Origin of the sequence: Paenibacillus arenosi (genome assembly GCF_014841135.1) — a bacterium.
Lineage (GTDB): Bacteria > Bacillota > Bacilli > Paenibacillales > Paenibacillaceae > Paenibacillus_B > Paenibacillus_B arenosi.
In genome coordinates, this window is the sequence record NZ_JACYTN010000009.1 from 57,672 (window position 1) to 115,342 (window position 57,671).

30 protein-coding genes and 1 pseudogene (2 of these 31 cut by a window edge) are annotated in these 57,671 nt (G+C 48.0%); 4 read left to right on the top strand and 27 right to left on the bottom strand.

Annotated features, from left to right (window positions below; genetic code table 11):
* The 14 genes from glpK to IFO66_RS13255 form a co-directional block, all read right to left on the bottom strand.
* Positions 1 to 1,079, bottom strand: partial view of a glycerol kinase GlpK gene (gene glpK, locus IFO66_RS13190; protein ID WP_192025584.1) — the 5' portion only. Its footprint begins 412 nt before the window's first position; 1,079 of the gene's 1,491 nt are visible here — the first part of the coding sequence; the start codon lies at positions 1,077 to 1,079; its stop codon lies off the left edge, out of view.
* Positions 1,080 to 1,130: 51 nt separating this feature from the next.
* Complete coding sequence (locus tag IFO66_RS13195) at positions 1,131 to 1,928, bottom strand: MIP/aquaporin family protein (protein WP_192025585.1); 798 nt, start codon at positions 1,926 to 1,928, stop codon at positions 1,131 to 1,133.
* Positions 1,929 to 2,122: 194 nt separating this feature from the next.
* Positions 2,123 to 2,680, bottom strand: a complete 558-nt coding sequence (locus tag IFO66_RS13200; protein WP_192025586.1) for a glycerol-3-phosphate responsive antiterminator — start codon at positions 2,678 to 2,680, stop codon at positions 2,123 to 2,125.
* A 971-nt stretch (positions 2,681 to 3,651) separates the two neighbouring features.
* Positions 3,652 to 4,362 (bottom strand): alpha/beta fold hydrolase, encoded by a 711-nt coding sequence (locus IFO66_RS13205; RefSeq protein WP_192025587.1) that lies wholly within the window; start codon positions 4,360 to 4,362, stop codon positions 3,652 to 3,654.
* Positions 4,363 to 4,381: 19 nt separating this feature from the next.
* Positions 4,382 to 4,846: a GNAT family N-acetyltransferase gene (locus IFO66_RS13210; protein WP_192025588.1), complete on the bottom strand. Its 465-nt coding sequence runs from the start codon at positions 4,844 to 4,846 to the stop codon at positions 4,382 to 4,384.
* Between the two features lie 93 nt (positions 4,847 to 4,939).
* Complete coding sequence (locus tag IFO66_RS13215; RefSeq protein WP_192025589.1) at positions 4,940 to 5,539, bottom strand: HD domain-containing protein; 600 nt, start codon at positions 5,537 to 5,539, stop codon at positions 4,940 to 4,942.
* Positions 5,540 to 5,635: 96 nt separating this feature from the next.
* Positions 5,636 to 6,016, bottom strand: a complete 381-nt coding sequence (locus tag IFO66_RS13220; RefSeq protein ID WP_192025590.1) for a hypothetical protein — start codon at positions 6,014 to 6,016, stop codon at positions 5,636 to 5,638.
* Positions 5,968 to 6,276 (bottom strand): hypothetical protein, encoded by a 309-nt coding sequence (locus IFO66_RS13225; protein WP_225445746.1) that lies wholly within the window; start codon positions 6,274 to 6,276, stop codon positions 5,968 to 5,970. Before IFO66_RS13225 ends, IFO66_RS13220 begins: the two co-directional genes overlap by 49 nt.
* 84 nt (positions 6,277 to 6,360) lie before the next feature.
* The gene (locus IFO66_RS13230; RefSeq protein WP_192025592.1) at positions 6,361 to 6,852 is read right to left on the bottom strand and encodes a GNAT family N-acetyltransferase; all 492 of its coding nucleotides are present in this window, start codon (positions 6,850 to 6,852) and stop codon (positions 6,361 to 6,363) included.
* 42 nt (positions 6,853 to 6,894) lie between these two features.
* Entirely contained in the window at positions 6,895 to 7,659 is a 765-nt protein-coding gene (locus tag IFO66_RS13235; protein WP_192025593.1) for a GNAT family N-acetyltransferase, read from the bottom strand.
* 210 nt (positions 7,660 to 7,869) lie between these two features.
* Complete coding sequence (locus IFO66_RS13240) at positions 7,870 to 8,802, bottom strand: NAD(P)-dependent alcohol dehydrogenase (protein WP_192025594.1); 933 nt, start codon at positions 8,800 to 8,802, stop codon at positions 7,870 to 7,872.
* Between the two features lie 129 nt (positions 8,803 to 8,931).
* The gene (locus IFO66_RS13245; RefSeq protein ID WP_337913029.1) at positions 8,932 to 11,559 is read right to left on the bottom strand and encodes a winged helix-turn-helix domain-containing protein; all 2,628 of its coding nucleotides are present in this window, start codon (positions 11,557 to 11,559) and stop codon (positions 8,932 to 8,934) included.
* 220 nt (positions 11,560 to 11,779) lie between these two features.
* A complete protein-coding gene (cysI, locus tag IFO66_RS13250) occupies positions 11,780 to 13,513 on the bottom strand; it encodes an assimilatory sulfite reductase (NADPH) hemoprotein subunit (protein ID WP_192025596.1) in 1,734 nt (577 codons plus the stop codon).
* Between the two features lie 76 nt (positions 13,514 to 13,589).
* Positions 13,590 to 15,446 carry an assimilatory sulfite reductase (NADPH) flavoprotein subunit gene (locus tag IFO66_RS13255; protein WP_192025631.1) on the bottom strand — a complete coding sequence of 619 codons (1,857 nt, stop codon included), beginning with the start codon at positions 15,444 to 15,446 and terminating at the stop codon, positions 13,590 to 13,592.
* Positions 15,447 to 15,821: 375 nt separating this feature from the next.
* Between IFO66_RS13255 and IFO66_RS13260 the strand changes: the two genes are divergently transcribed.
* Positions 15,822 to 16,385: a GNAT family N-acetyltransferase gene (locus tag IFO66_RS13260; protein WP_192025597.1), complete on the top strand. Its 564-nt coding sequence runs from the start codon at positions 15,822 to 15,824 to the stop codon at positions 16,383 to 16,385.
* 73 nt (positions 16,386 to 16,458) lie between these two features.
* On the opposite strand, the gene IFO66_RS13265 is transcribed toward IFO66_RS13260, so the two are convergent.
* The 4 genes from IFO66_RS13265 to IFO66_RS13280 all read right to left on the bottom strand — a co-directional run bounded on the left by IFO66_RS13265 (position 16,459) and on the right by IFO66_RS13280 (position 19,568).
* Complete coding sequence (locus tag IFO66_RS13265; protein ID WP_192025598.1) at positions 16,459 to 16,818, bottom strand: glyoxalase superfamily protein; 360 nt, start codon at positions 16,816 to 16,818, stop codon at positions 16,459 to 16,461.
* Between the two features lie 219 nt (positions 16,819 to 17,037).
* Positions 17,038 to 18,312, bottom strand: a complete 1,275-nt coding sequence (gene gltP / locus IFO66_RS13270) for a glutamate/aspartate:proton symporter GltP (protein ID WP_192025599.1) — start codon at positions 18,310 to 18,312, stop codon at positions 17,038 to 17,040.
* 294 nt (positions 18,313 to 18,606) lie between these two features.
* On the bottom strand, positions 18,607 to 19,194 hold the full coding sequence (locus IFO66_RS13275; protein WP_192025600.1) for a GNAT family N-acetyltransferase: 588 nt from the start codon (positions 19,192 to 19,194) through the stop codon (positions 18,607 to 18,609).
* 26 nt (positions 19,195 to 19,220) lie between these two features.
* Positions 19,221 to 19,568, bottom strand: a complete 348-nt coding sequence (locus IFO66_RS13280) for a hotdog family protein (protein WP_192025601.1) — start codon at positions 19,566 to 19,568, stop codon at positions 19,221 to 19,223.
* A gap of 4 nt (positions 19,569 to 19,572) precedes the next feature.
* Between IFO66_RS13280 and IFO66_RS13285 the strand changes: the two are divergent.
* Both IFO66_RS13285 and IFO66_RS13290 read left to right on the top strand, forming a co-directional pair.
* Positions 19,573 to 19,971 (top strand): annotated as a pseudogene (locus IFO66_RS13285) (hypothetical protein); the annotation flags it as partial.
* 56 nt (positions 19,972 to 20,027) lie between these two features.
* Positions 20,028 to 20,171 carry a hypothetical protein gene (locus tag IFO66_RS13290; protein WP_192025602.1) on the top strand — a complete coding sequence of 48 codons (144 nt, stop codon included), beginning with the start codon at positions 20,028 to 20,030 and terminating at the stop codon, positions 20,169 to 20,171.
* 281 nt (positions 20,172 to 20,452) lie between these two features.
* Here the strand turns inward: IFO66_RS13290 and IFO66_RS13295 are convergent, their stop codons facing one another.
* From IFO66_RS13295 to IFO66_RS13305, 3 genes are all read right to left on the bottom strand, one after another.
* Positions 20,453 to 21,787, bottom strand: a complete 1,335-nt coding sequence (locus IFO66_RS13295) for a S1 family peptidase (RefSeq protein WP_192025603.1) — start codon at positions 21,785 to 21,787, stop codon at positions 20,453 to 20,455.
* A gap of 179 nt (positions 21,788 to 21,966) precedes the next feature.
* Complete coding sequence (locus IFO66_RS13300) at positions 21,967 to 22,470, bottom strand: transposase (RefSeq protein ID WP_192025604.1); 504 nt, start codon at positions 22,468 to 22,470, stop codon at positions 21,967 to 21,969.
* Between the two features lie 853 nt (positions 22,471 to 23,323).
* On the bottom strand, positions 23,324 to 23,602 hold the full coding sequence (locus tag IFO66_RS13305; RefSeq protein ID WP_192025605.1) for a hypothetical protein: 279 nt from the start codon (positions 23,600 to 23,602) through the stop codon (positions 23,324 to 23,326).
* A gap of 698 nt (positions 23,603 to 24,300) precedes the next feature.
* Between IFO66_RS13305 and IFO66_RS13310 the strand changes: the two genes are divergently transcribed.
* Entirely contained in the window at positions 24,301 to 24,660 is a 360-nt protein-coding gene (locus IFO66_RS13310; protein WP_192025606.1) for a transposase, read from the top strand.
* A 701-nt stretch (positions 24,661 to 25,361) separates the two neighbouring features.
* Here the strand turns inward: IFO66_RS13310 and IFO66_RS13320 are convergent.
* The 6 genes from IFO66_RS13320 to IFO66_RS24465 form a co-directional block, all read right to left on the bottom strand.
* Positions 25,362 to 25,805 (bottom strand): hypothetical protein, encoded by a 444-nt coding sequence (locus tag IFO66_RS13320; RefSeq protein WP_192025608.1) that lies wholly within the window; start codon positions 25,803 to 25,805, stop codon positions 25,362 to 25,364.
* 899 nt (positions 25,806 to 26,704) lie between these two features.
* A complete protein-coding gene (locus IFO66_RS13325; RefSeq protein ID WP_192025609.1) occupies positions 26,705 to 45,649 on the bottom strand; it encodes a non-ribosomal peptide synthase/polyketide synthase in 18,945 nt (6,314 codons plus the stop codon).
* Positions 45,650 to 45,879: 230 nt separating this feature from the next.
* Positions 45,880 to 47,613, bottom strand: a complete 1,734-nt coding sequence (locus IFO66_RS13330) for an ABC transporter ATP-binding protein (RefSeq protein WP_192025610.1) — start codon at positions 47,611 to 47,613, stop codon at positions 45,880 to 45,882.
* Entirely contained in the window at positions 47,610 to 49,436 is a 1,827-nt protein-coding gene (locus IFO66_RS13335; RefSeq protein ID WP_192025611.1) for an ABC transporter ATP-binding protein, read from the bottom strand. Before IFO66_RS13335 ends, IFO66_RS13330 begins: the two co-directional genes overlap by 4 nt.
* Positions 49,426 to 52,680, bottom strand: a complete 3,255-nt coding sequence (locus IFO66_RS13340) for a non-ribosomal peptide synthetase (RefSeq protein WP_192025612.1) — start codon at positions 52,678 to 52,680, stop codon at positions 49,426 to 49,428. The genes IFO66_RS13335 and IFO66_RS13340 overlap by 11 nt, the downstream gene beginning before the upstream one ends.
* Before the next feature lie 154 nt (positions 52,681 to 52,834).
* Positions 52,835 to 57,671 carry the final stretch of a non-ribosomal peptide synthetase gene (locus tag IFO66_RS24465; RefSeq protein ID WP_192025613.1) on the bottom strand. Its footprint extends 10,178 nt past the window's final position, so only the last 4,837 of its 15,015 coding nucleotides appear in the window; its start codon lies off the right edge, out of view — the gene reads right to left on this strand; the stop codon is at positions 52,835 to 52,837.

Here is a 57,671-nt window from a genome sequence, read left to right on the forward strand (position 1 = left end):
TTCACTTCACTATCCCAGTAAGGTGTACCTAGTCCTACAAAGGCAGGAACGACATATACACCATCTGTCGTATCGACTTTACTTGCATACAATTCGCTGTCTTTCGATTCTTTAATCATACGCAAACCGTCGCGCAGCCACTGCACAGCTGAACCGGCAACGAATACACTGCCCTCTAACGCATATTCGACTTTACCGTCAATGCCCCAAGCAATCGTCGTCAATAGTCCATGCGAAGATTGAACAGCTTGCTCACCTGTATTCATTAGCATGAAACAACCTGTGCCGTACGTATTTTTAGCCATACCTTTGTTAAAGCATGCTTGACCGAACAACGCAGCTTGTTGGTCCCCGGCTGCACCAGCAATCGGAATACTTTCACCAAAGAAGTGGAAGTCAACCGTTTCACCATACACTTCTGAAGAAGAGCGAACTTCTGGTAGCATTTGTTTTGGAATCGTGAGCAATTCAAGCAATTCATCATCCCAGCGCAGCTCATGAATATTGTACATCAATGTACGCGATGCGTTACTATAATCGGTCACATGAACGTTGCCGTCGGTCAGCTTCCATATTAACCATGTGTCAATTGTTCCGAACAACAATTCGCCGCGCTCCGCTTTTTCACGTGCACCTTCTACATTGTCAAGAATCCATTTTACTTTCGTACCTGAGAAATAAGAATCTATTAATAATCCTGTTTTCGAACGGAACAACTCACTATGACCTGCTTCTTTTAGCTCATCACAAATCGATTTCGTTTGGCGCGATTGCCATACAATCGCATTATATACAGGACGACCCGATTGTTTATCCCATACCACCGTCGTCTCACGTTGATTCGTAATTCCGATCCCTGCGATCTGGCTCGGCTTCACACCTGACTCGATCAGACAAGTGGCAATGACAGAAAGGATTGTCCCCCAAATTTCTTGTGCATTATGCTCAACCCAGCCTGGTTCAGGAAATATTTGTGTAAATTCCTTTTGCGCCGTGTGTACAATATGTCCTTCTTTATTAAATAAAATAGCACGAGAGCTCGTTGTTCCTTGATCTAGAGACAAAATATATTTTTCCATACAAGATTCCCCCCTGTATTGTTTGAACACTCAATGAATTTGATATGCACTTTAGTTTGCTGTTCGCTTCGAAAGGAGCTGTGCTCCAATTAGAACAACCATCGCTATACCTAACACTAACCACAACATCGAATCCGATTCACCTAAAAATACATTTTTATAAAACAACCCACCTAGTGAACCGCCTAGCAACGGTCCTACTACTGGAACCCATGCATATTTCCAGTTCGAGCCCCCTTTACCTGGGATCGGAAGCAAAAAATGAGCAATCCTTGGACCCAAGTCACGTGCCGGGTTGATAGCATAACCTGTTGTACCACCTAGCGATAAACCTATACTAACAATTAAAAATCCGACGATAAATGGATTCAACCCATCTGCAAATTTATTTGCACCGATTGCCAAAATACCGAGAACGAGAATAAAAGTACCGATCATTTCACTAATTACGTTTGAAAATGGATGATTGATAGCAGGACCTGTTGCGAATATACCTAATTTTGTAGCTGGATCCTCAGTTACTTTCCAATGCGGCAAGTAATGTAAGTATACAATTACTGCTCCCAATATAGCACCTATCATCTGCGCGACAATGTAAGATGGTACATCCGCCCACGGGAAGCTCCCCGTGAAAGCTAGTCCAACGGTAAGAGCTGGATTCAAGTGCGCTCCACTAAACGAACCAACGGAATAGGCTGCTACTGCAACGGCTAAACCCCAACCTAACGTAATAACGATCCAACCTGAATTTGCAGCAAAAGACTTTTTAAGTGATACACCTGCACAGACGCCGCCGCCGAGCGCGATTAAAATCATCGTTCCAATTACTTCGGCCCAAAATGCTGACATAATTAGCCCTCCTGTAAAATCCTCACTGTTGTTACATTTTATTCTGCTAAGGAGAACGCAAAAAGAGACCCACGATCGAGTACACATCTTATCCCTTGAGAGGATAAATGTGTTCTGAAAGTAGATCTCCAAGTCTCCGTAACAAGTATTAACTTAATTCATAGTTTATTCATATTTGTAAGCGTTGTCAATCACTATTTTTCATATTTTGTCCACAACTGCTTATTCGATGTGGTTACCGCTTCTGCTCCAGCACCCAATGCACGCTCCACATCTTCTCGTGTGGATATGAATCCGCCCGCTACGATCGGTAATTGTGTATTTTCTTTGACTTTGCGAATGACATCGGGCATTCCTCCTGGCAGTACTTCAATGACATCCGGCTGTGTTTTTTCAAGCAGCTTATAACTTTTCTCCAACGCACTATTATCAATGAGAAACATCCGCTGAACAGCGACAACCCCTTTTTGCTTCGCACGCTGAATGACATTTCCTTTCGTCGACAATATGCCGTACGGACGGTACTCTTGACATAAATATTCTGTAGCATACGCATCACTTTGTAAGCCTTGGATTAGATCCAAGTGGAGCAGCAGTTTTTTATCTGCTTTGCGCACCATATCAACGGCATATTTTAATTGTGCCACATGGATATCCAACAGGATAAGATACTCATATGGAGAGGCAATCGCTTTTTCTAAGTCTTTCATTTGTCTAGAAGCTGGCAATATTCGTTGTTTATAAAACTCCATCTGTCGTTATTCCCCTTTAATCGACCAGTGCTAAAATTACGTTGTATCATTATACATGGAGCAATACTTTCCGTATACACTAAGAAATGGGAATGAAGTGTGATTGCTTAATCCATATAGGCCAATCATTTAAAAGGACAAGTACAAGTTGAACGGAATAATATTAACCACTATTTCTAAATCCGTTTCGTTTTATTCGTAATCGTCCATCAAAGCTACTAAATCCCCATATACCCACCCGTAATCATCTCGTGCCAATTAATTACTTTCTTGTCCTTAAAAAACCGAGCTGGACAATTAAATTATTCAGCAAATATGCTGGCAGCAGAAGGCTAGGATTAGAGCTAGAGCTGGAACTAGTACAACTGTTTCATATAGACATTGCACAGATTTAGAGTTGCCCGTTACCCATACCCTACCATTAACTTTCATAATTCTATTATTCTTATTCTCTCCAGCGAGAACGTTTGCTACAGCAAAATTGCACTAACGGTTGCCACAGAGCCTATTAAGCTTATATTTGCTTATTTTGAGGTTTAAAGGTTGTCAGAGAGCTTATTTGCCAGAAAAAGCGGCGACACATGCCAAAATTGCTAAAATAAGCGCACTGACGCCCGTTAAAATTCATTGATGCGCAATTTCGTAAAAATAGCGTCAATAGCAACCGTTAGAGGAAGTACCAGAGTGCATTGAAGATATTTCGTAGATTAGCGACATTTAGTACATTAGCTGCATTCCCTACAACGAGTACATTGAGTATATTGCTTACATTAGGTACATCAGATACATTTGGGGCATTGAGTATAACAAGTAACGCTTTATTTGTCACACATTTGTGCATTTCCAGTACTCAGCGTATAGTGAATATGGAAGTGGAGAAGGAAGGAAGTAACGAAGTATGTCATGACCTCCCACGATCTCCGCATAGGGGATAATAAAATGGTACGCATGGACTGTCCCACGGTCTCTATCTAACTTAAAAAATCATTTATCGCGCTATAAAGTGCCGCTTTCTCTGTTCTTCGGATGTCATGCCCACTTTTCGTGAACTCATGGAGATGTAGATGGGGAAATTGTTTCTTATATCGCTCAAGATCATTATCCGTCAACAATGAACCTTTCAGTAAGCCTTTAGCGACAAGAACCGGACGATCAAAATTCACAGAGATCGATTTTTGAGTCGATTCACGTTGAATACCACGAACCGTTTCCTGACGAATATTCATTTCTCTACCGACTGGGATTAAGTAGTTATTAATATAATCATCTGCCCATTCCGTCGACATCGCTTTATGTTCAGGTGGATAATCCTGCATGATCATTGAGGCAATAAGAGGAGTATGTTGATTCGCGTATTCTAGCGCATAAGGTACGCCCCGAGAGTATGCAAAAAGATGAAAATACTCAACGCCTGCTTCTTTAACAATGGCTTCAATATCAGATACATGATGTTCCAAATCATACCCTTCTTGCGGCGTATCACTTTTCCCTCTGCCTCTAAACGAGAGCACGACCCCTCTTCGCGGTAATAGAAACTGTAGCAAATCGACGTATTCTCCGGCTGTTTCCGACAAGCCAGGGCATATAACAATAGGAGTCAGAGAAGGATCAGCATCATTAAAAGAATCTAGAAAATGAATATTCAAGCCATTATGTTGTGCCATTTTGGACAACAGATTCAAATAAATACCCCCTTTGAATTTAATCTAACATCAATTCCATTGGTTCCTTACATCGTTTGTAACCATTACGTTCATAAAACTCTACACTCCATTCGCTTGGCCACACGATAATAAATTCATAATGATTCGTTCGCGACCACTCTTCAATCTTTTTCAGTAATTGAGCTCCGATTCTATTTCCCCTATGTTCAGGCAACGTGTAGACATTGGTCATATAGAGAAAAGGATTCGTTTTTCTTCCCGGCCTAGGTACCTTATCAATTCGTTCCATATAAATATGAGAAAGAATCAGACCCTCTTGCTCCGCAACCCAAATAAACCATTTATCAGAAACGATGGCATCCTTCATAAAGGATCTGCACTCTACAGCAAACTCCTCATATGCATCCTCATCAAACTTATTCAGACTGTATTCGTTTGAAAAGTCCCATCTCATTCTTACAAGTTGTTCAATATCATCAGCATTGGTTAAGCGCAGATTCATGGTTATTGCCACTCCTGTAATCTAGATTATATGTAAAAATAATAAGCAGAAGAAATCCCCTACTACGCATAGGTATGATCAATCTCCAATGCATTACTTACTTAAAAATCCTTGTTCTACTGATTTCTCAATCATTTCTTGCGCATACTCCCATAATCTTTCAGAGCCCTTCGCAATTTTACAATTTCGGTCTAATACTGTATCGCTTGTGATATCATTTTTCTTCCACGTTTCACCTTGATTCAAATGATTATGTATGAGCGGTTGCAAACTATCCAAAGATGCCGCAAACTTCGCCTCATTTGTTTCCTTACGATCATATTCTAGCCATAAATCTATAAGCTCTGCCCCTTGATGCTCCGGGAGTAATCCAAATATTCGAGTCGCCGCTCGCTGCTCCCGATCAAACTTATCGAGATGCCCAGTACTATCGTAAGCAAAAGTATCTCCGGCATCAATTTCTACAATATCGTGAATGAGCAGCATCTTTATAACTTTAAACAAATCAACTTCTTGATTGGAATACTGATGTAAAATAAGTCCCATCACAGCAAGGTGCCACGAATGTTCCGCATCATTCTCTTGGCGGGAACCATTAATAAGCTTAGTCCTTCTTTCAATGCTTTTGAGCTTATCTATTTCAATTAGAAAAAGCATTTGCTTATTAAAATCGAGGTCATCATTCACCACCATCACTCCTTGCTATAAATTAGTGTCTCTCTTTTCGTCCAATCTAATTTGTGAGCATCGAGTGTCCGTTTGTCAGAACAGAATGTGAGAGCGCTGTACCTAAAAACTGCACAACCGCCCCGTAATCGTGTAGATTTTTTTCGTTATTAATTCGTGTCTTCTTGATCTTTTTTTATTACGCCATAAATTATTATCGGAACGACTAGAATGAGAATAATAGTAAGTACTTTGTTTATTTGGTTTGTGATTTGTGATATTTGGCATATGACTATCATGACTCACTGTAGGCGTGCTACTTGGTGTGTTGTTTAAATATTGTTGAAACACTTGTTGCTCACTTTCATTATAGTGCTGTACTTTATTGTCTTGAATACGAATCATCCCGTTTGGCCCACCTACTTTAGTCAAAAGAATATCCTCTTCTTTATCTTCTAAAAATAAAACGAATCTCCCGTTATTTTCTGATGCTTTTCTATCCATTCCTTATCATTTTCATCGGCAGCAACCATTATCAAATCAAACTCATGACCTTTATAGAGTTTATCTGCTTTAAAAGCAAATCCAATGGTTAAGCTGCTAGTTCCATCTGTATAATAGGTATAAAAATCAAATTTCCCTTCGACGACGATTGTTGCTCTTTTTACTACTTCTTCTGGCTTTAAATCTTCCCAAGTCGTTCCATACACGGTACTGGCAAGGAAAATTGACAGTAATATCGTAACGAATACGCAGCTTTTCAATTTTTTCAGGATGTCTTAATTTCCCTTCTCATCTTGTCTATATTTGAGTGCACACGTTGCTCGCCAGTCAATGCTAAATATCCTCTACAAAGCCAATGTCATAGACAAAAACTCTACCTGCTTATTACCTATCCTGCTCATAAAGCTCATTCCACGCACGAAACCAGCACGCTCATATACTGTAATCGCTCTTTCATTAAATGCTGCCACTACCAGCTGAAGGTTCTGCGCATAGTGATGCTGCTTCAAATAGTCTATACCTTGCAGCAAGAACTGCTGACCTTTTCCTTCTCCTGTAAAATCAGGTCTAAGCCCTAATCCAATATCAAGCCGATCATCATGTTCATAAATACCCGTTGGATAACCACCTGGTACACGAGCCGAATTCCCCATACAAATAAAACCTACTAATTGGTTATCGCTATCCAAAGCGTAAAAATACTCGTCATTCATAAGCTCGCAAATACATTCGTTGCTATCATCCATGTTGTACATGGAGTATGGAGCTGAGTACTTCCAAGTGCAGATAATAGAAGCATACTCTTTGGTCATGGGGTAAAAGTGATATATCGTCATATCGTTCAACCTTTCCTGTGTAAAATAGACTCTCTCTGTGCCTCAATAGGACATTAGTTCTTTAAGCCTTTTCATAGCCGAGTGTATGGTAAGCCTATGATAAGTAACTAGATTTGAGTTATAGATAACACCATAAATACCATAAGGAGTAGGGGAAATCCTCAACAGCTCTTCTCTATTTTGAATGTCAATGATATGTATAGGAATTCCTAGTTTATTAGCCGCTTCCATCATATTCGTAGTTGCCACATCAACAAATGGACACTGCTGTGTTCGCATAACTGTTAATTGTTTAAAACTTACAAGTCGATCATCCCAGTCATTTGGAAAATAAGGATCTGGTGATGCTCCAAACTTATGAACGAGCAGCTCGAAACCGTGAGGTGCTTGAGCCACTTCAACAAAATTATTTTTAATAAAAATATCCTTGCTTGGCGTCCAAGACGTGTTAGAATTGGTAACTACGATAACGCCTGCTTTATTTTGTTCTCTAGCCTCTTGAATGCATTGATGTATCAGCTTTGAAGCATAGCCTTTACCCGTAATTTGAACCCATAAACAATGAATCACGATATAATTTTCACCATAGACAACTCGCGAAGAATATTCAATCGGCGTATATTCAATAAATCCCGCTGGCTTTTTGTTATCCATAATCTTGATATACTTCAATCCTTCTTGGAACCTACTCATTAACCACTCATTCTTATTCATGTAACCTGTAGAATTAGGCTTGCTGCGAAGGCAATAACAACCTCCATTGTGTACATTAGCATCGTCTACCTCAATTAGCTCAACTTGTTGCATGATACGTTTCCCCCATCATTTTTATATTTTATCTAGTTGGTCGATCGCTATGGGAAATAAATACATTAACAAATTCTAGCATCAAAATGTTATCCTAGCTAGCTTCTATTTTATATTAGCTTTACATTCTTACTATCTTTCGATATAACAAAAAAAGTCCGAATCTCTACATTACGATCAGTAATGCAAAATTCGAACATCGCAATCTCTTTAATGCCTCTCTTTATGCTTAGGATGCACATGAACCACTACATTTCCACGCTTGCGGCCTGTTTCTACATACCTATGAGCCTCAGGAACTTGTTCCAGTGAATAGCGCCTATCGATGACAGCTTTCATATCGCCTTTCTCCATCAGCTCTTTAAGGAAAACCAAGTCATCCGCACTCACTTTAGCAACTCCTTGCCCATCTACAGTCAGAAATCTTCCTTTTGGAGCTAGTGCTTTTGTGCAATCAGACTTCGAACTTTTCCCGATCGCATCGAAGATAATATCGAATTTCTCTGCTCTTTCCGTAAAATCCTCTTTGGTGTAGTCAATGACATGCTCCGCTCCGAGTGACTTCACTAAGTCTGTATTTCTGCCGCTGCACACTCCCGTAACTTCTGCTCCCAAATAGTTAGCAAGCTGTACAGCAGCTGTTCCGACGGAACCTGACGCTCCATAAATCAGCACTTTCATCCCTGCTCGGATATTTCCTTTTCTAAAAAAATGCAATGCCGTTGTTCCACCGAATGGCAGCGCTGCAGCTTCCTCATACGTTGCATTGGTTGGTTTTAACGCAACTACTGCATGCTCTGACATGCAAATATATTCAGCATGTGCGCCACAGCGCATCCCGCTTAATGCATACACCTGATCACCAACTTGGAATCGCTTCACCTTTTTCCCTATTGCTTCAACTTCCCCTGCCAGCTCTACGCCTAGAATTGGATTTCTTGGTTTCGTAAAACCCAACACAATTCGCATCGGTAACCAGAGTAAAATCGGACTTGTAAAGCTTCGAATTCTACAATCCCCTGTCGTTACCGTTGTGGCATAGACTTTAATTCGTATTTCATGTTCCTTCGGGACTGGCTTCATGACGTCTTTAAGCTCTAACACTTCTGGCGTTCCATACTTTGTGCATACGATGGCTCTCATTGTCTTCCTCCTGAACTTTATTTTCAATGAGTATACCGTCAATAAAGGAACCATGTGCAGATACTAAAGTATGGTTTTGAATCTTGCATAATGGCTAGGATGAAAATAGTCGATTTGCGGATCTTCTTTTTATAACAAACCTAACTGACGAGCACGTGCAACGGCTTCTGTACGACGTTTGACTTGCAATTTCTCAAAAATGACACGATTATGCCCTTTCACTGTAGGTAGAGCTATATATAATTGATTGCTAATTTCATCATTCGATAGTCCTTGTGCGATTAAGTACAGAACTTCCAACTCTCGTGCAGTCAACGGCTCGATAAGTACCCGTTCTGGATCGAGTTGCCGTTCATTCCATATAGATGGATGAATTTGATCCTCACCAACAAATTGTGCAAGCAATTTAGCCGTATAATGTGGCATAATTCTATGAGCTGACGCTTCACCTAGCAGCTTTTTCATCCGCATACCTTCATCTATAAAACTACGAATAAATCCATGAGGCTCCCCCATCGTTAAAGCTTCTCTTATAGCTCCCAAAGCCTTTGTTTGTTCACCATGAGCATACAACACAATTGCAAGCAAGATGATAATTTTGAGTCGTTCATCCTTTGATTCGCTTCCCTCGACTTTCTGAATAGCCGCTTCTACTATCGCAAGTGCAGTAGCCGTATCACCTTGAGCCAAGTGTACTCGTGCCTGACTTAGGGGGAGGTTATATTTCTTAGACCAAGTATGCGCTGCTGTCACATGTTCTTGCTGAATCCACATATGAACTTGCACCTCTGCAATATTCGGAAGCTGATGCTTAAAATGGTATTGGTTAGCCACATACTCAGCTCTCGAAATAGTCGCGGCTGCTCCGCCTACATCCCCTTGTACAAGCTTCAACTTTGCCAATAACACTTCACCCGCAACCGCTCTATCCGTATGTTCGAGCTGCTTTGCCAGCTGAACGCTTACTTGACCATGCTGCAAAGCAGTTTGCAGGTCATTCCATTCATAGCAAATACGCGCTAGACCCAAATGTGCTTCACAAGCAGCAGGGAGCGGTGTATCCCCTGCCAACTTCAGAACGTATTGGTACGTTTCAGCCGCCATGTTTAGTTGATTTTCCCATTCCCGCAACATACCAAGACCAAGTGAAGACATTATTGTGATGATAACATGTCCAATCTTCTGGCTACTTGATAGAGCATCCATATAACACTTGCTCGCCGAATCTCGATCTCCTTGGAGTTGATAGGCATATCCCAATGACCATGTGGCTGCAGTGCGAACGGGAATGTTATTGAGGGATGCAAGTTCTAGAGCACGGCGAGACTCGATGAGAATTGTTTCTGCCTCATGCTTGCTCACTGCAATTGTAGCTCGAATAGATGCAATATGACCTAAGAGATCTCGATTCGCCTCATTTTTCCCTGCAAGCTGTATCACATGTTCTGCGGCTTTCAGCTTCGATTCAACTTCTGATACGCGACCGCTAATTAACAATCCCGAAGCGTATAGTACCCACAGTACAGGTTGCTCATTGAGCTGCGTATGGGAAAGTGAGTCCAACCATGTTAACGCAGGTGCCACGGCTCCGCGAAACAATAATGGCATTCCGTTCCCTACTAATAAACGAACGGCGCGTTCAATATCATGAGCTGCTACAGCATGGTGAAAAGCCTCTATCTCAATACTATGATTTTCATACCATTCACTAGCTCGCAGATGTAATTCCGCTACAGACTGGTTCTTATTTTGTGTAGTAGCAATCAAATGCCGACAGAAGCGCTGACGCAGGAAATCAGCAAAAAGATGGTGATAACGATACCAACGCCGCTCATTGTCCAATGGTATGATAAATAAATTTGACTGTTCAAGATATTCCAACATGTATTGACCAGAATCATCTTGACCATTCGGCTCCCCATCTCCCGAGTGTATAACTGCCTCACACAACGATCCACATAATCGATCGAGAATGGAAGTACGCATCAAAAAAAGTTGAACATTTGCTGATTGCCGTTGCAATACTTCCTCTACTAGATAATCGATTACAAACCTTTGACTTCCGGTAAAAGACAAGATTAAACCCGCGGCTTCGTCTTTATTTTTAATAGAAAGAGCCGCTAATTGCAGACCTACAATCCAGCCTTCTGTGCGAGTTTCTAGCAGAGCAGTTTCCTCTGGGGAAAGATGCAACTCCATTGTATGCTCTAAAAACTCTGCCGCTTCAGAATACGTAAACCGCAAATCGGATACTCGTATCTCCGTTACTTGCCCTCTAGCTCGTAATTTCGACAAGGGCAGAAGTGGCTCCTCACGTGAAATAATAATCAGATGCACATGATCCGGCATGCGCTCTAGCAGTGTCGCAACTGCACGATGAATCGTTTCGGATTGAATAACGTGATAATCATCCAGTACAACGAGACAATTCTCAGTCGTAGCTGTCATTTTATGAATCAACATAGGTAGCAGCAGATCTATTGAAGGCAACGGTGGAGAGTGAACGATATTTAACGGCCCCGCTGTTTCTTCGTCATTAATCACCATCCTCTGCCACGCAGCAAATAAATATTGAAAAAATCGAGTTGGATCATTATCCCCTTCATCCAACGATAGCCAAGCAGTAGCCCATTTACAACATGCAAGCCAGTCGCTGACCAATGTCGTTTTTCCATATCCGGCAGAGGCAGAAATTAGTGTTAGCTTGTTATGTTTCGCACTTTTATCCAGCTTATCGATCAGTCGTGAGCGCTTCACAACATGCGACCTAGTTTGAGGTATATATAGTTTCGTGGATATCATTGAAGTGTCCATATTAACCACCATTCTACGCTGCAGATTACAGCCCTTGGATACGTGATACGTAATAGTATGTTCGCTGAATCCAATGTATTTCCTTTTCGCTATTCGTCTGTATGCATGCAAATGAAAAAGGCGGTGCAGTATGATCACTGCATCGCCTTCGTTATAAGCTCCATTAATCGTGGAAGTTCGTTCCGTCCGTTACCGCCTTCACATAGCCAGCACGAATGACGAAATCACCGAAATGCTCGCCACTAACACGCTCAGCCGCATAGCGGTTAATAATTGGTGTAAGTGTACCGATTATTTCCTCTTCGCCAATGTTCTCGAGATACAGCTTGCTCAATCGATCACCAGAGAAACCAGCGCCCATGTACATATTGTATTTGCCCGGCGACTTACCAATAAACGCAATCTCGCCCAACGCAGGACGTGCGCAGCCATTCGGGCAGCCTGTCATACGGATAGTAATCTCTTCATCGCGCAGTCCCGCTTGCTCCATTACCGGCTCAAGCTTGTCGATTAGCGACGGCAAATAACGTTCAGCCTCTGCCATAGCAAGACCGCATGTCGGCAAAGCCACACAGGACAACGCGCTGCGGCGAAGAGCTGAATACTGCGTACCCTCTTCAATGCCGTATTCCTTGAGCAGCGCAACGATTTTCGTCTTCTTCTGACTGCTCACATTAGCAATGATCAAATTCTGATTCGCAGTCAGACGGAAATCTCCTGTATGAATCTTGGCGATCTCACGCAAAGCCGTCTTTAGCTTGTAGCCTTCAATATCCACAATGCGTCCGCTTTGTACATACAGCGTCAAATTCCATTTGCCGTCTTTGCCTTTAATCCAGCCATAGCGGTCGCCCGTATTTTCAAAATGGAATTCACGTGCAGGCTGAAGCTCCCAGCCTAAGCGATCATGAAGCTCTTCTACAAACCATTCCAAACCATGGCGGTCGACCGTATATTTGAAACGTGCATTTTTACGCACAGAACGGTTGCCATAGTCGCGCTGAATCGTGACCGTTTTCTCCGCTACATCAAGTACTTGATCAGGTGTAATGAAGCCGATAACGCGAGCCAACTGCGGATACGTTGCTGTATCTCCATGTGTCATACCCATACCACCGCCGACGCAGACGTTAAAGCCAACAAGCTTGCCATTTTCCACAATTGCAATATAGCCAAGATCCTGCGAATACACATCCACATCATTCGATGGTGGTACTGCAATACCAATCTTGAACTTACGCGGCAAGTATACATGGCCGTAAATCGGTTCTACTTCAACAGCTGCACCATTTTGCTCCGAGCTGTCTACAACCTTCTCCCCATCGAGCCAAATCTCATGGTACGCAGGCGTTTTAGGCGCTAAATGTGTCGTCAGCTGCTGCGACCAATAAAAAACCTCGTTGTGGATGTCCGATTGGTACGGGTTCGGATTACACATAACGTTACGGCTAACGTCACCGCAAGCAGCCAAAGTAGTAAGCAAAGCTTCATTGATTTCTTGAATCGTTTTTTTCAAATTCCACTTCAATACGCCATGCAGCTGGAAAGCTTGACGTGTCGTGACACGAAGGCTTCCTGTTCCATATTTCTCAGCCAGCTCATCCATAACAAGCCATTGCTCCGGTGTCGATACACCGCCAGGCGTAACGATACGAAGCATAAATTGAAAGTATGGCTCCAACTTTTGCTTTTCACGCTCGTTGCGGTAGTCACGGTCATCCTGCATATAGCTGCCGTGGAATTTGAGAAGACGATTGTCCAATTCAGGCAATCCGCCTGTAATACGGTTGGACAGCGATTCAACTAATGAACCGCGCAAATAATTACTTTCGTCTTTTAGCTGTTCGACGTCACTCGGCGGCCCACCAATTGGCTGTACTTTTAGTTTTTTTGCCATTGCTGTTAGCTCCTTTATCCCCATGATCGGATCGTTCCCGTTTATATCTATAAATGCATGTAAATTCGATTCGCGCTTAATATACGTCTCTTTGATATCTGCCTTGTTCTTGCAGCTCTGTTAGATATGCGGCTGCTCCTTCGGGAGACTTCCCTCCGTAGTTCGAAATAATCGAAAGCAGTGCAGATTGAACATCATGCGCCATATATTTTTCATCTCCGCAGACGTATACATGAGCGCCATTTTGCAGCCACTTATAGAGCTCTTCGCCATGTTCCAACATCCGATGCTGCACATATACCTTCTCATCTGAATCACGAGAGAATGCAACGTCAAGCTTCGTCAATACACCATCATTCAGCATGCGCTGCCAGTCCGTCTGATACAAGAAATCCGTTACGAAATGGCGATCACCATAGAACAACCATGTTTGACCCGCAGCCCCAGATTCCTCACGATCCTCAAGGAATGAGCGGAATGGCGCAACGCCTGTGCCGGGCCCCACCATAATAACTGGCGTATCCGGATTGACTGGCGGCTTAAAGTTCGGATTTTGCTGAATGAAAATAGGCAGCTTATCGCCGGCTTCGAGACGCTCAGATGTGTACACAGAGCACACACCTTTACGTGGACGTCCGTGCGCTTCATATTCTACTTTTCGAATTGTAAGATGTACTTCCTCCGGATGGGCGTTCTCACTGCTTGCAATGGAGTATAATCTTGGCGGTATCTTCCGCAGCAAATTCGCAACGTCCGCAGCTTTGAATGTCCATGGTCCGAAATCACCAAGCAGATCGAATAGATCGCGTCCGTTCGTATATGCTTTTAAATCTTCTTTATGTTCTGGCTTCAGCAGATCGGCCAATTTTCCGTTTCCAGAGAAGGCAGCTGCTTTTTCAAGTAAAGGCTTCGTTAGTACGGTAATTTCATAGTGGTGAAGTAGCGCTTCGCGCAGTGTAGAAGTCTCGCCTGCTTTTCCAATTACAACAGACTCTTGCGGATTCCATTGCAAGAATGAAATAATATCATCAACTAAAGCTGGATCGTTTTGTGGGTACACACCGACCGCATCGCCTGGCGCATACGTAAGACCTGAACCTTCAAGGGACAGTTCCAAATGGCGTGTTTCACGATCCGAACCTTTGCCGTTCAAATTTAAATTTTCTAATACTTCCGCCATAAACGGATTCGAGCGTGAATATTCGGATTCGACTACAGAAGCTACCGCAGTAACAGATGCCACATTAGCGATCCCTTGCGGTGATACCGATGTCGCAACCGCGCTGACCTTACCATTTACAGCTGCGATCCAGCCAGCGGCATCCTCCTCAAAGTCCACATCGCAATCTACGCGATCTACGATCCGCTCTGCTCCAAGCTCTGCAAGTTTGATGTCAAAGTCTTGACCTGTCTTACAGAAAAACTCATACGATGTATCGCCCAACGCAAGAACAGAGAATTTCAATCCATCCAGCTTTGGTGCACGTTTGCTGTTTAATAATTCATGCAGCGTCAACGCATTATCTGGTGGATCTCCCTCGCCATGCGTACTAACAACGATAAACAAATACCCAGCTTTCTTTAGGTTATTCGTCTTATACTTGTTCATTGCCGACAGTGTAACCTCAAAGCCTTCGCCTTTCAGCTTATCTGCCAACCGTCCCGCAAGTCTCTGCGAGTTCCCTGTCTGCGACCCGAATAAAATGGTCGCTTCGCGTGGTCCTTGCGCCACAACTGCTGCGGCTGGCGCTGGCGCCTCCACAACTTGGCTGACAGCCAATTCCGATACTGCGGCACTAACATTTCCTGCACGGTAAAAAGCTAAGTATCCCCCAAGCCAATTCACTTGCGTCTCCGTCAACGTCGGGAGCAGCTTGTTAAGTAGCTCTGCCTGCTCGGCTGTAAACGGACTATTCGTCACCTGTAGTTGCAACAACATCCTCCACCTCACATCAATCTCTTTAATTCCGACTACGTTACTTTGTTTTATCTTTCATTATACTAACTCAGGTTGATGCGAGGTTCAATCTATTTCTCAAAATTTGTCTATAAGAATATTTGAAATCTTCAATTACTTTTGATTATAAAGCCGTAAGTTGGAGGCAGAATGGGCAGATGTATCCCGTTAGTAAGCTATAAATTTTCAGAATATATGTGATGGATTTCATTCAAAATCGGCAGTCTTTATCTGGACAATTCCTCCAGACTATGTGACAGTATTAGGGAATACATTTTCTAGTTTTTCAGCACCATTTTTCTAGGTAAGATGAATCTACTTTAACTACAACTAACAACTAGGAGACTGTGTATGGACTTCACAACCATTTTTACATCATTTCCTGTTATAGAAGGTCAGAAATTAAGATTAAGACAGTTGCGAGCAGAAGATGCTTCAGCATTACTAGACTACTACTCAAATGAAAATGTATACCGCTATTTAGACTGGCATGGCCCTGAGACGTTAGAAGAAAGCTATAAAGTAATTGAATTTTGGAATAAGGGGTATCATGACGGTTGGCTTATTCGCTTTGCGATTGCTGACAAAGAGACCGACAAGATTATCGGAACCATCTTTTTAACCGAAATTGAAGATGTTCGAGCTGAGATTGGTTATGAATTATCCGAAAATTATTGGCGGCGTGGAATGATGTCCGAAGCATTACAAGAGGTTCTTGCATTAGGGTTTAATCAGTTGGGGTTGGTAAGAATTCAAGCATTTGTTAGTGATGAGAATACCGGTTCTAAGGAAATGCTCAAAAAATTCAACTTCAAAGAAGAAGGCTATTTGCGACAGTACGAATGCCATAGTGTTACGAATGAATGCCGAGATATGTGGGTGTATAGTTTGTTACGTTCAGAGTTTCAAAAATAATATTTTCGCAATATACTTGTTGGTAAAACAAAGGGGCAAAGGCGCCCCTTTTCGTTTTCATTCTCGTCTAATTTTACTCTTCAAAAAAAGTTAGCTTATTTCCAAAAGGGTCTATTACACAGACTTCCTTTGTATCCCACTCCGTTGTTTCGATCCCTGGTCGTGAATATTTATAATTCTTGCTTAACAAAGTTCGGTGAAAGTCCTCAAGATCTGAAATTGAGATGCGAATAGCTGAACCTGGAGAACAATCCCCATAATGCTCGGTCAAATGCAACGTTAAAAGATGACTGGAAATCTGCATATACAGAGGAAAATCATTCCCATATCTATGTTCCCAGTCGAGTGAAAAATCTAAATATTCTAGATAAAACTCTTTCGCTATATGCTCGTCGAATATTCTAAATATAGGAATAACACTGTTCGTATTCATTACCCAATCGTCACCTCTCATTACCTAATTCGGTCATACCAGATTACTTTTTCTTATCAAGCATTCGCTACTTATTAAGTCTATCCTTTATCAGAGGAGAAAACGATAGCTTATGACATTAACCCTTCCATTCCACCATATTTTCATATTCGTACCTCTTCTTATCCACATTAAAAACCTCCTGTCAGATTATCCTGACAAGAGGTCATAACATCCATATTAAGCCGCTGCTTTCGCAGAAGCAATTTCATCTAGATAGGAATCAGCCTTTTTGCGGTCGAATTGACCTTCCCATTTGGAAATAACAACTACAGCCAAAGCGTTACCAATTACGTTAACTACTGTACGTGCCATATCCAAGAAGCGGTCGATACCTGCAATAAACGCTAGACCTTCAACTGGAATACCTACTGCACCTAATGTCGCCAACAATACGACGAAGGATACACCTGGTACGCCTGCAATACCTTTAGAAGTTACCATTAGTACGAGTACCAATGTTACCTGATCAGCAATGGATAAATCGATACCGTACATTTGAGCGATAAAGATTGCAGCAATCGCTTGGTACAGCGTAGAACCGTCGAGATTAAAGGAGTACCCTGTTGGTACGACGAACGAAGCAATCGCTTTTGGACAGCCGAATCGCTCCATTTTCTCCATAATCTTAGGAAGTACAGTTTCAGAGCTCGCTGTAGAGTATGCAAGCAGCAATTCGTCTTTCAAAATCTTAATAATGTTCATGATAGAAATACCGCTGATCTTAGCAACGATACCTAGTACTACAAATACGAAGAACAACATGGCTCCGTGTACAAGTAGAACCAATTTACCAAGCGGCAGTAATGAGCTTAACCCGAATTTGGAAACTGTGACTCCGATTAATGCGAATACACCGAACGGAGCAAACTTCATAACCGTGTTTACTACCCAGAACATAGCATCGGCTACACCTTGGAAGAAATGCAGCACAGGTTTGCCTTTTTCTCCTGAGGCAGCTACACCAAGTCCGAAGAGGACGGAGAAGAAAATAATGGCCAACATGTCACCGCGTACTAATGCATCAAAAACATTTTTCGGTACGATGTTGACGAATGTTTCAATCATACCTTTTGCTTCTGTCTGTTCAGCCGTTTCAACGTAAGAACTTATGTCAGACTGCTGAATTTGGCTCATATCCACACCTACACCAGGTTGGAAAATGTTAGCTGCGAACAAACCAACAACGATGGCAATTGTGGTAATGATCTCGAAATAGAGGATCGTTTTACCACCTAATCTGCCAAGTTTTTTCGTATCACCAACCCCAGCCACGCCGACAATAATTGTCGCGACTACGATAGGTACTACGATCATTTTAATCAAACGAATGAATACATCGCCAATGGGCTGCAAGTACTTTACTACTTCAGCATTGCCGTAGAAGATGGCACCTACGATAATACCCAGAATAAGACCAATTACAATTTGAATAGCTAATCCAAATCGCTTCATTCTGACACCTCGCCGTCTAAGTTGTTATTTCTGTGCTAGTTCCGACAACGGTTTGTCGATTTTGCTAGATTTCTATACGTAATATAGCAGAGAGATATACGTTCACACAATGCAAATAATTCCCATAGAGGCAGTTATTTGGATAAACATTTTTTTTCGTACCTGAAAAAATTATCTATATCTTGACTTTTATACTAATCACTTCAGTTAGACAACCTTCTAGCAATTCGCCGTTTACCTCTAGTCTTTTATATGTAGGTCTGAACTCCATAAAATGTCCTCTATATTTCTTGTCTATGTAGAACTATTATTAAATCTAAAAATGATCTTGTTACCGTCATTTTGTGTATCAGCAGTCGCTTCTACATAAGATCCTCTCATGTATTTTTGCAATGTCTTCCTCCAAAAAGATTGTGCTCTTTGATTTCCTTCATTAGGGTTGGTTTGCACTTCCCAACAACCTGGATGATTATTAAAAACCTCTACCGCTGCAGGTTCTGCCACTTTCTTGCCACGAAAGGATCGCAAAATGAAAAACTCATTTAAATAAAAATCGCAACCAGGAGGTGTATACGGCGTTGTTGCGACTAACGCAAACCCTGCTGGAATACCATTTACTCTAATCAAATAAGGGAAAAATACAGCTGGATCCGACCACCAAATATCAAAAACTTTATTTTGCTCATACAAAGTCAATGTCTCATCTTCTTCAAAAACACCGTATTTATTGGGCTTCCAGCCCCAAATCTCAGATAAATCGTGTAAATACAAAGGATATAAATTATTAATAATAAATTTTGTATTTTGATCGGTCAGTTCTAAAGTAATAATTGTTATGTCACTCTCTCCGCTGTTAAATCCTAACCATTTGATATGCTTCATGATGGCTCTTGTATATAAATCATAATCTAATTGGCTCTAATAATTACCTGGCCATCAACAGTAGCCTCACCTTTACCCAGTACGAAACCTCTTTTATGCTTTACTACTTCGTAATATAATTCGATTCTATCTCCTGGATAGGCATTCCCCAAACATTCAATACCATTTAAAGAGGATAGGAAGCCCAAACTTTTCTCCTTACCTATCGTTGCAAATGCTCCTAGTTGTGCTAATGCCTCCACAATCATCATACTTGGCATATCGCTTCTTGATTCTGTTATAAACCATTCATTCCATGAAACATTTTTATATCCTTTAGCCCACTTCCCTTGTTCCACCTCTACTGACCTGAAATAGTGAAGTAGTAACACCACTTAGAAAAGCAATTATGAAATCATTACGAATGAAGAACTAACAAAAGAGGATATTTTACAAATTTCTGAGTTATACAATCAACTATATATCGAAAAATATTCCCGTCATAATCCAATGTTTACAACCGATTATTTATGGAATGCTTTACAGCACCATTTATTTGAGATAAAGGCCATAAAAAAGGCGATACCATAGATGGTGTCATAGCTTATATTGTTAAGGATCGGGTGATGACAACGCCTATTCTTGGCTACAATACAAGCTCTGATCAGCAACAAGGCTTATACCGTATTTTTTCCCTCCTTAATTACAATGGATTCTATTGAAAAATATCTAATTTGCCATTGTAGTGCTGGAGCCGGAGAATTCAAACGAAATCGTGGTGCAAAACAGCAGATTGAATAAAGTTATATGTATTACGCTCATTTGCCACCTAATCAGCAAAGGGTGTGGTTCTTTTGCAAAGTTCAAGCTCCCAGTCTTTAACTACTAGCTTATTGTTATTAATGATTGCTATTGGTGTCATCGTGTCTTCAGATACAGGAGTGAAGCATTCATTATTTATTGCATCAGAAAGACAAACAGGTACAGGTACAGTCTAATATGTGTATGGATTAAGCGGAACTCCGTCCCTCTTTTTTATCACTTCGCTACTCGAAGTGGTTAAGTAACTGCGACTTTACATGGAGGTTGGGCAGATATGCGCGAAACCCTTGTGGTTTCGCCCTTACGCTTGAAATCATGCCCATAGAAGCTCCATGTCAAGTCGCCTATTAACCTAGTAAATATACCTTTTACCACACGGTATAGCAAAGAGCCTTTAAACTTGCAAGCAATGTTAATCTTCTCATACAAACCAAATCATCTACACTAACAAAATTTGTTAATTTAAAATTGGAACTATGTTGAAATGTTTAAGAATATGTTCTACTTGACTATACACTTCTACAGCATTTCCACTGAGTGAGCCATTTCCTGTATGAACACCATGCAAGACAGAATTCCCGAAAATTGTACCACCACTGTCTCCTCCTATTGCCATATAACTTGCTGCTGTTAAATTAGTATTAGGACCGGCAGATAAGCTCGTTGAGAGTATAGTACCGCACGTATCATTGCTTCTAGAAGCTATACAAACGTGCTGGCCTACAAATTCGCTACTATCTTTAGCATAACTGGTTAAAGATTTCGAACCAACATATTGAAAGTAAACTTTATTAGTTACAAAGTCTTTGTGTACCCCTATTAGCATAGCATCAACATTACCAGAATTCTTCACATGTTGAATATGTCCCCCAGCAATTATTTTGTTTGAATGAGCTTTATCGGGGTGATAAAAAGTATTTAATGAACCATTACCATAACAATGTCCTGCAGTAACAAGGAAATGTTCTCCAGCGTTTGATTTCGCGGAGAATCCCACTGAACATAGTTTCTGTGCAGTATCATTTAAAATTTGAACCCCACCTTGTACTGGATTTGTTGCAGTAACCTGATCTCCTTCATTTTGAAAATCTGAAGGGTCAGCGGTGTAAAATGTGAGCTTATCCCCGTATTTTTCTATTAAATACTTTTGGTTTTCCTCGGTGTTATTAATTAATCCCACTTCTACAACATTATTTATTGTATCAAGCGCAGTATATTGGATTTCGATTCCCGCATCACTTAATAATGATTTACTATTAAACAATGCGTCAGCAGTTTGTAATAGCTCTTCTTCACTATATCTAGTGTTAATAAATTTAACATTACTAGTATCACCATAGATTTCTTTGATGAAAGATAAATTATCTTTATTACTTTTAGCCATTTCTTTTATACCAATATACACTACGCCTCCTTCTTCTTGATTTACATAGATGCCTCCAAATTGTTCTTCGGTCAAAGCTCTTATTGCGGATTGCTTAAGCTTTGGAATATATTCATTTTGATGTTTAAATCTACGATCTAAAATCTCTTTTTCCTCCACTGTTAGGTAGAAATCCTCATAAGTTACATTTTCAGTATTACTTTGTAATACTATCTTTTCTACTGTCGACTTTTCCGAATCAAGCCCTAACATTTTTCTTTTTCCAATGTTGTAATTAATATTATCATTTTTCTCTATTTTAACTTTGGCTTTATTTTCTTGAATGTTTTGTTTCTCTGGCTCTGCAAACGCTACTGAATTAACTAGAATAAGTGTGAAAATAATTACTAAACTAATTTTGGTTTTCATTTAGTTTTCTCCATTTCTTTTTTATATTGTTTAACTTCCCTGACTCTGTATCAAATTACAAACCCACTACACCCCCTAATTTCCTGTATTTATATACCTTAATATTCTAACTATGTATAATAATGAAAAACATAGTTTGTGCTATAATACATTAAAGTCTATAGCTAATCAACATTTAATTACGTTTGTTGATTAACCATATATTTGAGTTTTTTCACAGCAAGCACTCCCTTTTCTTCACTGAGAAAGGCGAATTCTCTGACAAATATTCCCGATAATCCTAGTATTAGAAGACGAGAAGCATGTACGAAGGGAAGTTCGACATGTTTCGGAATAGCCAAATTCCCATGATCATAAAGTGCATTAATCAGTACATACACCAGCAGATAAACATAATCCCCCCCATAAACTTCATTTTCAGATGTTCCATTCAATGTAGAGACATCCCAATGTTTTTGAATCCAACGGAATAACAACTCCACTTGCCAGCGAACTTTATACATCTTCGCAATATGTTCCGCACCATCGAGGAATCCATTCCACTGTGCAAAAGCAGCTTGCGCCCAGTATTGAAGTAACGTATATACGTTGAAATTACGTGCTGTGTCGTGATAAGCAATCAGACTAACAACGGATTCGACTTTTACTTTCGATAATATAGATTGAAGCATAGATAGGAACATGATAGGCTTTCTCGTGAGGTCGCCTTTTTCTGATCGTTGCAGTGGTGCTTACGATATTATAGGAAAATAGGTTTTTTTATGTATTTTTGTATATTATCGGTTAATCAACAAGAGTGGTAGAAAACGATATTTAATAAAGCGGTAGACCCCTTCGATATAAATCAGAAAAAACCTCTTCACTACTCGATGTGATTAAGTAACTGCAACTATACATGGAGTTGGACATGATAGGCTAGCCTGCCATACGAAACCCTTGTGGTTTCGCCCTTTTGCTTAAAATCATACCTATATAGACTCCATGACAAGTCCCCTATTAGCCTAGTAAACGCAGCAGTTTCGACCTAGTATAGTGTCGGCTCAAGAAGCAAAGGAACACACAGCAACCGTAGCGTAGCATGAAATACCGAGGATTATTTGATAGGATAAGATATATATACACAATCAAAAGTAGGAAAAGAATTACCGCATATTAAATAGAATTTATCAATTAAAATAAGAGTCTTTCGTGACCGTGTAGTTCGAAAAATTTTCTAATGGAATGCAACCAAATATGGTTAAAATATTAACATGTAAACCTAATTAGAAGTGGATTAGTGACATTATATATTGCAATTATTAAAGGTTGGCTCTATCTAAGTAGTATGCTGTATTTGCTTGGACAAAAACTGGGAGATGGGGCTAAAAGGACTGTATTTGAGTACAGCGGACTCTTTTACAACTGTCGGAGAACTAATTCCTATAATAGGTATGTCCCGCCATTTTTAGTCGAAAACGAGGAGCAGTATTAGATTACAAAGTGTCAATTTGACTTTCCTTCGTTTCTACTTTTTAAGCTAATGTTAGTCTGCCACAATCATTGAACTATAGAAATTTCAATAACTTCTAATAACTTAGGGTCCCAAGAATCCTTATTACCTTTCTTTTTAATTTTCGCTTTAATTTTTTGTCCAATATGATAGTCAGTAATATCACTTACATAGATTGATTCACTGTTATCGACTACGATTAATTTTTCATTTAGATCTACAGTAGTTATGTACCCTGTTAAGAAAATCGTTTCTTGATCAGTATTATTAAAACAACCAGAGATCAGCATAGTTAACACTATAAAAATAGGGAGTATTTTTTTCAAGATTGTCACCTCCTGCTTTTTATATTAATAGAACTCGCTCATAATTTTTTTGAGTTCAGTTTTTCAGTTTAATGTAGATCCAAGAGGGGGTTTTCACTCCCTTTAGGACGATGATATGTCAGTGATTGGTTGTAGGGTTGTATCAATATATTTAATATTCCATAACAAAGAATCATTCCTTTTTGTGTAAATTAACATTACCTCCCCCAAATGTCAACAAACCAATCGTTACTTTTATGAAGCATGCGGACGCTTTCTTTTCAAAGCCTATCTTCCAAGGCTCTAAAATTGTGAAGGTATCCGTGAATTGTCGAGAGAATACTGAAGGGAATATCCCAATCAGCTTTAGAACAACTCACATGATCTAAGGCGTGTCTGAAAACTCACCACTATGTTAATTTAAAAATGGTAGCTACGTGTACAAACGACAAGAATGACTTAACTAGCTTATCGTAATGAGTAGCTAGTATGTCAACTCAAATATAGTCAACTTTCTATAAGGCTATTCGTTTGTAGGTTTCGGGCTCCTATATCTCAACGTTCCATATATTGGATTATAATTACACCAATGAATCAATTTCATAAATCCAATCCCTCATAATGAAAAGGTTTTTAAGGCATAGAAAAAGGAGTACCTCCCCAAATCTCGAATAGGTTAAGCGACAAAACCAACCAAATTAGAGACGAGGTGAACTCCTATGGCCTATATTCGACACGAGAGTCTGTTTTCCCTGCAAGATTTATATAACATGCAACGCGAACAACGATTTGCAGCGATCTTTGCAGCGTTAGACATTACCCCCATGTTGTCCGTAGTCCGTAAGCAGTCGCGATTTGGAGCTCCTGTAGACGTTAATTACGCTGCCATGATCTATTCGCTTGTTGCACGAATCGTCGAACGTATTCCAACGATCAAAGATCTACTCAAAAAGCTTCGTGAAGATATTCTCTTTCGGCTGGATTGCGGATTCTCTTTGGCTGAATATATTCCTTCAGCAGCTACGTATTCCCGGCTTATTCAAAAGTTAAGTTCAAAGTCGTGCTTTAGAAGCCATTAACCAACAAGTCTTAAAACTCGCCTTTGAGGAAGGATTTATTTCGGACGATACGCTCGCCATCGATGCCACTCATATTGAGGCGCGGGATCAAGCTCCCGTGAAGCGAAGATCGGCGGTTGAACGCGTGAATGCTTATTTAAAAGAGTTCTTCCAATTAAACAATGTGAGACATCGATCTGGAACAAAAGCGAGGCTGCATTTTAACCTCGCAACTTTGGTGTACAACAGTATGAAATTAGCTACTGACCGTCTAAACAAAAAACGTAACATTCAAGCAGCCTAAGTTTAAAAGCAGTCTTTATTGAATCGGAGTAGTCTATTCTTTTTTGAACTGATGCATTATGAAATTGATTCAATACCACGAGTAAAAGGAAAAACTAGGAGACTTTATACTTCTAACAATTAGAGAGTCATATTAAATTCTCACATCTTCATCTTTGAAGCAATACGTACGTGACTAAATCTTTACTAAAGCCCCAATACATTTTCATTGGTCACTTTTCATTGCTTACTACTTTTTAGATTGCTCGAATTGACAATTAAGTTCATTGGGTTGCTTTAATTGGTTATATGCATCCTTGTGAGGTTTGTACTTGGCAACTGTGTAGGAGAATTCAAGGTCTTGAGCCTACATAATGCAAGCGATTCACGATCTGATCAATCATTAAAATGGATAACGGTGCAGTATTACACTTGAAATATCAATCATTTACATGCTCCTCTTTTAAAATTAAGATACTACTAGCCCCTTTTTCAAAGTCCCATTCCGTTCCTCCACTCAAAATGGCTCCAAATGCATGATCATCAGCATTTCTATACAACTCAACATCCCCTACGGACATATAGGCTAAAATGTCCCTACCATAGGTGTTAGCCAAACCACTAGGATAATCAGCTGTATCACTGGACATTTTGTCGGTTTTCCATTCACATGCTTTCTTGCATATTTCATCAATCGTTTCATTCGGTAAATGATTCAAAACATCTTGAATGTATTTTTCTGCTTCTTCCAAGCTCATTTCATCTGTATGGAAGTGATATTCAACCTCGCATTGGAATAAATATAGCAGCCCAAACCCCGACATTTTGGTTTCATCTAAAGGATCTTCCAATCCAACTCGTTCTAGATGAAATCTCTCAGTCATACCATTCGCCTCCTGTAACCTACAATAAAACCTTAGTAAATCCTACTCTCGCTTCCCTACATTTACGGTCTTTTTAAGCTTGGTTATCGTCATTAATATAATAGTTCGATTTCTCTTTTCCTTTATCCATGTAGGTAATCTACTAAATAACCCTTGATTGCACCAGCCTAACTTTTCATGTCTTGAACTTTCACGTAATTTCGCTTGCACGTAATTCTCTATGTATTCTAGATGTTTTACATTGTAGGCCCAAAGTATATTTCCTTTGCAATTTGCTTTTAACCACAGCTGATATTCATTCATAGCTTCATCTATCTTCCCACAATGGTTACAAAGCAAAAGTCTTCTGAGACATGAATCCGTAGCCGTCGCTTGAAATTCGGTTATGACTGTTGCACAATTATTGCAGCTAGGACACACAACCAATAAGTTATTAACAAAGTCATCAATATGCAATCTTGGATCTTTAAATCGAGACATTATAAAGTTCCCCTCTCCTTCTCTAGCTGAAGTGATGCCAGCAACAGTAGGACTCATTTCCTCATTATAAATGACTTCCTACTGTTCTTCTTCTACCCTATTACTCTTTTTATATGCTCAATTTTCTTTTTCAAAGAATTATCTCTAATAATCTCTCCATCTTTAGTAGATTGTGCATATTTTTGAACTAACCGCTCTGTACTATGTGAGAGTTCAAAAGTACTGTCTTCAAATACTCTTTTTGAACTAAAGTTAGGTTATTATTCATTTTTATTTTATTAAATTCTTCTATCAAAACACTTACTAATACTAATCTCTTAGTAATCCAATATTCACTTCTTTCAATTGAAAAAAAAAAAAAAAAACCGGCAGGATGCATACCGAGAGAAATACGGCATACACCCAAGCCAGTTAAGTGATTAGAAAATAATATCAATAGCCTCTAGCATATCTTGCTCCTGTTCGGATTGCCCGTTCAGGGAAATATCCTTCAACAGCACCGAAGGCTGTTCGCCAATTTGGGTGATGATCACGAGCAAATCCTGAGCGAAATTGTCGATCAGATTGCGCGTAAACAACTTGGTAGCATATTCAAACTGTCCGTTCATTCCCTCATCCAGCAACGAGATGACCAAGGTAAGATCAAATTGGGAAACCGTATGTGTTTCCGGATAAGATTCGATCTTGATATCCCCGAAGCTTTGAACGTTATCTTCCTTGGTTTCTAGGACAAACACGACATCGAATACAGGATTGCGGCTTTGATCTCGCGGCGCCTGTAGCTTTTTCACAAGCTCCTCAAACGGATAATCCTGATGGTCGTATGCCCCCAACATCGTTTCTTTGACTTCGTTCAAGTAAGCGAGGAACGTCTTCTCCCCGGACGGATAATGTCGAATCGCCAAAGTGTTGACAAACATTCCGATGAGCGGCTCGAGGTCGGCATGTGTGCGGCCCGAAACCGGCGTGCCTACGATGAAGTCTTCTTGTCCCGAGTACTTGCTGAGCAGGATAGAATAGGCCGTAAATAACACCATATAAAGGGTCGCACCGTTCTCATCGGCAATGCGCTGCAAGCTGTCGGTCATCTGCTTGTCGATGCTGAAAGGTAGCACATCTCCCTCAAAGCTGCGAGCGGCAGGTCTGACAAAGTCCGTAGGTAGTTCAAGCGTCGGCAGGTCACCTTCCAGCACGTCCAGCCAGTAGGCTTCCTGACGTTTCAGCCGCTCTTTTATAGGTTCGGACTGCTGCCAAGCGGCGAATTCCTTATATTGAACCCGAAGCGGTTCCAGAGTCTCGCCGTTATACAGGCGCAGCAGCTCTTCAACGAAGATGCCCATCGACATGCCATCCGTGACGATATGATGAATGTCCAGCATGAGCAGATGCCGTTCCGCCTCCCATTCGACTAAGCCCACGCGCAGCAGCGGCGGTCGCTCCAAATCAAAGACGCGCACAAAGTCGTCTACAAGGCTCTTCGTTTCACTTTCCGTCGCTTTCGTATACTCGACGGCAAACTCCAAGTCCGGATATATCCGTTGTACCGGTTCGCCGTCAACCATTTCGAAGCCGGTTCGTAAAATTTCGTGACGAGCTATCACTCCTTTGAGCGCCAACTCGAATGGTTTCCGTTCTAAGCGCCCGACGAGGACCGTCATGCCTGACATGTTGTAGCTAAGCTCGGCGCCTTCCATCTGCTGCTGGATATACAGCCGTTTTTGCACGGAGGAAAGTGGATAGTAATCCCTCTTATCCAGTACTGGAATGGAGAGGTATTCCTGTCGCTCCAATTGGCTAATCGCTTCGGCCATCGCTTCGACGGTCGAGTGCCGGAACACATCGCGCAGCGGCAGGTCCACACTCAGCTCCTTGTGCACCTTGCTGACCAGCGTCGTCGCCCGCAGGGAGTGCCCGCCGAGGTCGAAGAAGTTGTCCGTCACGCCAATCGTGACCGGTCCGAGCACGTCCTGCCAGATGGCGACCAATTTTGCCTCCAGTTTGGTGCGCGGCGCCACGTATTCGCGGCCTGCGCTTGCTTCCCCTTCTGGCGCTGGCAGCGCCTTCCGATCGATCTTTCCGTTCGGCGTCAGAGGCAGGCGCTCTAGCTCAACGAAGTACGACGGGATCATGTAACCCGGCAGTTCGCTGGAGATCGCCCGTTTCAAGTCTGTCGCCGTCAGTTCGCCATCCGTTGTGTAGTACGCGCACAGTGCTTTCTGCCCGTCCGCGTCACTTCGAACTAGCACCACCGCTTCGCGCACACCTTCCACCCATAGCAGTTGCGACTCGATCTCACCCGTCTCGATCCGGTAGCCCCGGATTTTCGCCTGGTTGTCGATTCGGCCGATGAAGTCCACGTTGCCGTCTTCCGTCCACCGTGCCAAGTCTCCCGTGCGGTACAGCCGCTCGCCCGCGGCGAACGGACTATCTACGAATTTCTCTTCTGTAAGTTCCGGACGGTTCAAATACCCACGCGCTACCCCGACTCCCCCGATAACGAGCTCTCCCAGCACCCCGACCGGCACCGGATTCAGATGCGCGTCCACGATATAGAATTTCGCATTCAGCCACGCTTTGCCAATCGGCACATTGCCTGTCTGCGGCAGCTTCATCAACGGCTCATCGTAGAAGCTTGAATCGATCGCCGCTTCCGTCACGCCGTATGCATTGATAATGCGGAACAACGAGCCAAAGCGTTCCTGCAAGGTTCGGTAATCCGCCACACTACAGCTGTCCGAGCTCGTGATCAACAGCTCCATCCCGCTCATATCCAGCCGCTGCTCGTGCACATACTCCATGAACGGCACGATCAGCGCCGGCGTTGATTCGAAGATGGTGACCCGCTCCCGCTCTATCCAGTGGTGCAGACGAGACGGATCAATCCGGTCGTCCTTCGGCACAATTACCATCGTGCCTCCGTTGTACAACGTCCGCGCGATATCTCCTACGAACACGTCGAACGAGAAGCTTGCGAGCTGCAACAGCCGCACCGGGAACTGATCCAACCGGTATTCCCGCCGGTAGCCCGCCGCCGTGTTCACCAAGCTGCGGTGCTCGATCATCACGCCCTTCGGCTTGCCTGTCGTTCCCGACGTGTAGATCACGTACGCCAGATCCTCCGGACGGGCTTCATGGAAGCTGTCGGTGCCAACATGCTGATGACCCTCATCGCCGTCGTCCACAGCATCCGTCAGCTTGCCGGAAATAATGCTGGAGACAATCGGCGCATTCGCCAGATCCTTGCTGTACGACGCTTCGTCATCCAGATACAATACCGCCTCCAGCGCCAGATCCTCTTCGTCGAGCCAGGCTTCAGCACGCTCTCGCAGCGCCGTTTGCGTCAGCAGCACCTTCGCTCCGCTGTCTTCGAGCATAAACCTCACGCGCTCTGCCGGGTAATCCGGGTCGAGAGGCACATACGCCCCGCACGCTTTCCAGACGGCCAGCACGGCTACCAGCAAGTCCACCGAACGCTCGGCAAGAATGCCGACGATCGTCTCCCGGCCAATACCGCTTGTGCGTAGCGTAGCCGCCAAGCAGTTCGCCCGCTCGTTCAGCTCCGCATACGTCAGCCGGCCGTTCTCGTACACGACGGCCTCCGCTTCCGGCGTGCGCTCCACCTGTTCCTCAAATAGCTGGTGGAACGCGCTCACAGGAGCCGCTTCCGGCTGCGTCGGGTTAAATGCGCCGAGAATTTGCTCTTTCTCCGCTGGTGTCAAAATACCCAGCTCGGCAATAGTCGCCGACGGATTGCTGAGAATGGATTCAAGCAGTTGCAAGTAGTGAGTAGCCAATTTTTCCACCGTTTCAGTTTTATAAAGAGCAGTCGCGTATTCAAACAGATATTCCAAGCCTTCCTCGATCTCGGTGACATCCAAGCTGAGATCGAATTTAGAAACAATTTCTTCGCTGGCATACGTCGACAAATGGAGTCCAGAAAGCTGGATTTCCAAATTCTCTGTATTCTGCAAAGCAAACATCGTATCGAACAGCGGATTGCGGCTTAAATCGCGAGCCACGTTTACCTTATCTACCAGTTCCTCAAACGGATAATTTTGATGTTCAAACGCGCCCAGCGTCGTCTCCTTGATTTCCTTCAAGTAGTCAAGAAACGTCTTATCAGCAGTCGGATAACTGCGGATGGCCAGGGTATTGACGAACATCCCAATCAGCGGTTGGACATCACTGTGATTTCTTCCCGCAATCGGCGTACCAACCACGACGTCTTCTTGCCCTGTATATTTATGCAATAACATTGTATAACCAGCAAGCAGAACCATGTAAAGCGTTGCGCCGTTCTCGGCTGCAAGCCGTTTCAGACCCTCGCTTTTCTCGCTATTCATAAACAATTGCAGCGTGCGACCCTCATAACTCTGCATAGCTGGGCGCGAATAGTCCGTCGGCAATTCCAAAACCGGCAGCTCGCCGCGGAACATATTGAGCCAGTAGGCTTCCTGCTTGGCAAGCTGAGCTTTTTGCTCGTCCGATTGCTGCCATACCGCATAATCTTTGTACTGAATGCGGAGCTGCTCCAACGGCTCCCCGCTGTACAAGCGGACGAACTCTTCGATCAGTACGTCCATCGAAACGCCATCAGATACGATATGATGTGTATCGAACATCAGAATGTGCCGCTCCGGTGCCAGTTCGGCAAGGCCTACCCGCAGAAGTGGCGGCTTCGCTAGATTAAACGAACGAACGAATTGGCGCACCGTTTCTTCCGCCTGCTCCCCGCTAATGTGCACATATTCCACCTGGAAGGCAACTTCTTCATAAATCCGCTGAACTGCTTCTCCTTTTACCATTTCAAAGCCGGTACGCAGCGTTTCATGACGAGCTACGAGCCCGCGGAACGCCTCTTCAAACCGCTGCCGATCAAGCTCCCCTTCGAGCAGCATTGCTCCCGGAATGTTGTAGCTCAGCTCGCCTCCTTCCAGCTGGTTCAAGATATAGAGACGTTTCTGAGCGGAAGAGAGCGGATAATACCCACTAGGTTCCGCAGCCGGAATAGCCGTGAACGAGCCGATCTCCATTCGCTCCATAGCCGCAGCCATTTCCTCAACTGTCGAGTAGCGGAAAACGTCGCGAAGCGGGAATTCGAAGCCTAGCTCCTTATGCATCTTGCTGACAAGCGTCGTCGCCCGAAGGGAGTGTCCGCCGAGGTCGAAGAAGTTGTCCGTTACGCCTACCGCCTTCTCCCGAACAAGCACATATTGCCAAATGGCGGCCAGCTTCGCCTCAAGTTCGGTGCGCGGCGCCACGTATTCGTGTCCTCCACCTACTCCCCCTTCCGGTGCAGGCAACGCCTTCCGGTCAATCTTTCCGTTTGGCGTCAGAGGCAGGCACTCCAGCTCCACGAAGTACGACGGGATCATGTAACCCGGCAGCTCTTGCGCCAGCTCGCTGCGCAAATCGTTCACTGCTAGTTCCACCCCGGTATCCCGCGTGTAGTACGCGCACAGTGCTTTCTGCCCGTCTGCGTCACTTCGAACTAGCACCACCGCTTCGCGAACGCCTTCCACCCGCAGCAGCTGCGATTCAATCTCGCCCGTCTCTATCCGGTAGCCCCGGATTTTTGCTTGGTTGTCGATCCGGCCGATGAAATCCACGTTGCCGTCTTCCATCCACCGCGCCATGTCTCCCGTGCGGTACAACCGCTCGCCCGCCGCGAACGGACTGTCTACGAACTTCTCTTCTGTAAGGTCCGGACGGTTTAAGTACCCACGCGCTACCCCGACTCCGCCGATAACCAGCTCGCCCAGCACCCCGACCGGCACCGGGTTCAGGTGCGCATCCACGATGTAGAACTTCGCATTCAGCCACGCTTTGCCGATCGGCACATTGCCTGTCTGCGGCAGCTTCATCAGTGGTTCGTCGTAGAAGCTTGAATCGATCGCCGCTTCCGTCACGCCGTATGCATTGATAATTCGGAACAACGAGCCGAAGCGTTCCTGCAAGATTCGATAATCCGCCACGCTGCAGCTGTCCGAACTCGTGATTAACAGCTCCATCCCGCTCATATCCAGCCGCTGCTCGTGCACATACTCCATGAACGGCACAATCAGCGCCGGTGTTGATTCAAAGATGGTGACCCGCTCCCGCTCTATCCAGTGGTGCAGACGAGACGGATCAATTCGGTCGTCCTTCGGCACAATTACCATCGTGCCTCCGTTGTACAACGTCCGCGCGATATCTCCTACGAACACGTCGAACGAGAAGCTTGCGAGCTGTAACAGCCGTACCGGGAACTGATCCAAACGGTATTCCCGTCGGTAGCCCGCCGCCGTGTTCACCAAGCTGCGGTGCTCAATCATTACGCCTTTCGGCTTGCCTGTCGTTCCCGACGTGTAGATTACGTACGCCAGATCCTCCGGACGGGCTTCATGGAAGCTATCAGTGCCGACATGCTGATAGCTCTCATCGCCGTCATCCACAGCATCCGTCAACTTACCGGAGACCATGTTGGAGACAACCGATGCATTCGCCCGCACCTCGCTGTACGACGCTTCGTCGTCCAAGTACAGCACGGCCGCCAGCGCTAACCCCTCTTCGTCAAGCCAGGCTTCAGCGCGCTCTCGCAGCACCGTTTGCGTCAGCAGCACCTTAGCTCCGCTATCTTCCAGCATGAACCGCACGCGGTCTGCCGGATAATCCGGGTCGAGCGGCACATACGCCCCGCCCGCTTTCCAGACGGCCAGCACGGCTACCAGCAAGTCCACCGAACGCTCGGCAAGAATGCCGACAATCGTCTCCCGGCCGATGCCGCTTACACGCAGCGTATTAGCCAAGCAGTTCGCCCGCTCGTTCAGCTCCGCATACGTCAGCCTGTCATTCTCGTACACGACGGAAGCCGCTTCGGGTGTGCGTTCCGCCTGCTCCTCGAACAGCCGGTGGAACGCCGCCGTAGGAGCCGCTTCCGGCTGCGCCGGGTTGAACGCGCCGAGAATTTGTTCTTTTTCCGCTGATGTCAAAAGCTCCAACTGATTCACACGGATGTTCGGGTTTGCCGCAACCTTCTCCAGTGCCCGAGCAAAATGACCGTGGATCTGCCTGATGTCTTCTTCTCTGAACGTCAGCGCATTGTACGTAAACCGCAACAAAATATGCTCTTCCGGAATGACGGTAATATCCAGGTCGTAGTTCGTTTGCTCCGGCGACTGGATATTAGCGATTTTCATCGCTTCTTTATCTCCGCCGACGACCTGCTCAATTTGTTCTTCCATCGGATAATTTTCAAAGACCATGATATGGTTGATCAAGTCGCGCTTTTGCTCGCTCAGCGACTGAATTTCGAACAGCGGGAACGTTTCGTAAGCTCCCGATGCCAGCGCCTGATCCTGGGTTTTTCTCAAAATATCGGCTACCGTCTCCTCGGCTTTTCCTTGAATACGGACCGGGATTGTATTAATAAACAGGCCAATCATGCTTTCGATACCCGGAATTTCCGCCGGACGCCCGGATACGACGGAGCCAAATACGACATCCTCGCTGTTGTTGTATACCTGCAGAACCAGTCCCCATACGGTCTGCATGAACGTATTCAGCGTCACTTGCTGCTGGCGCGCCACCCGCTCAATTTGCCTGGTCAGTTCCTTGCTGAGTTCTACATCGATTTCAGCCGCTTCATAAGCGCCCTGCTTCAGCTGCGTGTTCTCCTGGGGCAGCTTGGTCTGCTGATCGTAACCCGCCAAATACTCGGACCAATAACGCGAAGCTTTCGCGGCATCTTGAGCTTCTAGCCATTCGATATACCGGGAGTACGAGGTAACCGCAGGAAGCTCCAGCGTCTGCTTCTCCTGGAACGCGAAGTAGGCGTCGAACACTTCCTTGAGCATGAAGGACATGCACCAGCCATCCATCAAAATGTGATGGTGACTCCAGATCACATGGTAGGACTCGTCGCCCGTGCGCAGAACGGTCACGCGCATAAGAGAGCCTCGGGCCAAATCAAACTTGTTGGCTTTATCCGCGCTAACGAAATCGGCTATCGTCTTCTCCGGGCCTTCATCGCTAACCGAGCGAATATCTTCGAAGTACACTTCACACTTTCGCTCGCGGAATACCACTTGAATCGGCTCGTCTCTCCAGCCGGTAATAAAGTTGGTCCGCAGCGTCTCATTCCGCTGCACCAGCGTATCCAACCCTTGGATGAAGTCTTCGACATTCAGGCTTCCGTACAGATCGAAGGTCACCTGTTCGAAGTAAGCTTCCGAATCGGCATCCAACAGGCTGTGGAACAACATCCCTTTTTGCAGCGGAGTCAGGTTGTATACATTCTCCAGTTCGCCGAGCGCCGTCGTATGTTCGGCCAGTCGCTCCAGTTCCTCCACCGTCACATCTTGAAGCAGTACGTCGCTAGGCGTAAGCTCCGGAAGCTCTTTCGATACGCAATGACTGATAACTTCACGCAAGCTCGATTGAAGCAGGATCCCCAGGCGCTCTACCGTTTCCCGTTTAAACTGGGTTTCCCCATAACGAATCGTGAGTTCCAGCACTCCTTCCGACACCATACCGTTGATATCGAGAACAAAATCCATCACTGCATTCGGGCTTGAATCGGAACCCGAGCTGAACGGAGACGGCTGCGAGCCGTTGCTTTCGTAATTCTGGTCGAATTGACCCAAATAGTTAAAGCTGATTTCAGGCTCCAAAGCCAAGCGCTCGCCGTCACGCGGCGCCGACAAATAACGCAGGATGCCGTAGCCGATTCCTTTATTCGGAATGCGGCGCAAGCTTTCTTTAACCTGTTTTACCTGATGACTGAGCGCCTGGGCGTGACCCAGCTCCAGAACGACAGGGAATTGGCTTGTAAACCAGCCTATCGTGCGCGTAATGTCCACATCCGGCAAAATATCTTCCCGACCGTGGCCTTCGAGATTCACCAACACCCGTTCCCGGCCGCTCCAAGCTTGTACCGCGAGGCCAAGCGCGGCAAGCAGCAAATCGTTCATTTCCGTATGGTAAGCACGGTGTGCCTGCTTCAACAGCTGTTCGGTTTCCTCCGCCGTCCAGCGAACGGTCACGAGCCCGCTGTCCTTCAGCTTGGATCTGCCTCGGTCAAAGTCTCTCGGAAGCGGTTCATAGATCCATTGCTCGATATGCTGCCAATACTCTCTCTCGCTTTCCATCGCCAGACCGTTCGCATAATCAGCAAGCTGCTTCGCCCACACTTGGAATGAATCCGTTTTGAGCGGCAAACGAATCGGCTGCCCTTGCAGCGCCTGCTCATAGCCGGCAGCAAAATCCTCAAGCAGAATCCGCCAGGATACGCCGTCTACGACCAAATGATGGATCGCGATGAGCAGGTGGTCGCCGTCGTCGCAGCGGAACAAGCCGATCTTCACCAGTGGACCGTTTTCCAAATCGATGCTCGCTTGAATATCATTCGCCTTAGCCTCTACCGCTTCTTTCACGTCGCCGACTCCCTTGAAATCGACAACTTCCAGATCGAACAGCGCTTCGTTCTCCCCGGCGCCGCGGTTCCAGGCGGTATAGCCGTTCTCAGTTAGTCGGTAAACCGTACGGAGAGCATCGTGATGCACGACAAGCTGACGCACCGCTTGGCATAATGCTTCTTCGTCAAATCCTTGCATGGAGAACTGCATATACGCCTGATTGCTGTGATGCACGTCGGCCGGATTTTGTTCAAAGAACCAGCGCTGAATCGGAGTCAAGATGACTTCTCCCGTCACTTCGGCCTGGCTTGCCGTTCTCTCCGCCGTTTGCAGCTGTAAACTAAGGGCAGAAATCGTCGGGTAATGGAACAAATCTTTCATGACCAGCTTGTACCCCGTTTGCAAAAGACGGGACGATACCTGCAATGCCTTGATCGAATCGCCACCGAGTGCAAAGAAATTGTCCATCGTACCGACCTGATCCACGCCCAGCACCGACTGCCAGACCGACACAAGTGCTTGCTCAGCAGGAGTACGAGGCGCCGTGTATGCAGCCTCGGCACGAATGCTTCCTTCCGGCACAGGTAGCGCTTTACGGTCGATTTTCCCGTTCGGCGTAAGCGGCATTTGATCTAGGCGCATGATGCGCGAAGGCACCATATGGGAAGGCAGCGCGGCGTCCAGATGAGTCACAAGCCCTTCCAGATCGAAGCTGGAATCCGCTGCGACATACCCGCACAAATATTTCTGTTCCCGCTCATCCGTCCGGTCGATGACAAGCGCTTGACGCACGCCGACAACATTTTGCATGACCGCTTCAATTTCACCAAGTTCGATCCGATAGCCGTGAATTTTCACCTGGTTGTCGATCCGACCGATGAAGTCCACGTTGCCGTCCGGCATCCAGCGCGCCAGATCCCCAGTCCGGTACAGCCGCTCTCCAGTCGCGAACGGGCTGTCTACGAATTTCTCCGCCGTCAAATCCGGTCGGTTCAAGTAACCCCGCGCCACACCTGCTCCACCGATAACCAACTCGCCCAACACCCCGATAGGCACCGGCTTCAGATTCGCATCCACGATGTAGAACTTGGCGTTCAGCCACGCTTTCCCGATCGGCACGCTACCCGTCTTCGGCAGCTTCTCCAGTGTCTCGTCATAGAAGCTGGAGTCAATCGCCGCTTCCGTTACGCCGTAACTGTTAATAATACGGAACCGTGAGCCGAAGCGCTCCTGCAAGGTACGGTAATCCGCTACGCTGCACGCATCCGAGCTTGTGATCAGCAGCTGCAGCGAGCTGAGGTCCAGACCCTCGGCATGAACATGCTCCATGAACGGTACGATCAGTGCAGGAGTCGATTCGAACACCGTCACGGCATAGTCGCGAATCCAGCCGTAGAGGCGGATTGGGTCAATCCGGTCGTCCTTCGGCACGATGACCATCGTGCCACCGTTGTACAGCGTCCGCGCAATGTCCCCGACGAACACGTCGAACGAGAAGCTGGCGAGCTGCAGCAGACGGATCGGGAACTGATCCAGGCGGTAGTCCCGCTGGTAGCCCGCCGCTGTGTTCACCAGGCTGCGGTGCTCAATCATCACGCCCTTCGGACGGCCCGTCGTACCGGAGGTGTAAATGACGTAAGCCAAATCGTGCGGCTTGTTCACATTCGCCGGATTCGATGCAAATTCCACCGCTAGTACGTTCTTCTCGGCATCTGCCGTGGCGGACGTTTCGGCAGATGCCATTTCCGCTTGCGCCAAAGCCTCCGCCTCTGCGCCTGCTTCGCCCACAGCTTGTACGCCCACAGCCGCTTCCGCCGCTCCGAGGCTGTACGTCGCGGCATCGTCAAGCGCAAACACCGTTTGCAGCACTAGAGCTCCGTCGCTGCGCCAAGCTTCCACCTGCTCCAGCAGGCGGGTTTGCGTGAGCAGCACTGACGCCCCGCTGTCCGCGAGCATATACTCGATCCGATCTGCCGGATAGTCTGGGTCGAGTGGCACATAAGCGCCTCCCGCTTTCCACACGGCGAGCACCCCGATCAGCAGTTCCGCCGAACGGCCGGCCAAAATACCTACCACCTGCTCCGGCTTCACCCCACTCTCCCGCAGTGCATACGCCAGACGATTCGCTTTGGCGTTCAGCTCTGCATACGTCAGCTTGCTGTCTTCATAGACAACCGCCAGCGCTCCCGGAGTGCGCTCCACCTGCTCCTCGAACAGCTCGTGGAACGTTCTCTCTCTCCACGAATCATCCGTAACCAAACCTGTACCCTCCGCGGCGGGTTGCTTCGCAAGAGCCGAAGACGACACGTCAAACCCGACCAGCAAATCATGCTTTTCACTGTCCGTCAAAATATCCAAATCCGAAATCCGCGCACCCGGCTGCGCCAGGATCGACGCCAAAAGCTGCTCGTAATGACCCGCCAGCCGTACCATCGTTTCCACTCTAAACAACGAGGTAGCATACTCGATCTTGCAAACTAGCTCGTTATCGGCTTCCACGATATCCAAGCTAAGATCAAACTTTGCCGTCTTTTCCTCGATGTCGAATTTCGACCATTGCAAACCTTCCAGGGTTACATCCAAACTTTCGTGCTTTTGCAAAGAAAACATGGTGTCAAACAGAGGATTCCGGCTTAAATCCCGACTCACCTGAAGAGCTTCCACCAGTTCCTCGAACGGATAGTCCTGGTGCTCGTAGGCTCCAAGCGTCGTTTCCTTCACTTCCTGCAAGTAATCCATGAACGTTCGCTCCGCCACCGGACCCAAGCGAAGGGCCAGCGTATTGACGAACATGCCGATAATCGGCTGCAGGTCGGCGTGAGAACGGGCGGCAATCGGAGTGCCGACCACGATATCTTCCTGTCCCGCGTATTTATGAAGCAATACGGAGTACGCAGCCAGCAGAAGCATATACAACGTCGCACCCGAATCACCGGCAAGCCGTTTGAGAGCTTCGCTTTTCTCCGCATCCAGCGTAAACGTGAGCGTTTGACCGTCAAACTGTTGGACGGCCGGGCGGGAGAAGTCGAGAGGCAGCTCAAGAACCGGAAGCTCGGAGCTAAATACCCCGCGCCAGTATTCCTCCTGCCCTTTGATGCGCTGGCGCTCCTCCTCGGATTGCTGCCAAACGGCGTAATCCTTGTATTGAATCCGCAGCTCCGGCAATTGTTCCCCATTGTAAAGCCGCATGAATTCGCGCAGCAGCACGTCCATGGAAAGGCCGTCGGAACCAATATGATGAATATCCAGCGCGAGCAGGAACTTCTCTTTCTCCAGTTCGATTAGCAGGGCGCGCAACAAAGGCGGCTCGGTCAAGTCAAAAGGCTGGATGAAGCCCTCAAGAATAGCCGCAACCTGATCTTCACTTGCTTGAAGCTTCTCGACCTTGATAGCTACGAAGGGATGAATGCGTTGAACTGGCTCTCCATTCACGATTTCAAAACCGGTGCGCAGCATATCGTGCCGGGCCACCAAAGTAGTCAGCGCCTTTTCCAAGTTGGCCTCGTTCAAATCCCCTTCCAGCTGTAAAGCGCTTGGTAGGTTGTAATTCAGCTCCGAGTCATCCAGCTGGTGCAGGACGTATAACCTTTTTTGCGCGGAGGAAACCGGATAGTACGCTTTCTCTTCCGCTATAGGAATCGAGCTGTACCGCGTTTCTTCCAAGCTGGCAATAGCCCCAGCCATCGACTCTATCGTCGCATAGCGGAATACATCACGCAGCGGAAGTTCGACGTTCATTTCCTTCCGAATCTCGCTGACAAGGTTCGTCGCCCGCAAGGAGTGACCTCCGAGTTCGAAGAAATTGTCCAGGACTCCAATGCCGGAGTAACCCAGCACTTCCTCCCAGATATTCACAAGCTGTGATTCCGTCCGATTACGCGGTGCTACGTATTCGACACCCGTTTGCAAGCCACCTTGCGGCTCCGGCAGCGCTTTGCGGTCCACTTTGCCGTTGGACGTTAGTGGCATGCGATCCAACTGCACAAAGTACGACGGGATCATGTACCCCGGCATTCCCTTGGACAGCGAGGTTCTCATTTCACTGACTGTTAGTGTCCGGTCCGCCACAAAGTAGGCGACAAGTGCCTTCTCGCCCCCGCCGTCCTGACGGGCAAGCACCACCGCTTCTTCCACGCCCTTGACGTTCAGAAGCTGCGTCTCGATTTCGTCCAGCTCGATCCGGTACCCGCGGATTTTCACCTGGTGGTCGATCCGCCCTAGGTATTCGATGTTGCCATCCGGCAGCCAAGCCGCCAAATCCCCGGAGCGGTACAGTTTCTCCCCCTCTGCAAACGGGGAATCGACGAACTTCTCCGCCGTCAGATCCGGTCGGTTCAGGTAGCCTCTCGCAAGGCCTGCCCCGGCCACGTACATTTCGCCCGTTACGCCAATCGGTACAGGGCGGCGGTTGTCATCAAGGACGTACACGCTCAGCGTCGGGATCGGCTTACCAATATTGCTCTTCGCCGCCTCCATTTCGACCCACGTGATTTCCTTATACGTAACGTGAACCGTCGTCTCGGTAATGCCGTACATATTGATCAGCTTCGTCTCCGGGTACTTCGTCTTGAAGCCCTTGAGCAGTAGCGGACTCAGTGCTTCGCCCCCGAAGATGATGTTGCGGATCCGCAGATCGTACGGATGGTCCGCTAACACTTCACGCAGCAGTTGGTAGAAGTACGTTGGCGTCTGGTTCAAAATCGTGACCTGTTCGCGGCCCAGCAGCGCCAGGAAATCGGCCGGATTTTTCGCCGTGAGCGGCGGTACGATGACCAGCTTGCCTCCGTACAGCAGCGCACCGTACATTTCCCATACGGAGAAATCGAAGCAGAACGAGTGGAACAGCGTCCACGTGTCAGATGGACCGAAGTCGAACAGATTCTTGTCGTTGAACAAGAGGCGCACAACGTTCTTATGCTCGATCAGCGTTCCTTTCGGTCTGCCGGTCGTTCCCGACGTGTAGATGACATAGGCCAGGTTGCCCGGCCCGGCAATCGGTTCTAGGTTCGAAGCATCCAGCGCATCGGCGGAGTCCGCCCCTCTGTCGTCCCAAACAAAATCATCCAGTTCGAAGCGCGTTCCTGCGAAGTCGGTCTTCTCGTGCAGATGCTTTTGAATTAGCAATAGCGGCGCGCCCGAATCCTCGATCATGAAGCGGATGCGCTCTTCCGGGTAGTCAGGATCGACAGGCACGTAGGCTCCGCCCGCTTTGAGAATCGCCAGAATGCCGACGACCATATCGAGCGAACGTTCGGCCAGAATCGCTACCAGCTGATCTGCTTCTACTCCCCTCTCCCGCAGCGTCCGCGCAAGGCGGTTGGATCGCTCGTTCAGCTCGCGGTAGGTCAACTGCCGCTCGTTCATGACCGCGGCCACGTTATCCGGGTAAAGCTCCGCCTGCTCTTCGAACAAGCCGTGAATCGTCTGCTGCTGCGGGTAGTCCGCCTCCGAATCGTTGAAACCGCGCAATAGCTCGCAGATTTCCTCCTCCGTGAGCATTTCCAGCGAGGCAATATTCCCGTCTGCCCCTACTGTGATGGTTTCAAGCAGCTTGTCATAATGTCTGGCGAACCGTTCCGCGGTCTCTTGTTTATACAAAGCCGTTGCGTACTCCAACCGGCACTCGAGCTGACCGTCCAACTCCGAAATGTCCAGGAGCAGCTCGAACTTGGATGTTCGGTTTTCCAACGGATAAAATGATTGCTCCAGCCCCTCGATGACAATTTGCTCGTTCTCCGTATTTTGCAGGGAGAAGAATGTATCAAAGAGCGGATTGCGACCGGTCGCGCGCGGAATGTGAAGGCTTTCCACTAAGTCTTCGAACAAATAATTTTGGTGTTCGAAAGCCCCGAGCGTAATCTCCTTGATTTCTTCCAGGTAAGAAAGGTACGGCTTGGAACGCTCCGGACGACTGCGAATGGCCAACGTGTTGATAAACATCCCTATAATCGGCTGAACTTCTTCCTGCGTTCTTCCGGCAATCGGGGTTCCGACAATCAGATCTTCCTGACCCGAATATTTATGCATTAGGATGGAGTAAGCCGACAGCAGCACCATGTACAGGGTCGTCCCCGTCCGTGCCGCCAGCTCTTTCAGCTTCTCCGTCCGCTCTTTCTCGATATAAAACTTCACGGTCCGGCCGTCAAAACTTTGCACCGCAGGCCGCGGGAAGTCCGTCGGCAGCTCCAACACCGGCAGCTCGCCCGACAGCTGTTCCAGCCAGTACTCCTTCTGGGACTGGAGCATCTGCCCGTAGGCTTCGGAATGCTGCCAAACGGCATAATCTTTGTATTGAATATGCAGCGGAGCCAGCTCCTCGCCCCGATACAAACGGCTGAACTCGTCGAAAAGCAGCGCTGTCGAAATGCCATCTGAGACGATATGGTGCATATCGAACAGCAGAATGTGGCGATCCTCGGCGATTTCGATCAGGCCGATGCGGAGAAGCGGCGGCTTGGTCAAATCAAACGGGCAATAGTAAGCTTCCACCACTTGGTCCAGTTCCCGTTCATCCGTCTGGAAATAATCTACTGCAAACTCCACCTCGTCATAGATGCGCTGGACAAGCTCACCTTGAACCTGCTCGATCCCGGTACGCAGCGTCTCATGGCGTTGAATCAGCGCCCGGAACGCGTGCTCGACGCGCATGCGGTCCAGTTTGCCTTCGAGAAGAAGCGCCGCCGACATATTGTAGCTGCGCTCGGCCCCGTCAAGCTGGCGTAGGACGTACAGACGCTTTTGCTCGGATGAAACCGGATAGTACTCGGCCTCAGCCACCTTTGTAATCTCATACGTCTCCTGCATCTTTAAACCGCTGATTGTTTGGGCCAGTTGTTCGATCGTGGTGTAGCGGAAAACGTCCCGCAGTGGGACCTCGACTTGCAGCTCTTTTCGAATTTTGGAAACGAGCAGGGAGGCCCGCAAGGAATGACCACCCAGGTCAAAGAAATCGTCTTTAACTCCAACTCGCGCAATCCCCAACACCTGCTGCCAAATGAGAGCAAGTCTTGTTTCCAGCGTTGTGCGAGGAGCCACATACTCACGACCTGCTTCTACCTCTCCGGTCGGTTCAGGTAAGGCTTTACGGTCAATTTTTCCATTCGGCGTAAGCGGAAGCTTATCAAGAGACACCAGACGGGCCGGAACCATATGAGCCGGCAGCTCTTGCTTCAATTGGGACAGCAGATCGCTCAACTGCAAGGAAGCATCTGCCGCCACGTAGCCGCACAAATACTTTTGCCCTTGCTCATCTGTACGGTCGATCACCACAGCCTGCTTGACGCCCGAGAAACGCAGCAGGGCCGTTTCAATTTCGCCGAGTTCGATCCGGAACCCGCGAATTTTCACCTGATAGTCGAGCCTGCCGATGAAGTCGACGTTGCCATCTTCCAGCCAGCGGGCCAAATCACCTGTCCGGTACAGACGTTCGCCTAGCACAAACGGGCTGTCTGCAAACTTCTCGGCGGTTAGGTCTGGACGGTTCCAGTACCCGCGCCCCACCCCGGCGCCACCGATGACAAGCTCGCCCGGAACCCCTACAGGAACCGGATTTAATGCGGCATCGACGATGTAAAACCGGGCGTTCAGCCAAGCTTTGCCGATAGGCACATGACCCGACGGCGGCAGCTTATCCAGCGGCTCATCGTAAAAGCTGCTGTCAATGGCCGCTTCGGTAATGCCATAGCTATTGATGATGCGGAATTGTCCACTGAATCTTTCCTGCAGCAATCGGTAATCGATGACACTGCAAGCATCCGAGCTGGTAATCAGCAACTGCATAGAGCTAACGTCCAGCCCTTCTTCATAAATATGCTGCATGAACGGCAGGATGAGCGCAGGCGTCGATTCGAATACCGTAATGTTTTGGTCCCGAATCCAGCCGTATAAGCGGTTCGGATCAATCCGGTCATCCTTCGGCACAATTACCATCGTGCCTCCGTTATACAGCGTCCGCGCGATGTCTCCGACGAACACGTCAAACGAGAAACTGGCCAGCTGTAGCAGCCGTACTGGGAACTGATCCAACCGGTACTCGCGACGGTATGCATCCGCAGTATTCACGAGACTACCGTGCTCGATCATGACGCCTTTCGGGCGTCCCGTCGTACCCGAGGTGTAAATCACATAAGCCAAGTCTTGCGGGTCCCTGCCTACAGATTCAAATTCCACGGCTAAGGCATCCCCGTTATAAATCTGTTCATCGTCCATGGCATAGACAGCTTGAAGCTTCAGCCGGTCATCGGCCAACCAACCTCCGGCCTGCTCCAGCAGATGACGCTGCGTAAGTAGCACCGATGCATCGCTATCGCTGAGCATGTATTCAATCCGCTCAGCCGGATAATCGGGGTCCAGCGGTACATAGGCGCCGCCGGCTTTCCAAACGGCGAGCACCCCGACTAGCAGTTCCACCGAACGCTCCGCCCAGATCCCCGTAATCGTCTCCCTTCCCACGCCCTGTTCGCGAAGGAGAGAAGCCAGCCGCTCGGCGCGTTCGTTCAATTCGCCGTAGGTCAGTTGTTTGTCCATGTAGACGACTGCCGGATGATCCGGAATTTCCTGGGCAAACTTTTCAACATACCGATGAAACACTTCTCCTTTGCTCAGCCCTGCCACCGGCGGGTTAAAAACGTTGAGAATGCGTTGTCTCTCCTCATCGCTCAGCAGAGAAATCTCGCGTACCGGCAGTTCGGGAGTTTGAAGAAATTGATCCAGCACGGTTACATACTGTTCCATAATCCGATCAATCTCGGACTTATCGAACAGGCCGATACGATAGGAAGCATTGAAAATGACATGGTCTTCATGCAGCATATGGTCGAAGCGTAGCAGCAAATCGTCCATCTCGTGACTAGCGAAGTGAGTCTCCCCGCGTACCTTAATTTCTTCGTACTCCACGACTTTCAAAGGTAGATATTCCAGAGACGTGCGGAACAGCCCCGAAAGATCGTTGCGGCCATGTTGTTCACGTAGATCCTGGATCAATTGGTTATAAGGGTATTTCTGATACCGCAGATCCGCCATATTTTCCTTGGAAACCGTTTGGATCAAGGAAAGCACGGGCTCGTCTGGATTCAGACAAATCCGCGTAGCCACGGTGCTGACGAACATGCCGATCATTTCTTTTTCCTTCTTGCCTATGCGATTGGCGAAAACCGTGCCGACCGGAACATCGGTGCTGTCGGTCAGCTTGTACAATAAGGCGTACATGGCGGACAGAAATAACGTATATAAGCTGACCTGATATTGTTCGCTGAAAGCCAAAATGCGTTCATACCGGGAACCATCCAAAGTGATGGCCAGTTTATTGGATTCGCTGCCGATCGAGAATGCTGGGTACGATTTAATTCCCGTCGTTTCAGGCAAAGTGTTGTACTTCGTCAGCCAGTATTCCTTTCCTTTTTGATAACGTTGCGATTGCTCATATTCACGCTCCGCAGAAATATAATCCAAATAGGAAGGGGCCTGGTACCTGCTAGAGATGCCTTTGCGCAGTTCCAAGTATTTTTCCATCACCGCATGTAGCACAATATTGATTGACAAGCCGTCGGCGATAATATGATTTGCCGTCAAATTGAGCCATACTTGGCCGTTCGCAAAATGAATAATTGTAAATTGGTAGAGGTGTTCGTCGAACATGCTGGTCGGTTTTTCGCTTACCTCTTTCACCCAAGCATAGAATTGTTCGGTTGTGCCTATTTCGAGGTGGTTTATCCTAGCTTGGACATTCTCCGGCTCTTCGAACCACTGCGTTGGATTTTGCAAATCCCCGCTAATTCGAATTCGGAAAGCGTCATAGGTTTTGACGATCTCTACCGCCGCTTGCTCCAGAAGCTGTGTGTCGATCTCGCCCGTCATTTGGTAGGTTCCGGAAACCATCATGATTGACGTTCCCGGATTCATAATTTCTATGAACCATATTCGGCGTTGGGCTTGCGTTAATCCATATTGCTCATTGGTATTCTCTCTCACATCGACACACTCCCGTTTTAGAGATTCTTTATAGATAGGCTTTGTACCTAGATGTCACTTAGTCACTCTTAAGAAGAACCGCGCAGGCCATTCCCGAAACGGCTCCTGCGGACTCTTCCCCTTTTTCGTGTCTACGTTCTCTGGTAACTACCGGTTATAAAGTCATGCCTTGGATAACCAAAAGACTCTGTCGCATTCGCAAGCAGGAAGCCGCCCGCCGTAAAGCGGGGCTAGCCGTACAGCCGAGCGTAATAACCCCCGAGCGCCAGCAGGTCCTGATGGCGGCCACGCTCAACGACCGTTCCTTGGTTCATAACGGTAATCAAATCCGCATGTTCTACGGTGCTGAGACGGTGGGCGATCAGAATAGTGGTGCGCCCCTTCATCAATACGTTCAGGGCCTGCTGTACCCAATGCTGGGATTCGTTATCCAACGCGGAAGTCGCTTCGTCCAGCAGCAAAATCGGGGCGTTCTTGAGAATCGCCCGGGCGATCGCAATTCGCTGCCTTTGTCCGCCCGACAACGACGTTCCTCTCTCTCCCACCGGCGTTTTATACTGTTCAGGAAGTTCTTGAATGAAATGGTGAGCATACGCTGCTTTGGCAGCTTCGATCACTTCTTCATCCGTTGCATCGGGGTTGCCATAGCGGATGTTTTCCTCAATCGTGCCGGTAAATAAGAACGGCTCCTGCGGAACGTATGCAATCTGCCTACGGATTTCGTCCAGCGTGTAATGGCCAAATGGTTTGCCTTGAAGCAGGATTTCTCCGCTGTCCACTGGATAAAAGCCGAGCAGCAGCTTAATCAGCGTACTTTTACCGCTGCCGCTGGCCCCCACGATAGCGGCAACCTGGCCAGGAAACACCTGCATCGACATGTCGACAAGCACCTTTTTATCCGCCTGATAGGAAAATTCCACATCGCGAAACTCCACCGCAGCCTCCGACACGAGCTCGCTGTAAGGTGAACCTAAACTCTCCGGTTCCTCTTCCCCTCTTAGTACCTCTTGAATCCGATGCGCACCCGCGAGCGAATTTTGGGTCATAGACAGAACCATCCCCAAGTTCAACAAGGCGTGCGTCAGATTCACTTGCAGAACTGCCAAGGCAGCGACGCTTCCCATTCCCATCAGTCCGTAGGCATAAAGAAGACTGCCGATGACGATGATGCCGCAGAAAGTGACGTAGCTGATAAAATGGTTCACCGCAGCCTGCATGCCGTTTTTCTGCGCGGTTTGCCGAAGCGTCTGCGTCATTTGTTCGTTCAACGCCTCGTACTGGCCGTAAATCGTGCGGATGCGGAACAGCTTCACAATTTGAATGCCACCCATAAAATCTTTGAACTTTTCGGTCATTTTACCGAGCGTCTGCAAGCCTTGTTCGGACAAAGCGCGAATATCCCGCGCAAATTTTAAGCTAACAACAGAGGACAGCAGCAGAATGACGAAGGATACGCCGGCAAACCGCCAATCGATCAACACCATAGAGAAAATGGAGCCGATGCAAAAGACAACTTGAAGCAGCAAAACGAAGTAAACCTGCGAGAATGTAAACTCAACGGTCGTTACGTCATTGTTCACCCTCGACAGCAAGTCCCCATGGTGCGTCTGCTCCAGGAATCTTGGCCGCACCCGGCACAGCTTTTCATAAAGACGTTTGCGGATATTCAGCACAGTCAGCTCGACACTGCGCTGGTATAAGTAAATGAACCAGGGAGAAATCACATTTTCCAAGAACAGGGCCACGCCCAAAATAATAAAGGCTTCCACCATCAGGGACGTATCACGGGACACGGCGAAATCAACCAAGTTATGTACGACCAAACTGAAGGCGATCAGGAACAATGTCTGTGTGAGCGCCGTCACAGCAAGGCCAATGGCGTACTGGGTTTTGAGCTTGCGGTTCATAAACGTCAGCAAGTAGCCGAGTTCTTTCACTTGCGAGAGCCAGCCGTCCTTTTTCATGTGTACGACACCTCCCTGCGTTCGGCAGACTCGGTAAATTCCTGGTAGTACGACTGGGAGTACAACCCCTTCATCTCCAGCAATTGTTCATGAGTGCCCTTTTCCACCATATTTCCTTGTTCCATGACCCAAATTTCGTCGGCGTTTTGTACGGTAGAAAGCCGGTGGGCAATAACTATCGTCGTTCTCTGCTTCATTAAGACGTTGAGCGCTTCCTGAACCGCGCTTTCCGACTCCGGATCAAGAGCCGACGTTGGCTCGTCCAGCAGCAGTACGGGAGCATCCTTCAGAAATGCCCGGGCCATTGCAATGCGCTGGCGCTGCCCGCCGGATAAGAAGCCTCCGCGCTCTCCGACATACGTCTGGTAACCGTCAGGAAGCTGCATAATGAAGGAATGCGCCTGAGCGGCTTTGGCGGCTTCCATAATTTCGTCCATCGACGCTTCTTCCCGCCCGTAGCCGATATTTTCGGCGATCGTACCGCTAAACAAATATGAATCCTGGGTTACCACGGAAAAATGAGACCGAAGCTGCTCCGGATCGGCACCATGGATCAGGCTGCCAAACACACGGATCTTCCCCTGATCCTCCTGAAGCGGATAAAAGCCGCATATAAGCTTAAACACCGTGCTCTTCCCTCCGCCGCTCGCCCCGACAAGCGCGATCGTCTTCCCTTCCGGCACTGCGAAGCTAACATTACGTAGAATTGGGGAGCTCTCCTCATACCCGAAGGTTACATTCTGAAACTCAATGGGGGCGGCGTTCCCCTTCGGAAGTGAACGGCCATTTTCCGTTTCGATCGGCTGCTCTACGATTTCAGAGACCCTTCTCAGGGCACCAGCCATTTCGAACGTCCGCGTGATGAGCTCTGGAATATGCTCCAGCGGCTCCAAACACAGATTCAGCAAGTACAGGAAGGCGACCAGTTCCCCCGCGGCTAGTTGCCCGTTATAGATCAAATAGCTTCCGTAACTAAGGGCAAAAATGATCGGGCTGATCATCAGCGTGGAAAGCAGCGGGTTGACCCAGGCTTCCCGCTTTTTCACGGCCAGCTTTTTTTGAGCCGTTAATTGCAGCAGCACTTGGTAGGAGCGAGATAACATGCCGGATAGCAGGTAGCTTTTTACAATCGGCATACCCCCAAGCGTATCCTGGAGGTTGATGTTCATTCGGCCCATGTTAGCTTGGGCTTCCTCCGTCAACCGCTCCAATTGCTTGCCAATCCATTGGGAAATCAGCAGCGCTACAGGAAATAACAGCAGGCTGTATAGCATCAACTCCCATTGGAGGTATATTAAATAAGCGAAACAGCCAATGAACAATAGCGGATGATAAAACCACTGGGCAAGGTCCCGAATCATAAACTGCTGGATGAGCTGCAGGTCGTTGTTGATCCGCGACAACATGTCACCAGAGTGTTGCTTTTCCAAATAGGAGACCGGGAGTTTGCCGATATGACGCATGACATGGTTGCGAATATCCTGCACCGCAGAGGCACTGCTTCGCTCCACGCCGAAGCTCATGAAAAACTTCGCCGGCACTCCGATCAAGATGACCACAAAGACCGTGTAAACGATCTGGAAAGCGATTGGTCCCGCCCCCTTCTCGGCCTGAGTGGTCAACTGCTCAATCAAACTCCCCGTCCATATCTCAATAACAGCGGCAGCAATTGCGGACAAGGTACCGACGATCATCCAGCCTTTGTGACGGCTTACATAGGACATCAGCCAGCAGAACGCTTTCCAGGTCGCGTAAGCGGTTTGACGCTTGGAAGCCGCCGCTGTGCCGTGCTCTTGAACAGACGGCTGCCGGTCAGCTTCCATGCAGCACCCCAGCCTCCGATTCAATCTGCCGCTTGACTTGCTCTAAAATGTTCCGGATGACAGTGGCCGTTTCGTCCACGCGCGCGAGTTCCAGCAATTCCTCGTGCGCGCCCTCCAGCCGGTAATCGGCGTAAGCTTGCATCGTTGCACCCCGCCAGGATGGCAATTGGTGCTCCGTGCGGAACGCTTCGCTGTCCTTCGCAATCAGTTCGTAAATCCGGGCCGAGATCGTACCGGAATTAATAAGCTGAGCTTCGTACACCAAGGTCGCTTTGACCTTCCGATGAACACGATCCCGCACGAGCGGGTTACTCATTAATTCCTTCTCTTCTTCATCGAAATCGGCAAGCGTTTCTTCAAGCTCTTTCTCCGTCGTTTCGGAAGGCGTCAGCGCGTCCTTAATCCACGAGTCCACCATAAGCATGTCCGTTACGGGATACCCTCTTTTCTCCATCGTTTTGGCTACCTCGAATGCTAGATTGCCTCCGAAGCAGTAGCCAAGCAGCACGTAAGGTCCCTCCGGCTGAATGCGGACAATCTCGTCCACATAACGGTTCAACATTGCCTCGTAATCGGTGGCATCGTCGATAAAATCAATGCCGTAGAGCACGAACTGGCCGTCGAGCCTGCTTGCGAGCTCTCGGTAACCGACGCCGAAGCCGCTGCCCGGAGGGAAGCAGAACACGCTCAGATCCCCTGCTTTATTCAGCTTAATGAAGGAATCTCCCCCTTTATCCAGGCCCAGATTCCCCTCTCCGAAAGCCATAGCTTCAACGGTTACATGATGGAATTGGCGGTTCAGTGGTATCTCAATGCCCGTTTCATCGTAAACGGCTTGAACAAGCCTCATCAGACTTAACGAATTGCCACCCAATTCAAAAAAGTTATCCTTTACGCCCACCTGGGGAACACCAAGCGTATCCCGCCAGACGCGGGCGATTTTCATTTCGAGCAGCGTTCTCGGCGCGACATATTCCGCTCCTCCGACCGCGGCTTCCTCCGGCGCGGGCAGCGCTTTGCGATCGATTTTCCCGTTCGGGGTTAGCGGCATCCGCGAAAGCTGAACAAAATGCGCAGGAATCATATAATTCGGCAATTTTTGCGCCAGCGCGCTTCTCAGCTCGCCCAGCGTTAGCGGGTGAACCGCGACCAGGTAAGCGCACAATTCTTGTCCGCTTTTGCCTTCCCGCGCAATTACGATCGTCTCCTGCACGGAATCAATCTTCAGAAGCTGCTCTTCAATCTCGCCTATCTCGATCCGGATTCCACGGATCTTCACCTGGTGGTCGATCCGGCCCAAGTACTCGATATTTCCGTCCGGTAGCCAGCGGGCGAGATCTCCCGTCCGGTAAAGGCGTTCTCCCGGTGCGAACGGATGTTCCACGAACTTCTCTGCCGTCAGCTCCGGATGGTTAAGGTAACCTCTCGCAAGCCCCACACCTGCCACGCACAGCTCGCCGTCCACTCCCGGAGGCACAAGCTGCAGGTGGGCATCTAAAATAAAAATCCGGTGATTGGCCAGCGGGCGCCCGATTGGTATGACTTTGCGCTCCGGCTGCTCCTCTTCCGCATCCCAAAGCGTCGTAACAATCGAAGCTTCGGTAGGGCCGTAAGCATTGAAATAGTGGACCTTCGATTTCCACTGCTGCACGAATTCGGCCGATACTGCCGAGCCTCCCGTTACAAGCTTCTTTAAGCTGGGAAGGCGGTCCGGGTTCAAATAAGCACTGTACGTTGGAGGCAAAATCGCCGCCGTAATCGCATTCTCGTTCATGTAACGCTCGAACAGGCGGTTGTCGAGAATCGTCTCGGCCGTCGGGATGTACAAAGCAGCGCCAAAATAGAACGCTTTGAACATTTCCCAGCAGGATGCGTCGAACGACAGGCTCGCGAATTGAACAATCCGGTCATGCTCCGTGATGCCCAGTCTGTCCGCGAACATCAGTTTCAAGCTGACCAAACCGCGATGCTCCAGCATGGCCCCTTTGGGTTTGCCCGTCGTACCTGACGTATAGATGACATACGCCAGGTTATTCGGACCGCTGACCGGCTCCAAGTTCGAGCCATCGTCGGTGTAGGCCTGCTCGTCATTCAGTGCCAACACTGTCCCTTCGAAAGGCACCTGCTGCAGACGCTCCCTGTGAGTCAGCAGCAGGTGCGCGCCCGAATCCTCGATCATGAAGCGGATACGCTCTTCCGGGTAGTCGGGATCGACAGGCACGAAGGCTCCGCCCGCTTTGAGAATCGCCAGAATGCCGACGACCATATCGAGCGAGCGTTCGGCCAGAATCGCTACTAGTTGATCTGCTTCTACGCCCCTCTCCCGCAACGTCCGCGCAAGGCGGTTGGATCGCTCGTTCAGCTCGCGGTAGGTCAACTGCTGCTCGTTCATGACGACTGCCACATTGTCCGGGTAAAGCTCCGCCTGTTCTTCGAACAAGCCGTAAATTGTTTTCCCCCGCTCGAACTCAGTTTCCGTGTCATTAAATCGCTTCAGCAGCGTCTCTCTCTCGTCTGGGGACAACATATCGACTTGTCCGAGCCCCAGATCCGACTGAAATAAAAGCACGGACAGCAGCCGAACAAGATGGTCGGCCGCCTGTTCCACAAATGCCCGCTCGTACCGCTGCCCGTCAAAGCTTATTTCCAGCTCGATGGAGTTATTTTGACGGTCGAAGCGAAAAACCGTATCGGCCGCAATCCGGGTACCCAACGGTCCCAGATGAATTGGTGCAAAGGATACGACAGTGTTGACGACCGGGAGTCCGTCTCCCGTATAGTCCAGATGGAGCGGCTCCACCATTTTCCGAAAAGGCAGGTGCTGATGCTCCAATGCCTCTCCAATAGAGGCTTTGATGCCCCCAAGTAGCGTTTTCAGCGTAGTCTCGCGGCTTACGGACGTTTTGATCACCAAGATGTCATGCGGCGGCGGCGTCCCGTCAGGGTCTGTGCTATAGGAAGGCATGCCGACCATTACTTGGCCCCGCCCAGTATATTTGAACAAAAGACCCTTTACTCCTGCCAAAACAATCATGTACAAAGCCAAATCCGAACCGTTGGCAAGACCAATAATTCTCTCCGAGAGTTCGCTCGGCAGAGTACGATGAAGTAAGCCCGGCTCGGCCGCAGCTTCCTCGTCGGTGGATAATTTGGAGGTTTGACTGTAGGGAAGGAAGCTCAGGCTGTCATCGTCGTCAAACTTGCCGCTCCAGTAGCGTTCTTCCTTTTCAAACAAAGATTTCATTTGTATCTCCCCTAAAAATGAAATGAGTGCATGCCCTGGCGCAGGTCCGAAAACACTTGTTTTCGGCCTGCGCGTCTAAGGGCTTAGACGTTGTTAGCCATCTTCCTTGAGATGCGCACCGCTTTCGCATAACGGCGGAGGCGCACTTGTAGAATTAGAACGCAAATTCGATCGTATCGACGGCACTCTTTGCGCCTACCTCCGGTTTATGACATTGAATCTGGCTGAGCTCGAGTTGTGGATTTTCCGCAATTTGAGACAGTATTCTCAGGTAATCCTCGGTTAAGTTGCGGATCATCGATTCTTTGAACAGCTTGGCGGCGTAGAAGAAGCCCCCGCTCAGCGCCCCGTTGTTTTCATACATAAACAGCGTCAGATCGAACTTCGCTTCTTCCAAATGGTCAAGCTCGTAATTGTTCAGGCCGACTCCTTCCAACTCGGCGTCTCGTTCTTCGATATTTTGCAAGTCGAAAACGGCATCGAACAGCGGGAAGCGACCCGACTCTCGCTTCACATTCAAACGCTCCACAAGTTCCTCCAACGGATAATCCTGGTTCTCAAAAGCCCCCAAAGCCGTCTCCTTCACTTCTTCTAGGTAGGATAAGAACGTTTTGTCGCCCGACGGACGATTGCGCATCGCCAGCGTATTGACAAACATCCCGATTACCGATTCCAAATCGGCGTTCCTCCTTCCCGCCACCGGGGTGCCCACGACCACGTCCTCCTGCCCGCTGTACTTGGACAACAGCACGGTATAAGCCGCAACAAGCACCATGAATAGCGTGCTTTCACGCTCTGCCGCCAATTCGCGCAGCCGTACAGAGAGAGAAGCTTCGACATCGAACTCCAGATGCGCACCTTCGTAGCTGCGAGTCGTAGACCGTTCGTAGTCTATCGGCAGGTCCGCTGTCGGCAGCTCACCTTCGAAGGTTTGCAGCCAGTACGCTTCCTGTATCCCGATCCGCTCTTGATAGGCCTTCGACTGCTGCCAAACGGCATAATCCTTATATTGAATACGCAGTGGCGGCAATACTTCCCCGGCGTAGAGACTCGTGAACTCATCGATCACAATCGCCATCGATACACCGTCGGACACGATATGGTGCATGTCGAAAAGGAGGATATACAGGTTCGGCTCCAGCTCGATGACCCCAGCCCGCAGCAGCGGCGGCTTGCCGAGATCAAACGGACGAATGAAACTGCGGACGATCTGCTCAATTTGAGCTGCATCCTCTTTATCCGCTTGATAATGCTCCATAGCAAAATCGACCTGCGAGTAAATCCGCTGAACTACTTCGCCCTTCACGATTTCAAAACCGGTGCGCAGCGATTCATGCCGTGTTATCAATTTCCACAAGGCGGCTTCCAACTGGTCTAAATCAAACTTGCCTTCCACCTGTACCAGCTCCGGCATGTTGTAAAGCTGGTCTGCCCCATCCAACGTGTGCTGAATGAACAGCCGTTTCTGCGCGGAGGACAAAGGATAGTACTCTCTCTCCTCCGCTTGAGGAATGGCCTCATACTCCCGCCGTTCCATCCGGGCGATCACCTCGGCCATCGCCGCAATCGTAGAGTGACGAAATACGTCGCGCAGCGGCAGGTTGACGTTTAATTCCTTAAACACCTTGCTGACCAGCGTCGTTGCCCGCAGGGAGTGGCCGCCGATGTCGAAGAAGTTGTCGTAAACGCCAATCTCCTTCGCAAGTCCGAGCACCTCCTGCCAAATCACCGCCAGCTTCGTTTCCAGCTCATTGCGTGGTGCAACGTACTCCGTTCCGCTTCCTGCTTCCCCTTCCGGCGCTGGCAGCGCCTTCCGGTCAATCTTTCCGTTCGGCGTCAGAGGCAGGCGCTCCATCCCAACGAAGTACGACGGGATCATGTAGCCCGGCAGCTCTTGCGCCAGCGCGCTGCGCAAATCGTTCACCGCCAACTCCGCTCCGGTATTCAGCGTGTAATACGCACATAGCGTCTTCTGCCCGTCCGCGTCACTTCGAACCAGCACCACCGCTTCGCGCACACCTTCCACCCGCAGCAGTTGCGACTCGATTTCGCCCGTCTCGATCCGGTAGCCCCGGATTTTCGCCTGGTTGTCGATTCGGCCGATGAAGTCCACGTTGCCGTCTTCCATCCACCGCGCCAAGTCTCCCGTGCGGTACAGCCGCTCGCCCGCGGCGAACGGACTGTCTACGAACTTCTCTTCTGTCAGCTCCGGATGGTTCAAGTATCCACGTGCTACTCCTACTCCGCCGATAACCAGCTCGCCCAGCACCCCGACCGGTACCGGATTCAGATGCGCGTCCACGATGTAGAATTTCGCATTCAGCCACGCTTTGCCGATTGGCACATTGCCTGTCTGCGGCAGCTTCGCCAGCGGCTCATCATAGAAGCTTGAGTCGATCGCCGCTTCCGTCACGCCGTATGCGTTGATAATTCGGAACAACGAGCCGAAGCGTTCCTGCAAGGTTCTGTAATCCGCCACACTGCAGCTGTCCGAGCTCGTGATCAACAGCTCCATCCCGCTCATATCCAGCCGCTGCTCGTGCACGTACTCCATGAACGGCACAATCAGCGCCGGCGTCGATTCGAAGATGGTGACCCGCTCCCGCTCTATCCAGTGGTGCAGACGAGACGGATCAATCCGTTCGTCCTTCGGCACAATCACCATCGTGCCTCCGTTGTATAGCGTCCGCGCGATATCTCCTACGAACACGTCGAACGAGAAGCTTGCGAGCTGCAACAGCCGCACTGGGAACTGATCCAACCGGTACTCCCGCCGGTAGCCCGCCGCCGTGTTCACCAAGCTGCGGTGCTCAATCATTACGCCTTTCGGCTTGCCTGTCGTTCCCGACGTGTAAATCACGTACGCCAGATCCTCCGGACGGGCTTCATGGAAGCTGTCGGTGCCAACATGCTGATGATGATGACTCTCATCGCCGTCGTCCACAGCATCCGTCAGCTTGCCGAAGACCATATCGGAGATTTTGCCGTTGACAACCGACGCATTCACCCGCTCCTCGCTGTACGACGCTTCGTCGTCCAGGTACAGCACCGACGCCAGAGCCAGCCCCTCTTCACCGAACCAGGCTTCAGCACGCTCTCGCAGCGCCGATTGTGTCAGCAGCACCTTCGCTCCGCTGTCTTCCAGCATGAACCGCACGCGGTCTGCCGGGTAATCCGGGTCGAGGGGCACATACGCCCCGCCCGCTTTCCAAACGGCCAGCACGGCTACCAGCAAGTCCACCGAACGCTCGGCAAGAATGCCGACAATCGTCTCCCGGCCAATACCGCTTGTGCGCAGCGTAGCCGCCAAGCGGTTCGCCCGCTCGTTCAGCTCCGCATACGTCAGCCGGTCGTTCTCGTACATGACGGCCTCAGCTTCCGGCGTGCACTCCACCTGTTCCTCGAACAGCCGGTGGAATGCAACCGCAGGAGCCGCTTCTGGCTGCGCCGGGTTAAACGCGCCGAGAATTTGCTCTTTTTCCTCTTCCGTCAGCAAGTTCAGCTCGGCGATCTTCGCATCCGGACGGCTTACGATCGTTACGAGCAGCTGCTCGTAATGCTTCGCCAACCGTTCGATCGTCTCCCTTTTGTAGAGAGCCGTCGCATATTCGAAGCTGTAATCCAAGCCGCCGTTCTCCTCGCCAACATCCAAGCTGATATCAAACTTCGCGGTATCCAATGCACTCGGATAAGGAATCAGGCGAAGCCCTTCCAGCTCAAATTCCTCATTCTCCGTATTCTGCATCGTAAACAGCGTGTCGAAGAGCGGATTGCGGCTGAAATCACGGGTGACTTGCACCTTTTCCACCAATTCTTCGAACGGATAGTTTTGATGCTCGAAGGCGTGGAGGGTCGTCTCTTTGACTTCTTTCAGGTATGACAGGAATGTCTTCTCCGAAGCCGGATAACTGCGGATAGCCAGCGTGTTTAGGAAAATCCCGATTAACGGCTGCACATCTCCATGATTCCTTCCCGCAATCGGCGTACCGACAATCACGTCTTCCTGACCTGAATATTTGTGAAGAAGGACGTTATACGCCGCAAGCAGCACCATAAACAGTGTTGTGCCGGTTTCCGAGACCAACTGCTTCAGACCTTCGGTTTTCGAAGCATCGAAGAAAAACTCCAGCGTTTGGCCCTCGTAGCTCTGCACGGCCGGACGCGGATAGTCGGTCGGCATTTCCAGCACCGGAAGCTCGCCTTGGAACATATCCAGCCAGTACGCCTCCTGACGCTGAAGCCTTTCCTTCTGCTCCTGCGAATGCTGCCAAACGGTGTAGTCTTTGTACTGAATGCGCAAAGGCTCCAATTGCTCGCCACCGTACAAGCGGACGAATTCTTCAACAAAGATTTCCATCGAGACGCCGTCGGAAATAATATGATGCATGTCGTACATTAGAATATGGCGTTCAGGAGCTAGCTCGACAAGGCCTACCCTCAGCAGTGCAGGCTTCGCCAAGTCAAACGGACGGACAAACAAGCGAACCGTCTCTTCAGCCTCTTGCTCATCAGCTCGATAGAACTCCACGGTAAACTTCACGTCCTGGTAAATCCGCTGCGATGCTTCGCCATCCACCATTTCAAATCCAGTGCGCAACATTTCATGACGCGCCACAAGCTTACGGAACGATTCTTCGAACTTTGCCTGGTCCAAAGCACCCTCCAGCAGCATCGCTTCCGGCATGTTGTAGCTAAGCTCCGCGCCTTCCAATTGATTCAAGATATAGAGTCGTTTTTGCGCAAAAGATTGCGGATACACCTCTCGGTCATCTGCCACCGGAATGGCAACAAATGTTTGCTCATCCAGCCGGGAAATGGCCGCCGCCATACTCTCTATAGTGGAATGGCGGAACACGTCGCGCAGCGGCAGATCCACGTTAAGCTCTTTATGAATTTTGCTGACCAGTGTCGTCGCCCGCAGGGAGTGGCCGCCGATGTCGAAGAAGTTGTCGTGAACGCCAATCTCCTTCGCAAGCCCGAGCACCTCCTGC

What these genes read in the sequence shown, in the direction of transcription:
- IFO66_RS13195 (WP_192025585.1), bottom strand. Translation starts at nt 1,928, where the DNA reads ATGTCAGCATTTTGGGCCGAAGTAATTGGAACGATGATTTTAATCGCG.
- IFO66_RS13200 (WP_192025586.1), bottom strand. Translation starts at nt 2,680, where the DNA reads ATGGAGTTTTATAAACAACGAATATTGCCAGCTTCTAGACAAATGAAA.
- IFO66_RS13210 (WP_192025588.1), bottom strand. Translation starts at nt 4,846, where the DNA reads ATGAATCTGCGCTTAACCAATGCTGATGATATTGAACAACTTGTAAGA.
- IFO66_RS13215 (WP_192025589.1), bottom strand. Translation starts at nt 5,539, where the DNA reads ATGGTGGTGAATGATGACCTCGATTTTAATAAGCAAATGCTTTTTCTA.
- IFO66_RS13220 (WP_192025590.1), bottom strand. Translation starts at nt 6,016, where the DNA reads ATGGATAGAAAAGCATCAGAAAATAACGGGAGATTCGTTTTATTTTTA.
- IFO66_RS13230 (WP_192025592.1), bottom strand. Translation starts at nt 6,852, where the DNA reads ATGACGATATATCACTTTTACCCCATGACCAAAGAGTATGCTTCTATT.
- IFO66_RS13235 (WP_192025593.1), bottom strand. Translation starts at nt 7,659, where the DNA reads ATGCAACAAGTTGAGCTAATTGAGGTAGACGATGCTAATGTACACAAT.
- IFO66_RS13240 (WP_192025594.1), bottom strand. Translation starts at nt 8,802, where the DNA reads ATGAGAGCCATCGTATGCACAAAGTATGGAACGCCAGAAGTGTTAGAG.
- cysI (WP_192025596.1), bottom strand. Translation starts at nt 13,513, where the DNA reads ATGGCAAAAAAACTAAAAGTACAGCCAATTGGTGGGCCGCCGAGTGAC.
- IFO66_RS13260 (WP_192025597.1), top strand. Translation starts at nt 15,822, where the DNA reads ATGGACTTCACAACCATTTTTACATCATTTCCTGTTATAGAAGGTCAG.
- IFO66_RS13265 (WP_192025598.1), bottom strand. Translation starts at nt 16,818, where the DNA reads ATGAATACGAACAGTGTTATTCCTATATTTAGAATATTCGACGAGCAT.
- gltP (WP_192025599.1), bottom strand. Translation starts at nt 18,312, where the DNA reads ATGAAGCGATTTGGATTAGCTATTCAAATTGTAATTGGTCTTATTCTG.
- IFO66_RS13275 (WP_192025600.1), bottom strand. Translation starts at nt 19,194, where the DNA reads ATGAAGCATATCAAATGGTTAGGATTTAACAGCGGAGAGAGTGACATA.
- IFO66_RS13295 (WP_192025603.1), bottom strand. Translation starts at nt 21,787, where the DNA reads ATGAAAACCAAAATTAGTTTAGTAATTATTTTCACACTTATTCTAGTT.
- IFO66_RS13300 (WP_192025604.1), bottom strand. Translation starts at nt 22,470, where the DNA reads ATGTTCCTATCTATGCTTCAATCTATATTATCGAAAGTAAAAGTCGAA.
- IFO66_RS13310 (WP_192025606.1), top strand. Translation starts at nt 24,301, where the DNA reads ATGGCCTATATTCGACACGAGAGTCTGTTTTCCCTGCAAGATTTATAT.
- IFO66_RS13320 (WP_192025608.1), bottom strand. Translation starts at nt 25,805, where the DNA reads ATGACTGAGAGATTTCATCTAGAACGAGTTGGATTGGAAGATCCTTTA.
- IFO66_RS13330 (WP_192025610.1), bottom strand. Translation starts at nt 47,613, where the DNA reads ATGAAAAAGGACGGCTGGCTCTCGCAAGTGAAAGAACTCGGCTACTTG.
- IFO66_RS13335 (WP_192025611.1), bottom strand. Translation starts at nt 49,436, where the DNA reads ATGGAAGCTGACCGGCAGCCGTCTGTTCAAGAGCACGGCACAGCGGCG.
- IFO66_RS13340 (WP_192025612.1), bottom strand. Translation starts at nt 52,680, where the DNA reads ATGAAATCTTTGTTTGAAAAGGAAGAACGCTACTGGAGCGGCAAGTTT.